The 49,148-nt window shown below is 41.8% G+C and carries 44 protein-coding genes; 38 read left to right on the top strand and 6 right to left on the bottom strand.

The features are described from left to right. Positions 1-14 precede the first annotated feature (14 nt). From DW650_RS20025 to pyk, 12 genes are all read left to right on the top strand, one after another. Entirely contained in the window at positions 15-839 is an 825-nt protein-coding gene (locus DW650_RS20025) for a hypothetical protein (RefSeq protein WP_243102908.1), read from the top strand. Then, positions 776-2,422, top strand: a complete 1,647-nt coding sequence (locus DW650_RS08860; protein ID WP_118209682.1) for a hypothetical protein — start codon at positions 776-778, stop codon at positions 2,420-2,422. The genes DW650_RS20025 and DW650_RS08860 overlap by 64 nt, the downstream gene beginning before the upstream one ends. A gap of 593 nt (positions 2,423-3,015) precedes the next feature. Continuing rightward, the gene (locus DW650_RS08850; protein ID WP_118209681.1) at positions 3,016-4,746 is read left to right on the top strand and encodes an ABC transporter ATP-binding protein; all 1,731 of its coding nucleotides are present in this window, start codon (positions 3,016-3,018) and stop codon (positions 4,744-4,746) included. After that, positions 4,746-6,539 carry an ABC transporter ATP-binding protein gene (locus DW650_RS08845; RefSeq protein WP_118209680.1) on the top strand — a complete coding sequence of 598 codons (1,794 nt, stop codon included), beginning with the start codon at positions 4,746-4,748 and terminating at the stop codon, positions 6,537-6,539. Before DW650_RS08850 ends, DW650_RS08845 begins: the two co-directional genes overlap by 1 nt. 74 nt (positions 6,540-6,613) lie before the next feature. Continuing rightward, positions 6,614-7,087 carry an NUDIX hydrolase gene (locus DW650_RS08840; RefSeq protein ID WP_118209679.1) on the top strand — a complete coding sequence of 158 codons (474 nt, stop codon included), beginning with the start codon at positions 6,614-6,616 and terminating at the stop codon, positions 7,085-7,087. A 186-nt stretch (positions 7,088-7,273) separates the two neighbouring features. After that, entirely contained in the window at positions 7,274-8,617 is a 1,344-nt protein-coding gene (gene tig / locus DW650_RS08835; RefSeq protein WP_118209678.1) for a trigger factor, read from the top strand. Positions 8,618-8,719: 102 nt separating this feature from the next. After that, entirely contained in the window at positions 8,720-9,316 is a 597-nt protein-coding gene (gene clpP, locus DW650_RS08830; protein ID WP_260048015.1) for an ATP-dependent Clp endopeptidase proteolytic subunit ClpP, read from the top strand. Positions 9,317-9,336: 20 nt separating this feature from the next. Continuing rightward, complete coding sequence (gene clpX, locus DW650_RS08825) at positions 9,337-10,608, top strand: ATP-dependent Clp protease ATP-binding subunit ClpX (protein ID WP_117922459.1); 1,272 nt, start codon at positions 9,337-9,339, stop codon at positions 10,606-10,608. Further along, positions 10,601-12,925, top strand: a complete 2,325-nt coding sequence (lon, locus tag DW650_RS08820; protein WP_330414626.1) for an endopeptidase La — start codon at positions 10,601-10,603, stop codon at positions 12,923-12,925. Before clpX ends, lon begins: the two co-directional genes overlap by 8 nt. A 76-nt stretch (positions 12,926-13,001) precedes the next feature. Next, positions 13,002-13,634 carry a ribosome biogenesis GTP-binding protein YihA/YsxC gene (gene yihA, locus DW650_RS08815; protein ID WP_118209677.1) on the top strand — a complete coding sequence of 211 codons (633 nt, stop codon included), beginning with the start codon at positions 13,002-13,004 and terminating at the stop codon, positions 13,632-13,634. Positions 13,635-13,891: 257 nt separating this feature from the next. Next, a complete protein-coding gene (gene arcC, locus DW650_RS08810; RefSeq protein ID WP_118209676.1) occupies positions 13,892-14,824 on the top strand; it encodes a carbamate kinase in 933 nt (310 codons plus the stop codon). 48 nt (positions 14,825-14,872) lie between these two features. Then, complete coding sequence (gene pyk / locus DW650_RS08805) at positions 14,873-16,651, top strand: pyruvate kinase (protein WP_117922456.1); 1,779 nt, start codon at positions 14,873-14,875, stop codon at positions 16,649-16,651. A gap of 66 nt (positions 16,652-16,717) precedes the next feature. Here the strand turns inward: pyk and DW650_RS08800 are convergent, their stop codons facing one another. Then, the gene (locus tag DW650_RS08800; RefSeq protein WP_118209675.1) at positions 16,718-18,088 is read right to left on the bottom strand and encodes an MATE family efflux transporter; all 1,371 of its coding nucleotides are present in this window, start codon (positions 18,086-18,088) and stop codon (positions 16,718-16,720) included. Between the two features lie 150 nt (positions 18,089-18,238). On the opposite strand from DW650_RS08800, the gene DW650_RS08795 reads away from it, so the two are divergent. Then, positions 18,239-19,072: a helix-turn-helix transcriptional regulator gene (locus DW650_RS08795; RefSeq protein WP_241070761.1), complete on the top strand. Its 834-nt coding sequence runs from the start codon at positions 18,239-18,241 to the stop codon at positions 19,070-19,072. A 72-nt stretch (positions 19,073-19,144) separates the two neighbouring features. Here the strand turns inward: DW650_RS08795 and DW650_RS08790 are convergent, their stop codons facing one another. Next, the gene (locus DW650_RS08790; protein WP_118209673.1) at positions 19,145-21,589 is read right to left on the bottom strand and encodes a GH36-type glycosyl hydrolase domain-containing protein; all 2,445 of its coding nucleotides are present in this window, start codon (positions 21,587-21,589) and stop codon (positions 19,145-19,147) included. A 437-nt stretch (positions 21,590-22,026) separates the two neighbouring features. Here DW650_RS08790 and DW650_RS08785 point away from each other — a divergent pair, with 437 nt between their 5' ends. From DW650_RS08785 to DW650_RS08725, 14 genes are all read left to right on the top strand, one after another. Then, positions 22,027-23,037, top strand: coding sequence for a LacI family DNA-binding transcriptional regulator (locus tag DW650_RS08785; RefSeq protein WP_118209672.1), 1,011 nt, complete (start codon positions 22,027-22,029; stop codon positions 23,035-23,037). Between the two features lie 137 nt (positions 23,038-23,174). After that, the gene (locus tag DW650_RS08780; RefSeq protein WP_118209671.1) at positions 23,175-24,620 is read left to right on the top strand and encodes a carbohydrate ABC transporter substrate-binding protein; all 1,446 of its coding nucleotides are present in this window, start codon (positions 23,175-23,177) and stop codon (positions 24,618-24,620) included. A gap of 200 nt (positions 24,621-24,820) precedes the next feature. Then, a complete protein-coding gene (locus DW650_RS08775; protein ID WP_118209670.1) occupies positions 24,821-25,735 on the top strand; it encodes a carbohydrate ABC transporter permease in 915 nt (304 codons plus the stop codon). A gap of 5 nt (positions 25,736-25,740) precedes the next feature. Next, positions 25,741-26,601, top strand: coding sequence for a carbohydrate ABC transporter permease (locus DW650_RS08770; RefSeq protein WP_118209732.1), 861 nt, complete (start codon positions 25,741-25,743; stop codon positions 26,599-26,601). A 238-nt stretch (positions 26,602-26,839) separates the two neighbouring features. Further along, positions 26,840-26,977, top strand: a complete 138-nt coding sequence (locus tag DW650_RS19735) for a hypothetical protein (RefSeq protein WP_186900032.1) — start codon at positions 26,840-26,842, stop codon at positions 26,975-26,977. A 523-nt stretch (positions 26,978-27,500) separates the two neighbouring features. Next, positions 27,501-30,164, top strand: a complete 2,664-nt coding sequence (locus DW650_RS08760; protein ID WP_118209668.1) for a valine--tRNA ligase — start codon at positions 27,501-27,503, stop codon at positions 30,162-30,164. Positions 30,165-30,441: 277 nt separating this feature from the next. Further along, positions 30,442-31,818 carry a DUF342 domain-containing protein gene (locus DW650_RS08755; protein ID WP_118209667.1) on the top strand — a complete coding sequence of 459 codons (1,377 nt, stop codon included), beginning with the start codon at positions 30,442-30,444 and terminating at the stop codon, positions 31,816-31,818. 177 nt (positions 31,819-31,995) lie between these two features. Continuing rightward, the gene (locus tag DW650_RS19730; RefSeq protein ID WP_015560889.1) at positions 31,996-32,139 is read left to right on the top strand and encodes a hypothetical protein; all 144 of its coding nucleotides are present in this window, start codon (positions 31,996-31,998) and stop codon (positions 32,137-32,139) included. Positions 32,140-32,186: 47 nt separating this feature from the next. Further along, complete coding sequence (locus DW650_RS08750; RefSeq protein ID WP_118209666.1) at positions 32,187-33,551, top strand: tetratricopeptide repeat protein; 1,365 nt, start codon at positions 32,187-32,189, stop codon at positions 33,549-33,551. Between the two features lie 142 nt (positions 33,552-33,693). Continuing rightward, entirely contained in the window at positions 33,694-34,029 is a 336-nt protein-coding gene (locus DW650_RS08745; RefSeq protein ID WP_117922516.1) for an STAS domain-containing protein, read from the top strand. A 36-nt stretch (positions 34,030-34,065) separates the two neighbouring features. Then, on the top strand, positions 34,066-34,515 hold the full coding sequence (gene spoIIAB, locus DW650_RS08740) for an anti-sigma F factor (protein WP_243006942.1): 450 nt from the start codon (positions 34,066-34,068) through the stop codon (positions 34,513-34,515). A 1-nt stretch (position 34,516) separates the two neighbouring features. Continuing rightward, positions 34,517-35,251: a SigB/SigF/SigG family RNA polymerase sigma factor gene (locus DW650_RS08735; protein WP_117922518.1), complete on the top strand. Its 735-nt coding sequence runs from the start codon at positions 34,517-34,519 to the stop codon at positions 35,249-35,251. 209 nt (positions 35,252-35,460) lie between these two features. Beyond that, entirely contained in the window at positions 35,461-36,225 is a 765-nt protein-coding gene (locus DW650_RS08730; protein WP_118209665.1) for an HAD family hydrolase, read from the top strand. Between the two features lie 50 nt (positions 36,226-36,275). After that, the gene (locus DW650_RS08725) at positions 36,276-37,364 is read left to right on the top strand and encodes an HD-GYP domain-containing protein (RefSeq protein WP_118209664.1); all 1,089 of its coding nucleotides are present in this window, start codon (positions 36,276-36,278) and stop codon (positions 37,362-37,364) included. Between the two features lie 44 nt (positions 37,365-37,408). Here the strand turns inward: DW650_RS08725 and DW650_RS08720 are convergent, their stop codons facing one another. Further along, positions 37,409-38,089 (bottom strand): Crp/Fnr family transcriptional regulator, encoded by a 681-nt coding sequence (locus DW650_RS08720; RefSeq protein WP_117922521.1) that lies wholly within the window; start codon positions 38,087-38,089, stop codon positions 37,409-37,411. A gap of 120 nt (positions 38,090-38,209) precedes the next feature. On the opposite strand from DW650_RS08720, the gene DW650_RS08715 reads away from it, so the two are divergent. The 9 genes from DW650_RS08715 (at position 38,210) to DW650_RS20475 (ending at position 45,643) form a co-directional block, all read left to right on the top strand. Then, the gene (locus DW650_RS08715) at positions 38,210-38,920 is read left to right on the top strand and encodes a 4Fe-4S binding protein (RefSeq protein WP_118209663.1); all 711 of its coding nucleotides are present in this window, start codon (positions 38,210-38,212) and stop codon (positions 38,918-38,920) included. A 57-nt stretch (positions 38,921-38,977) separates the two neighbouring features. Beyond that, positions 38,978-40,558: a hydroxylamine reductase gene (hcp, locus tag DW650_RS08710; RefSeq protein WP_118209662.1), complete on the top strand. Its 1,581-nt coding sequence runs from the start codon at positions 38,978-38,980 to the stop codon at positions 40,556-40,558. A 222-nt stretch (positions 40,559-40,780) separates the two neighbouring features. Then, positions 40,781-42,115: a sensor domain-containing diguanylate cyclase gene (locus DW650_RS08705; protein ID WP_243102907.1), complete on the top strand. Its 1,335-nt coding sequence runs from the start codon at positions 40,781-40,783 to the stop codon at positions 42,113-42,115. 275 nt (positions 42,116-42,390) lie between these two features. Continuing rightward, positions 42,391-43,887, top strand: coding sequence for a glycoside hydrolase family 43 protein (locus tag DW650_RS08700; protein ID WP_006858191.1), 1,497 nt, complete (start codon positions 42,391-42,393; stop codon positions 43,885-43,887). A 130-nt stretch (positions 43,888-44,017) separates the two neighbouring features. Beyond that, entirely contained in the window at positions 44,018-44,260 is a 243-nt protein-coding gene (locus DW650_RS08695; RefSeq protein WP_118209660.1) for a hypothetical protein, read from the top strand. Continuing rightward, a complete protein-coding gene (locus tag DW650_RS08690) occupies positions 44,257-44,535 on the top strand; it encodes an alkaline phosphatase (protein ID WP_330414625.1) in 279 nt (92 codons plus the stop codon). Before DW650_RS08695 ends, DW650_RS08690 begins: the two co-directional genes overlap by 4 nt. A 91-nt stretch (positions 44,536-44,626) precedes the next feature. Further along, positions 44,627-44,851 (top strand): hypothetical protein, encoded by a 225-nt coding sequence (locus tag DW650_RS20485; RefSeq protein WP_330414624.1) that lies wholly within the window; start codon positions 44,627-44,629, stop codon positions 44,849-44,851. Positions 44,852-44,978: 127 nt separating this feature from the next. Then, entirely contained in the window at positions 44,979-45,254 is a 276-nt protein-coding gene (locus tag DW650_RS20480) for a hypothetical protein (protein WP_330414623.1), read from the top strand. Beyond that, positions 45,251-45,643, top strand: a complete 393-nt coding sequence (locus DW650_RS20475; protein WP_330414622.1) for a hypothetical protein — start codon at positions 45,251-45,253, stop codon at positions 45,641-45,643. The genes DW650_RS20480 and DW650_RS20475 overlap by 4 nt, the downstream gene beginning before the upstream one ends. A gap of 16 nt (positions 45,644-45,659) precedes the next feature. Here DW650_RS20475 and DW650_RS08680 read toward each other — a convergent pair whose 3' ends face one another. From DW650_RS08680 to DW650_RS08670, 3 genes are all read right to left on the bottom strand, one after another. Then, a complete protein-coding gene (locus tag DW650_RS08680; protein WP_118209659.1) occupies positions 45,660-46,187 on the bottom strand; it encodes a response regulator transcription factor in 528 nt (175 codons plus the stop codon). A 73-nt stretch (positions 46,188-46,260) separates the two neighbouring features. Then, positions 46,261-47,187, bottom strand: coding sequence for an MATE family efflux transporter (locus DW650_RS08675; RefSeq protein ID WP_118209658.1), 927 nt, complete (start codon positions 47,185-47,187; stop codon positions 46,261-46,263). After that, complete coding sequence (locus DW650_RS08670; RefSeq protein WP_243102906.1) at positions 47,187-47,606, bottom strand: substrate-binding domain-containing protein; 420 nt, start codon at positions 47,604-47,606, stop codon at positions 47,187-47,189. The genes DW650_RS08675 and DW650_RS08670 overlap by 1 nt, the downstream gene beginning before the upstream one ends. A gap of 142 nt (positions 47,607-47,748) precedes the next feature. Here DW650_RS08670 and DW650_RS08665 point away from each other — a divergent pair, with 142 nt between their 5' ends. Both DW650_RS08665 and DW650_RS08660 read left to right on the top strand, forming a co-directional pair. Continuing rightward, entirely contained in the window at positions 47,749-48,285 is a 537-nt protein-coding gene (locus DW650_RS08665) for a hypothetical protein (RefSeq protein WP_118209657.1), read from the top strand. A gap of 316 nt (positions 48,286-48,601) precedes the next feature. Next, a complete protein-coding gene (locus tag DW650_RS08660) occupies positions 48,602-49,048 on the top strand; it encodes an Hsp20/alpha crystallin family protein (RefSeq protein WP_118209656.1) in 447 nt (148 codons plus the stop codon). The last annotated feature ends 100 nt before the right edge of the window (positions 49,049-49,148 follow it).

Below are 49,148 nucleotides of genomic sequence, written 5' to 3'. Positions count from 1 at the left end.
CAGGAGGACTCCTTATGCTTAATTCTACAACAAATACTTATACTTTGAAACGGGAAATTTTAACTTTTTCAAATAAAATTTCAAAACACCTGTCCAAGCCGGACAAAAAGTTTTCTGCCGAGATGACTTATGGTATGCTTGCCTCCAGAAGCTGTCTTTTAACCGATGTTGTGGATCAGCTTCACGAAGATTCCAAAAAGGTCAATTCTGTTGAACGGCTGACCAGACATTTAAACAATGGCATTTCCTCCACCGCGCTTAAATCTTATCTTACTGCCATCCGTAAATGGGCTCCGCAAGAACCTGTCATACACATTGATGACAGCGATGTCGTAAAGCCTGATGGTTACAAATTTGAAGCTCTCGGACTTGTCAGAGATGGCTCTAAAAGTACTGCTTCCAAAACAGTTTATGAAAAAGGATATCATGTAACAGAAGCCTGTGTTCTCACTAAAAATAATCATCCTGTCAGTATTTTTTCAGAAATTCATTCTTCAAAAGAAAAACATTTTACCTCTATAAATGATGTTACTTTTTCTGCAATGGAACGTGGTGCAGCTCTCTTTGGCAAAGCAATCTTTGCCATGGACAGAGGCTACGATGACAACAAGATGTTTCTGAAACTTGATGAACTGGAACAGGACTATGTCATCCGTCTTACTGCCAAAAGGAAACTCTTCTTCCATGGAAAATGGGTTCCTGCCACACAGCTTCGTAATCAGAGAAGCAAGAAGATGATGAAGGATCAAAAAGATGGAGTTTTGATTGTTCTATTTTGCATGAACAATATATTTGTGATGATGCAAGGAATAGACTGTCAGAAATCAGTAGCCAATTAGTATCTATAAAAGAAAAATTTTATATTGCAGATTCGGCAGTTCATAAATTATTAACTGAACATATTGAACAGGAGGCGGTAATACGGAATCTGCAGGAGCAGGCAGTCGAGTATTTAGAAAATAATAAAGATCATTGTCGATGTCCAGTATGTCATTCGAAATTTGAATCATGGGAAAAATTAATTCTTAGCATTCAAAGTATTGAGGATAATGAACAGGAGGCATATCAGGTTCGACTGTCAAAAGCAACGGAAGAAAAGGAAAACATTTGGCAGGAATATGAAAATGCATTTAACGAAGCTTGTAAAATATTAGCACATGTGAAAGAACGTCTTTTAGAAAAGAAAAAATATTTAGAGGATGAAATTGAGACTATAAATGAATGGCTTTCTACGAATGGAATTATATATAGTGGACTAAGTAATATAGTTGAATGCGTAACAAATTACTATATTTCTAAACACACAAGGCTGGCGTATAATCATGAGAGCAAGAAACAGTTAGTAGACAAAAATGTAGTTTTAAAAAATGAAAAAGAAAAATTAACGGAGGAAAAAGATAGTAATCAAAGTAAGTTGTCAAGTTGGAATTCAGAACATTTAGCATTGCTGAAAAATGCGGAAAATATTGAAACGGATTATCGAAGTGGTAAATGGAATTCATTAATAAATTATGCCGAAGATTGTAAAAAAAAGGTGGATGAATTAACTAACTTGTTAAAAAGTTTTGATGAGGAACATAACGATATTGTTTTTCTTTCAGAAGAAATGTTGAAGGAGAACAGTTTGTCGACAGAGAAATGGATAAAAGAAAATATTTCTTTTGCAGAAGCGTATGAACCGTATTTTCAAAATCCAGATTTATTAAAAATTAAACGACAAACAGGAGAAAAACAATGCAAAATGTATTCTGAACGTGTAAGTAAGTTGAGGCGCATTGTTAATGAAGAAGGCGTTAAAGATTACTTGAGTTTGTGGAAAAATGCGGAGGTTGATTATGAATTAAAGAAAAGGGAAGAATTTGATACCAAAAAAAATTATCAGCAGTGTCAGGAAATGAACGATGAACTTACACAACAGCTAAAACAACAGTTGGAAGAATATTTTTCCCAGGAGAATGCGAACATTATCTATCAAAAAATTGACCCTAATAATGATCTTACAGATATGAATTTTTCATTAACTTTTACAGAGGATAACCGTCCTCAGTTAAATTATGAGATGACTCGCAAAAATCAGAAAGGAAAGGGGTATACAGCAGAACTATATCTTAGCACGGCTCAACTTAATGCAGTTGCATTTAGCTCTTTTTTTGCAAGAGCGTTAACGGAGACACAATTAGATATTCATTCAATTATTATTGATGATCCAATCGGAAGTTTTGATGATATGAATATTCTTGGATTTTCAGACCTCATCCGTAGTATTATTATGCATACTGATGTGCAGATTATAATGACAACTCACGATTCTAAAATATTTGATATTATGCAACGAAAACTTAATTGTAAATACCATAGCTCTCGTTTTTATAGATTGCCGGAAGATTTGGTGACTTTAGATGTGAATGATCCAGAAATTTGAAAAAGAAAAGAAATGTTTAAATTGCAAAAGCGAGATGATAAGCAAAGGAGGGAGAGGCGCGTGGAGAAGCACGTGGAATTATAGATACTTGTTATGATCTTGGCTTGCCGAAAGAGGATATTTTACAAAGACTTCAGGTGAAATTAGATATTTCATTACAGGCAGTGCAGGAATGTCTTAGGATATTTGCGAAGAAAACTGTGTAAATGTATAGAAAAAAGCGCAATTTACCAGAAGCACTCTTGACAACCCACCCGCCTCAAGCGTATACTTAGCAAAGTAATCTAAAATCCAAAAGAAAGAGAGGTAAAAGTAATGATTAGATTAACGAATGTTACAATGAACGAACTGCATAATCATCATACAATTACCTCGGTTAATTCTGTTACGCTGGCATAAATTCATGCAAAAGTAAATAGAATGTTTTTTGACATACTTCCCGTGGTGAGATATGACACTGCGGGATTTTTTTGTGCTAAGGGGGCTGCTTGTGAAGCGTGCAGGCGGCTGTCAGAGTGGTGCGTCACGGTACAAAAATATGTCAGAGACCGGGGAATGTAAGAGGGGAAAGTAAGGAGGAATCACAAGAATTTATGAAAAAGTTACATACATATATCGGACATTACTGGTATGGGTATTTGTTCGCAATATGTTCCATGATTATAGCGACCGGACTGGATATGGTTTACCCTCAGATCACACAGAGGATCGTGGATGAAGTTATTACCGGCGGAAAAATGGAACTGCTCACTGGTCTTTTGGTGGGAATCGTTGCAGTCGGAGTCGGACGATGCATCTTTGGATACTGCAAAGAATTTTCATTTGATGTCTTAAGTTCAAAGATCGGTGCACAGATCCGTAAGGATCTGTTCCGGCACATTCAGACGTTGTCGATGAATTATTTTGATAATACGAATACCGGAGAGCTGATGGCGAGAGTCAAGGATGATGTCGACAAGATCTGGAATGCGATGGGATATGTCGGCATGTTGACGATCGAGGTCGTCATCCATGTGAGCATGGTGCTCTACTGTATGTTCCATCTGAACTGGAAACTGGCGCTGATACCGCTTGTGACGATGATCTCCTGCGGCGCGATCGCGATCATCATGGAGCGGAAACTGGATAAAATTTACGAGGATATCAGTGAGGAAAATGCGGTGCTGACCACGGTTGCGGAGGAAAATCTTGCAGGTGTGCGTACCGTAAAGGCATTTGCCAGGGAAAAATTTGAGATTGAAAAATTTTTGTCACATAACAAACGTTACTATGACTTGAATATAAGCCAGTCAAAGGTGCTGGTAAAATATTATCCGTATTTCCAGTTCGTGGGAAAAGCGTTGCCGGTTGCAATGACGATCCTGGGCGGTATTTCCGTGATGCATGGAAATATGACACTTGGGGCACTTGTTGCATTTGTAGAGTACAGCAGGAACTGCACCTGGCCGATGGAAATGTTAGGCTGGCTGACCAATGATCTGTCCTCTGCCGTTGCTTCTTACAAGAAGATCAAAAAGATTTACGGGGAGACAGCCATGATCAAAGACGGAGAGCAGCCTGTCGTATTAAAACCGGTCAAAGGGGATATTTCTTTCGAACATGTTTCATTTTCCATCGAAGGAAGAGATATTCTTTCCGATATCAATTTTATAGTTCCAGCAGGAGAAACGATCGGGATCATGGGTGCTACCGGTTCCGGAAAATCATCGATCGTCAACCTGTTGCAGCGTTTTTATGATGTGACAGACGGCGCAGTTAAAGTGGATGGTACGGATGTGCGGAAACTTTCGTTAAAACAGCTTCGCAGCAGTATTTCGGTTGTACTGCAGGATGTATTTTTATTTTCGGATACAATCGAGGAAAATATTAAGATGGGGCAGCGCAAGGTGATGCAGGTTGATGAGATACGTAAGGCGGCAGACTGTGCACAGGCAAAAGATTTCATTGAAAAAATGGATGAACAGTATGCAACGGTCATCGGTGAGCGTGGTGTCGGGCTTTCCGGCGGACAAAAGCAGCGTATCAGTATTGCGCGTGCGATCGCAAAACATGCGCCAATCCTGATTTTAGACGATTCTACGTCTGCGCTGGATATGGAGACGGAGCATGAGATCCAGAAAACATTAAATGAATTAAAAGATACAACGAAAATGATCATTGCGCACCGTATTTCTGCGGTCTGTCATGCAGATGAGATCATCTATCTGAAAGACGGAGAGATCGCGGAGCGCGGAACACATCAGGAACTGCTAAAAAAGCGTGGCCTTTATTATGAGACTTACATGGCACAGTATGGCACGTTCTTAGGAGGGGAGGCGATGTAATGGCAGTCAATTCATATCGCGAAGATGAATTTATGGAAAATACCGACAAGAAAAAGATCATGCGGCGGCTGTTTTCCTATCTGCTTGCATATAAAGGCACGATTATTGCCGTGTTATTCTGTATGGGGGTTACGGTGACGATTTCACTGGTAAACCCGCTTTTGATCGAGGAAGCGATCGATCACTATATTGCGCAGTCCGATCTGCATGGACTGATCAGACTAGGAATCTTTGCACTGGTGTTAAACCTGATTTTTATTGTGATGGTAAAACTCCGAATGTATGCGATGGCGGTGATTTCCAATAAGATTTTACTAAAGATCCGTCAGGATCTGTATGAGCACATTCAGACGCTGTCATTCTCATTTTTTGACAGCAGACCGACCGGAAAAATCCTTGCGCGTATCATCGGGGATGTCAATTCTTTAAAAGATGTGCTGGTCAATGTGGTCACGACGATGGTGCCGGAATTTGTGACGGTAGTCGGGGTTGTCGTGATCATGCTGGTAAAAGACTGGCGGCTTGCGCTTGCATCACTCTCTACGATCCCGCTTATGATCGCGGGGATCTGGTTTGTACAGACGGCATCCCACAAACGCTGGCAGATATTCCGGAAAAAGGCATCAAACTTAAATGCTTATGTGCATGAGGATATTGCCGGAATGAATGTGGTTCAGAGTTTTGCGGCAGAAGATGAGACACAGGAGATTTTTGAAGGACTGACGGACGAACATCAGAGATCATTTGTGGATGCGGTAACTTACGCTGACATGTTTGGCCCGGTCATTGATTTCTGCTGGGGATTTGGTGCGATGATGCTTTATCTGGTCGGCATCCGTTTTCTGGGATTTGAAAAAGTATCGGTCGGACTTCTGGTTGCATTCGGAACTTATATCAATATGTTCTGGAACCCGATCATGAACTTGAGCAATTTTTATAATAATCTTGTCACAAATCTTACGGCGGCAGAGCGTATTTTTGATATCTTAGATACCGACGCTGACATTGTGGACGCAAAGGATGTGACGGAACTGCCGGATATAGAGGGAAGTGTTGAATTTTCACATGTAAGTTTTACTTATGATAAGGGAACACCGGCGGAAACAAAGGTACTTTCCGATGTCAGTTTTTCTGTAAAACCGGGTGAGACGATCGCACTGGTAGGACCGACCGGAGCAGGAAAAACAACGATCGTTAATCTGATCAGCCGTTTTTATGACATTGAAGACGGCAAAATTTTAGTGGATGGTTACGATCTGACAAAGGTTTCCATTGAGAGCTTAAGGCGTCAGATGGGTGTTATGACGCAGGATAATTTTATCTTTCATGGAACAGTCCGTGACAACATTTTATATGGAAAATTAGATGCGACAGATGAAGAAATGATTGCGGCTGCAAAGGCAGTCAATGCGCATGATTTCATTATGAAAATGGAAAAAGGTTATGAAACGGAATTAAAAGAACATGGGGCAGGACTTTCTATCGGACAAAGGCAGCTTATTGCGTTTGCGAGAACCATGATCTCCATGCCGAAAATCCTGATCTTAGATGAGGCAACGTCCAGCATTGATACACATACGGAGCTTTTAGTGCAGCAGGGAATCGGGGCGCTGCTTTCCGGCAGAACCAGTTTTGTGATCGCACACAGACTTTCCACGATCCAGAACGCAGACCGCATTTTTGTGATCGACCAGGGAGGTATTTTAGAACAGGGAAGTCCGGCAGAGCTGATGGAGAAAAAGGGCGCTTATTATAAACTTTATATGGCGCAGTTTGCAGGTCTGCAGGAGTAAAAAAAATTTGCTGCTCACACAGTACGTGTGAACGGCAGCAAAAACGAAACAGAAAATTTCTACAGGAGGATGCGATGTTTTTAACCACACTTTGTTATATCGAAAAAGATGACTGTTATCTGATGCTGCACCGGGTAAAAAAGGAAAACGACCTTAACCATGACAAGTGGATCGGTGTCGGCGGCAAGTTTGAAGCGGGGGAAATGCCGGAGGAATGTATGCTGCGGGAGGTAAAGGAAGAGACAGGTCTTACCCTGACATCTTACCGCCCGCGTGGCGTCATTACCTTTATTTCCAATGAGTGGGGCACTGAATATATGCACTTATTTACGTCCGGCCAGTTTACCGGGGAGATAACCGACTGCGACGAGGGAGAGCTTGTCTGGGTACCGAAAAAGGAGATCAAAGACCTGAAACTGTGGGAAGGTGACAAAATATTCCTGCGGCTTTTGGATGAGTGTGAGGAATATTTTTCGCTGAAACTGGTATACGAAGGCGATACCCTGGTCGATAAAAAACTTATCATTGCCGGAAAAATTCAAAAATAACTGGAATTTTCCCACACAGTGTGTTATAATCCTAAAATGACTGTGATAGTCGTAGTACGCCCTTTTTTCCGAAAGACAGGCGAAACCCTTGAAAAACGGGGGTGCTCGACAGGAACATAGATTGAAATGAACGGAAAAAAGTACATCAAGTATTCATATAAAGTTTGAAGGAGGAAATGAGTAATAATGAGTGTACAGGTGGAAAATTTAGAAAAGAACATGGCAAAACTCACAATTGAAGTTGCAGCAGAGAAGGTAGAGGATGCGATCCAGGCTGCATATATGAAAGAGAAAGGAAAGATCAGCATTCCTGGTTTCCGTAAAGGTAAAGTGCCGAGAAAGATGATCGAGAAAATGTACGGAGCAGGCGTATTCTATGAGGAGGCTGCTAATACTCTGATTCAGGAGAATTACGCACAGGCAGTAGAAGAGAGCGGCGCAGATGTTGTTTCAAGACCTTCTATCGAAGTGGTACAGATCGAAGCTGGCAAACCTTTCATCTTCACAGCAGAGGTTGCTGTAAGACCGGAAGTAAAACTTGGTAAATACAAAGGCGTACAGGTAACAAAGATCGATACAACAGTATCTGATGAAGAGCTTGCGGCTGAGCTTGAGAAAGAAAGACAGAAGAATTCCAGAACTGTTACTGTAACAGACAGACCGATCGCTGAAGGTGATACCGCTGTGATCGATTTCGAAGGATTCGTTGATGGCGTTGCATTTGAGGGCGGCAAAGGCGAGAATCATCCGCTTGAGATCGGTTCCCACTCTTTCATCGATACATTCGAAGATCAGTTAGTAGGAAAGAATGCCGGAGATGAAGTAGACGTAAACGTTACATTCCCGGAGAAATACCAGGCAGCAGACTTGGCAGGCAAACCTGCATTATTCAAAGTTAAGATCCACGAAGTAAAAACAAAAGAACTTCCGGAGTTAAACGATGAGTTTGCACAGGATGTTTCTGAGTTCAATACATTAGAAGAGTACAAAGAAGACTTAAAGAAACACTTAGAGGTTCAGAAAGAGGACGAAGCAAAACGCACAAAAGAGGATGAAGCAATCCAGAAGATCATTGACAAATCTACAATGGAGATTCCGGAAGCAATGATTAAAACACAGTGCGAGAACATGGTAAATGAATTTGCACAGAGACTGGCTCAGAGCGGACTTTCCATGGAGCAGTACATGCAGTTCTCCGGTCTCACATTAGACAAATTAGAAGAGCAGGTTCGTCCGGAAGCTGAGACACGTATTAAGAGCAGCCTTGTATTAGAGCAGATCGCAAAAGACGAGAACATCGAAGTAAGCGAAGAAGAGATCGACGCTGAGATCGAGAAGATGGCAAAGGCTTACGGCATGGAAGCAGACAAGCTCAAAGAGTACATGGGCGACGCTGAGAAAGAATCCATGAAGAGAGATATTTCCGTAACAAAAGCAGTTGACCTTGTTATGGAAAACGTAAAAGAGAGAGCAAAGGCTAAGACAAAGAAAGATAAAGAAGCGGACGCTGAAGAGAACGCAGAAGAATAAGAGAAGCTTCGTCGAAAGCGGACAACATACAACAGACTGGCTCATTCGGGCCGGTCTGTTTAAGCATATAAGCAATAATTAAATTTTTATAAACAAAGAGGATTGGAGGAAAACAAAATGAGTTTAGTACCTTACGTCATTGAGCAGACCAGCAGAGGAGAGCGTAATTATGACATTTACTCCCGTTTATTAAAAGACAGAATCATTTTCCTCGGAGAAGAAGTGAATGAGACAACAGCAAGTTTAACTGTGGCACAGTTGCTTTTCTTAGAGTCAGAAGATCCTGGAAAAGATATCCAGTTATATATCAATTCCCCAGGTGGAATGGTAACAGCAGGACTTGCAATTTATGATACAATGCAGTATATCAAATGTGATGTATCCACGATCTGTATCGGACTTGCTGCAAGTATGGGAGCATTCTTACTTTCCGGAGGTACCAAAGGAAAGAGACTTGCACTTCCGAATGCGGAGATCATGATCCATCAGCCATCCGGCGGAGCAAAAGGTCAGGCTACAGAGATCCAGATCGCAGCAGAGAATATCTTAAAGACGAAAAAACGTTTGAATGAGATTCTTGCTGCAAATACCGGAAAACCATATGATGTGATCGCAGCAGATACAGAGCGTGATTACTATATGTCAGCGGAAGAAGCAAAGGCATATGGTCTGATTGATGATGTCATCACAAATCGATAGAATACGGAGAAACAGCAATTATGGCAGGAAGAAATGACGATAAGTTCCGTTGTTCCTTTTGCGGGAAAACGCAGGATCAGGTTCGCAAGCTGATTGCAGGACCAAACGGTGCATATATCTGTGACGAGTGTGTGGATATCTGTGCTGAAATTATCGATGAAGAATTAGAAAATGATGAAGCAGCAGGAGAAGTGGCTGAGCCGGAAGATGAGATCAATCTGTTAAAACCGGAAGAGCTTAAGGCATTTTTGGATGATTATGTCATTGGACAGGATCAGGCAAAAAAAGTGCTGTCTGTGGCTGTCTATAACCATTATAAAAGAATCATGGCAGGGGATGACCTCGGTGTCGAACTTCAGAAGAGCAACATTCTGATGTTAGGACCGACCGGTTCCGGAAAAACATTACTTGCCCAGACATTAGCAAGAGTTTTAAATGTTCCGTTTGCGATCGCAGATGCGACCACACTGACGGAAGCCGGATATGTCGGAGAGGATGTTGAAAATATCCTTTTAAAGATCATTCAGGCAGCAGACTATAACATCGAGCGTGCACAACGCGGAATTATCTATATCGATGAGATCGATAAGATCTCCAAAAAATCAGAAAATGTTTCCATCACCAGAGATGTATCCGGTGAGGGTGTACAGCAGGCACTGTTAAAGATCTTAGAGGGAACAGTTGCATCTGTTCCGCCGCAGGGTGGAAGAAAGCATCCACAGCAGGAACTGATCCAGATCGATACAACAAATATCTTATTTATCTGTGGTGGTGCATTTGATGGACTTGAAAAGATCATTGAGACCAGAATGGATCAGAAGACGATCGGATTTAATGCGGATATCCGTGACAGGAGAGAATATAACATTGGTGATGTGTTAAAACATGCATTGCCACAGGATTTTGTAAAATTCGGACTGATCCCTGAGTTTATCGGACGTGTGCCGGTAACCGTATCTTTAGATATGCTTGACAGAGATGCACTCATCCGTATTTTACAGGAGCCGAAAAATGCACTTACCAAGCAGTATCAGAAGCTGTTTGAGTTAGATGGTGTGGCTCTTAACTTTGATAAAGAAGCGCTTGAGGCGATTGCAGACAAAGCGTTAGAACGTAAAACAGGAGCACGAGGACTTCGTGCGATCATGGAGGCTGTTACGTTAGATCTGATGTATCATATCCCATCGGATGAATCCATTACACAGTGCCAGATCACGAAAGATATGGTAGAAGAGCAGCTTGCGATCGAAGAACGTGAACTTGAAAAGATAGAGGAAAAACAGGTTGGATAATAAAACGATGAAAATGCCTGCGGTGGCGCTTCGAGGAATGGTCATCCTTCCGGGGATGATCGCCCATTTTGATGTGAGCCGTGATAAGTCGATCCATGCGGTAGAGCAAAGCATGATGGATGAGCAGAAGATTTTTCTGGTTGCACAGCGTGATGTGGAGCAGGAAGAGCCTGGCATCGAAGATCTGTATCAGATCGGTATCATAGCAGAGGTCAGGCAGGTTATAAAATTACAAAATAACATCGTAAGAGTTTTAGTCGAAGGAACAGAGCGGGCACAATTGTCCGCTTTTGTTTCTCAAACGGACTTTTTAGAGGTTGAACTCGTGCGGTGTGAGGAAGTCGATGAAGGGTTGTCAGATGAGGCAAAAACGGCTATGGTGCGCAGTGTGCAGGACACATTTGAAAAATATGTGTCTGTCAACCAGCGTGTCAGCGGTGAATTGCGCAGACAGGTCAGAGAAGAAGAGGATTTGCCAAAGATTATGGATCTGATCGCCAATAATCTTCCTTTTTATTATGAACAGAAGCAGGAAATATTAGAAGCAGTTTCTCTGACAGAGCGCTATGAAGTTTTAATGGCGCTTCTTTTAAAAGAAATTGAGATCATTGCCATTAAAAATGAATTTCAGGCAAAAGTAAAAAAGCGTGTTGACAAGAATCAGAAGGAATACATTCTGCGTGAGCAGATGAAACTGATAAGGGAAGAACTTGGTGAGGATAACACGGAGTCTGACGCAGATGCCTATTTAGAGCAGTTAAAAAAATTAAAGGCAGATAAAGAGGTCAAGGAGAAGATCAAAAAAGAGATCCTCCGTTTTAAAAATATCAGTGGAAGTTCTTCGGAGAGTGCGGTCAGCCGCGGCTATATCGAGACCATGTTAGAACTCCCATGGAATAAGGCATCACATGATAACAAGGATCTGAAAAATGCAGAGCGCATTTTAAATGAAGATCATTATGGTCTTGAAAAAGTAAAAGAGCGTATGTTAGAGTTCCTTGCCGTCCGTAATCTGACAAAAAAAGGAGAGAGTCCAATCGTATGTTTAGTCGGGCCGCCTGGTACCGGTAAGACAAGTATTGCAAGGTCAGTGGCACGCGCACTTGATAAAAAATATGTGCGCATCAGTTTGGGCGGTGTGCGTGATGAGGCTGAGATCCGCGGACACAGAAAAACTTATGTCGGTGCGATGCCGGGACGTATCGTAAACGGACTGCGCAGTGCGGGCGTGAAAAATCCTCTGATGCTGCTTGATGAGATCGATAAGATGAGCAGTGATTATAAGGGGGATACCGCATCCGCTATGCTTGAGGTGCTTGATGCAGAGCAGAACTGTAAGTTCCGCGATCATTATATCGAAGTTCCGATCGATCTGTCTGAGGTGCTTTTTATCGCAACAGCGAACTCTGTACAGGATATCCCGCGACCGCTGCTTGACCGTATGGAACTGATTGAGGTAAGCAGTTATACGGAAAATGAAAAGCTGCATATTGCAAAAGATCATTTATTGCCGAAGGTAAGAGAGAAAAATGGTTTGAAGCCGGAACAACTGACGGTCAATGACCGTGCACTGCAAAAGATCATTTCCGGTTATACAAGAGAAGCAGGAGTGCGTAATTTAGAGCGCAGACTGTCTGAAATTGCAAGAAAAGCTGCAAGGGAAGTATATGAATCTGAAGCAAAATGCGTAAAAGTTACAGGTCAGAATGTGGAAAAATATCTCGGAAAAGAAAAATATACATTTGATATGAAAAACGAGACGGACGAGGTTGGAATCGTGCGCGGACTGGCTTGGACGAGCGTTGGCGGTGATACACTTGAAATCGAGGTCAATGTAATGCCGGGCAAAGGTGAGGTACAGCTTACCGGACAGCTTGGAGATGTCATGAAAGAGTCAGCGCAGGCGGGGTTAAGCTATATCCGTTCAGTAGGGGAAGAATATCACATCCAGAAAAAGTTTTTCCAGGAAAATGATATCCATATCCACATTCCGGAAGGCGCGGTGCCAAAAGATGGGCCGTCTGCAGGTATCACGATGGCAACGGCAATGCTTTCCGCAATCACACAGACTCCGGTACGTGCGGATGTTGCGATGACAGGTGAGATCACACTGCGTGGAAGAGTGCTCCCGATCGGTGGATTAAAAGAAAAAATCCTTGCTGCAAAAAATGCCGGGATCAAAACGATCTGCATTCCGAAGAAAAATGAGAAGGACGTAGAGGAAATTTCTGCAGAGATCAAAAAAGGACTTGAACTTGTATTTGTGGAAAAAATGCAGGATGTACTGGAAGTGGCGTTTGTGAAAAAACAAAAATAAGATTTTCTGCCGGCAAATGAAAAGAATGTTTTAGAAATCATAGCAAGTGTATGAAGATAACAATGAGGAGAATAACATGGTAATAAAAAATGTAAATCTGGAAATTGTCTGCGGTGTGACCAGCAAAGTGCCGGATACCGCGTATGCGGAAGTGGCTTTTGCAGGAAAGTCAAACGTTGGAAAATCATCCCTGATCAATGCGCTGATGAACCGTAAAGCGTTAGCACGTACTTCTGCCCAGCCGGGAAAAACACAGACCATTAACTTTTACAATATCAACGATGCCATGTATCTTGTGGATCTACCGGGATATGGTTACGCAAAAGCATCCGAGGAAGTAAAGGCTAAATGGGGAAAAATGATTGAGAATTACCTGCACACGTCCAAACAGTTAAAAGCAGTATTTCTCCTGATCGATATCCGCCACGATCCCTCCGCAAACGACAGGATGATGTATGAGTGGATGGTATATCAGGGATTTGCACCGATCATCATTGCGACCAAACTCGATAAGATCAAACGAAGCCAGATCCAGAAAAATGTCAAAGCAATCCGCGAAGGCTTAAATGTGCAGCCGGGCACCACGATCATTCCGTTTTCCGCTGAGACGAAGCAGGGACGCGATGAGATCTGGGAGCTGATCGATTCATTCGTGCTGCCGCAGGAAGATGCATTACAGGATGAAAATGCAGCGCAGGAAGAAAAATAAAATGTTCGCGGAGTTATACATTTATTCATGCCAATAGAATGTTTGCAGAGCGTGCATTCTATTGTTCAGGATAAAAGAATGTACGCAAAGAGCATATTCTTTTATTTAAAAATATGTAAGAATATGGTATGCTGAAACTATAAATTTTACAAAAAGCAGAAAATCTTAACAGGAAGCAAACTCCTTTTACATTGCGCCTGAAAAAGGTTCATGCTAAAATAATCACTATGACGAAGAGTCAGTATCGGAGGATAGCCATGAAAAAGAAAAAAATCGTAATAGCACTTGGTCATGAAGCACTTGGTACCACATTACCGGAGCAGAAAGAGGCAACAAAACGCACTGCAAAAGCGGTTGCTGATTTTATCCGCGATGATTATCAGGTAGTCATTACACACAGTAACGGACCACAGGTTGGTATGATCCATACAGCAATGAATGAGTTCTGCAGATTATATCCGGAGTATACCGCTACGCCAATGTCTGTATGTTCTGCAATGAGTCAGGGATACATCGGTTACGATTTACAGAATGCTATCCGTGCTGAACTGCTCAATAAAGGAATTTATAAAACGGTTTCCACAGTTTTAACGCAGGTTGTCGTAGATCCGTATGATGAGGCTTTTTATAAGCCAAGCAAGGTGATCGGACGTGTGATGACAGAGGAAGAGGCTGAGGCAGAGGAGAAAAAAGGAAATCATGTCACTGCAGTAGAAGGCGGTTTCCGCCGTATTGTTGCGGCTCCGAAGCCAATGGACATCGTTGAGATCGATGCGATCCGTGCATTATCCGATGCAGATCAGGTTGTTGTTGCATGTGGCGGCGGCGGTATTCCGGTGCTTTCACAGGATAATAATTTAAAAGGTGCCAGCGCAGTGATCGAGAAAGACCTTGCAGCAGGAAAATTAGCAGAACTTTTAGATGCTGACATGTTAGTCATTTTAACAAGTGTGGATAACGTATGTCTGAATTATGGCACAGAGAATGAAAAAGCACTTTCCACCATGACGGTTGTAGAAGCAAAACGGTACATGGAAGAAGGCCAGTTCGGAGAAGATGATATGCTGCCTAAGATTCAGGCTGCCATCGATTTTATTGGAGATTCCGCAATCCGTTCCGTACTTATTACAAAGCTGAACAAAGACGGCACCTATGTGAGTGGTGGACCGGGTACGATGATCACAAAATAATAAGAAAGAATCGATTGCCGAAAATATATTTTTTTACGAGGAAAAAAGATGTTTAGAAAAACAAAAATTGTTTGTACTTTAGGACCTGCAACAGATAAAGAAGGTGTATTAAAACGCCTGATCGAAGAGGGAATGAATGTTGCCCGTTTTAATTTTTCTCATGGTGACCATGAGGAGCAGTTAGGACGTCTTCAGATGTTACAGAAGCTTCGTAAGGAATTAAAACGTCCAGTCGCAGCATTGCTTGACACCAAAGGACCGGAGATCCGTCTGAAAGATTTTACAGATGGAAAAGTTGAACTTAAGGATGGACAGACGTTTACTCTGACAACCGATGAGATTATGGGAGATGCGACACGCGTTTCCATTACCTATAAAAATCTGCCGGAGGATGTAAAGCCGGGAGACTGTATTCTGATCGATGATGGTCTGATCGGAATGGAAGTCAAAGAAATCAAAGTGACACCTGGTGCAAAAGCAGATAAAGATGGCAAAAAGCCAAAGGATATCATCTGCCAGGTATTAAATGGCGGTATGATCTCAAACAGAAAAGGTGTGAACGTTCCGAATGTAGAGCTGTCCATGCCATATATCAGTGAGAAAGATTACGGTGATATCGTATTTGCAGTAGAGCATGATTATGATTTTATTGCAGCATCTTTTGTCCGTACAGCAGATGATGTGCTTGCAATCCGTAAGATCCTTGCAGAAAAAGGCGGTGAAGATATCAATATCATTGCCAAGATTGAGAATATGCAGGGTGTACAGAATATTGATGATATTATCCGCGTTTCCGATGGTATCATGGTAGCCCGCGGTGATATGGGTGTTGAGATACCATTAGAGGATGTACCGGTCATTCAGAAAATGATCATCAAAAAAGTATACGATGCAGGTAAGAAAGTTATCACAGCAACGCAGATGCTTGATTCTATGATGAAACATCCGCGTCCGACCAGAGCAGAGGCAACTGACGTTGCAAATGCGATCTATGATGGAACCAGTGCGATCATGCTTTCCGGTGAGACGGCTGCAGGTATGTACCCGATCGAGGCTTTAAAGACCATGGTGCGTATTGCAGTCCGTACCGAGCAGGATATCAATTACTTACAGCGTTTCAAAATGCGTAAGACTATGAGCAACCCGGATGTGACCAATGCTATCTCCCATGCAACCTGTACGATGGCAGGTGATTTAAATGCAGCAGCGATCATCACGGTAACAAAATCCGGACGCACTGCCCGTATGGTTTCCAAATACCGCCCGAACTGTCCGATCATCGGAGGATGTCTGACAGAGAAGATTTACCGCCAGCTTGCATTATCCTGGGGTGTGATCCCGCTTATGATCGAGGAAAAGACACAAGCAGAAGAACTGTTTGACTATGCAGTCGATGCAGCAGAAGCAGCAGGAATCATTTCCAAAGGAGATGTTGTTGTCTTAACCGCAGGAGTTCCTCTTGGTGTATCCGGTACGACCAACCTGATCAAGGTGCAGGTGGCAGGACATATCTTAGTGGAGGGACAAGGAATCGGAACACAGAAGATTTCTGCAAATCTCTGCGTTTGTCACAATGAAGAAGATCTTAAAAACTTTAAAGTCGGGGACATCATTGTTGCAAAAGATACCAGCAATGCAATGATGACACAGATGCGTGAGGCATCCGGACTGATCGTGGAAGCATCCGGCGAAAACTGCCATGCGGCGATTGCGGGATTAAGCCTTGATATTCCTGTCCTGATCGGTGCAAAACATGCGCTTGATGTCTTAAAATCCAGTGCATATGTAGAATTGGATTGTGAGAACGGACTTGTGACAGCAAATTAATTTGCAACAAATTTTGATAACTGAAAATAGAAGATTAAAATGAATGAGAAAAGGATATGAAAGGCTTTAGCGAAGGTCTGCATATCCTTTTTCCCATATACCGGTCCAGTATAGTATATACAGGATCAGGGCAGAGGTTCCGTTACTGATCACAACGGAGTACCAGATGGATGCTACTCCCAGATGGAATATATTTGCGCATATAAAGAGAGTCAGCAGACGGAATATCCATATCCTTGAAGCGTCTACAAGCATTGTTATGAATGTATGTCCACATCCCTGAAATAATCCCTGTGATACATTATAAAAAGCATTTGTCCAGCACCAGAAAGCAATAATGGACAGATAGTCGGCTGCAAGAGGAATGACTTTGGCATCGGATGAAAAAAATGATACCATAGCCTGGGAAACAGGGCGTCTTGATAATATGAATCCCAAAATAAGAAGGAATACGGCACATATTCTAAGAGAATAATGAAATGCTTTATCCGCCCGTTTCCTGTTACCGGCGCCAATATTCTGTCCTACGATAGTGGATACGGCAGAGCCAATACCGCTTGCGGGCATTGTAATAAGGCTATTGATCTTATTGCCAATACCGTAGGCACTTGTTGCAATATAGCCATAAACATTTACATTTCTTGTCATGAGCAAAGTTCCTAATTGCATGGTACTTCCGCCAATAGCAGTTGGCAGACCGATTTTTATAATGGAACTTATCATTTTTTTGTCAAATGCAAAATTCTTAAAAGAAATTCTTATCAACTGCCCTGGTTTTGTAAGTATGATAAAACCAATCAGGGCACATGGAATTTTTGCGGTAAGTGTTGCAAATGCCGCGCCTCCGATCCCCCAGTGAAATACGATGAGGAAAAGTGGATCTAATATGAGATTGATCACGATACCAAGCAGGTTTAGAAGCATAGGTTTTACAGTGTCGCCCTGTGCCTGTTTCACTGCCGTAAATAAATTAATCATAAATAAAAATGGAAGATCGAGAACAACAATTCTTAAATAGGTAAGACCATACACATACACATTTCCAACAGCACCAAGCCAGGTAACCAGTGATGGAGATATCAGAAAACACAGTAGTGCACAGATAATCGAGAAACCAAGAGAAATGAGGCATATATGATTTGCCATTTTGGCTGCCTGCTCATCTTTTCTGGCACCAAGATATTGTGATATCAGAATAGCACCCGCGGTTGTGATACCATTTCCAAAGCTGGTAAGGATATTTTGGAATGGTGATACAAGCGTTATGGCAGATTGATTTTCAGTTCCGATCCTGCCTAACCAGAAGGTATCGGTAAGATTGTACATTGACTGTATAAAACTGTTGATCATAACCGGAACGGCAAGCATAAGAATTGCCTGTGACAGACTGCCGTTTAAAATCATATTTCTTTTATTTTCAGATATTGGTTTTGACATAGAACCTCCCTGGAGCTTTATAAAATAATAAAGCATGTTGACAAAATGTATTTATGTAGTTCATAATATGACAATAAAACAGTATATTCCATGAAAAAATAGAAAAAATAAAGAAAAATACAGAAAAAAAGCACGAAAATGGAGAAGTTTATGTTTCAGGATATGCCAAGAGATTTTGATATTAAAAAAATCAAAAAAAGTAATACGATAAGTAAAAGTAACTGTGAACCACATGTACATCCGTTTCATGAGATCTTTTATCTGTCAAACGGAGAATGTACCAGTTTTATCGATCATAATATATACAAGTTTGGAAAAGGGGATCTTGTAATCGTTCCGGGTGGATGCCTGCATAAGACCATATATACCGGAAAAGGACTTCATGAAAGGATTGTGATCAGTTTTCGAAATGAGGCTGTAGACTCAATCAGAGAACAGATCGGAGACGAACACCTTAAGAACTGCATGGTTCCGGGAGTAATAAATGTACCGGAAAAACGCAGGGATTATGTGATTTCCCTTCTGGATAAGCTGATATTTGAAAATGAAACGCTGGATGAATTGTCACCAGCGTTTATCAGGGCAGGACTTGTGGAACTCTTACTGTTTATCATAAGATGCAGGGAGTATGAGGAAACAGTGATAAAAGAGCTGGATGTAGACAACCGGAAGATTCAGGAGGTTGCAACCTATATATTTGAGCATTATACGGAAAATATCTTACTGGAAGATGTGGCGGAGAAATTTCATATGAGCAAGTCATTTTTGTCCAAAAGATTTAAAACAGCGACAGGTTTTGGTTTTAAGGAATATATCATTAACCTGCGTATACAAAATGCCAGCAGACTGTTATTGGAAACAGATAAATCAATCACGGATATAGCATTCGAATGTGGATTTAATGACAGTAATTATTTTGGGGATTCTTTCCGTAGGATAAAAGGTGTTTCGCCGCGTAAATACAGACAAAATGAAATATTTTAACGGTATAGGATAAAAAAGAAGCCTTCATTTATCAAAGGCTCCTTTTTTATAGGTAAAGACAGGTATGGGAGGTTAACCCATCGTTACTTCAACATTTACATCTTTTTTATCAGCGGAGAATGGAATGGTATTTCCTTCTACCGGCTGTCCATCCACGATCATGGAAACAACACCTTTTTCAACATGATCCGGATTCTTTACTGTGATATGGTAGCTGACACCTCTGAAATCACGTTTTGCAGTAAATCCATCTAACTTAGATGGGATACAAGGATCTACAGTCAGACCGTCATAATCCGGACGGATACCGAGGATAAACTGGGAAACATCAAGGAATGTCCATGCGGCGGTTCCTGTCAGCCAGCTGTTCTTTGCCTCACCGAAGTTCGGTGCATCTTTTCCGGCGATCATCTGTGAGTATACATACGGTTCTGTGCGGTGGATCTCACTGATGTCTTCAATATATGCAGGACAGGTTCTGGTATATACCTGCCATGCGCGGTTGCCTCTGCCGACTACGGTCTCTGCGATGGAGATCCATGGATTATTGTGGCAGAAGATACCGGCGTTCTCTTTATATCCTGGTGGATAAGAGGAAATCTCACCAAGTTCTACATGATATCTGTGATAAGGCGGCTGTAACAGCACAATACCATATTTGGTGTCTAAGTATTTTTCAACGGATTCCATTGCTTTTAAGCAGAAGCCTTCTTCTAAGCCGATCTCTGCCATAACGCAGAATCCCTGCGGCTCGATAAAGATCTTGCCGTCCTCACATTCTTTTGAACCGATCTTATTTTTGTAATGGTCATAAGCACGCAGATACCATTCGCCATCCCAGCCGGCATCCATAACCGTTTTCTCCATCTCTGCGATTGCTTTCCCTGCGATTTCGGCCTCTTCTGTCATACCCTGATGGCGGCAGATTGCAGCATAATCTTTTCCATAGCGGACAAACATACCTGCGATAAATACGGATTCTGCATTCGGACCTTCAGAAGGACCAAATGTCTGGAATGATTCGCCAGGTTCTGTCGAGAAGCAGTTTAAGTTGAGACAGTCATTCCAGTCAGCACGTCCGATCAGAGGCAGATTGTGCGGCCCTAAGTGCTCCATTGTATAATGGAAGGAACGGCGTAAATGCTCCATGAAGGTGGTTGCTTTGGAAGCATCGCTGTCATATGGCGTCATTTCGTCAAGAATTGTATAATCCCCGGTCTCTTTGATATAAGCGGCAGTTCCGGCGATTAGCCATAACGGATCATCGTTAAATCCGCTTCCGATGTCAGAGTTACCTTTTTTTGTGAGCGGCTGATACTGATGATAAGCACTTCCGTCTTCAAACTGGGTAGCAGCGATATCTAAGATACGCTCTCTTGCGCGGTCAGGGATCAGATGTACGAAACCAAGAAGATCCTGGCAGGAATCACGGAATCCCATGCCACGGCCGATGCCGGACTCAAAATAGGAAGCGGAACGGCTCATATTGAAGGTAACCATACACTGATACTGATGCCAGATGTTAACCATACGGTCTAATTTTTCTTCACTGGAAGAAACAGTAAAATGAGAAAGCAGTTCATTCCAGTAATCTTTTAATTTAGCAAGTGCTGCATCTGCTTTTTCTGCGGTATCGAAGCGTGAGAGAAGCTCGTCAGCTCGTTTGCGGTTGATGATGCCGTCTTCAGCACGGCCTACCCATTTTTCTTCTACCGGATTTTCGACATAGCCAAGTACAAAAACATAGGTTTTTGTCTCACCTGGAGCAAGAGAAACTTTAAGGTGATGGGAACCGATCGGAGCCCAGCCGCTTGCAACAGAATTTTTTGAAGTTCCATTTACGACAACTTCCGGAGCAGAATTTTCTCCATATGCACCCAAGAAAGAATCGCGGTCTGTATCAAATCCTGCGATCGGGGCATTGACAGCGTAAACAGCATAGTGATTTCTACGCTCTCTGTATTCTGTCTTATGGTAAAGAGCGGAACCATGGATCTCAACCTCACCGGTGGAGAAGTTACGCTGGAAGTTGGTCATATCATCCATTGCATTCCACAGACAGAACTCTACGTAAGAGAATACGGAAAAATTACGGGTTTCATTACACTCGTTCGTAAGGGAAAGTTTGCCGACCTCACAGGTCTCACCAACCGGGACAAAGGAGGTAAGTTCTGCAGTCAGTTTATTTTTACTTCCTTTAAATACGGAATAACCCATGCCGTGACGGCAGCTATAGGCATCCAGTTCCGTCTTTGACGGCATCCATCCTGGATTCCAGATCGTATCGCCATCTTTAATATAGTAGTAATGTCCGTTAGAATCGAGCGGTACATTATTATAACGATATCTGGTCAGGCGAAGCAGCTTTGCATCTTTGTAGAAACTGTAGCCGCCGCAGGTGTTTGAGATCAGGGAAAAGAAGTTCTCGGAACCAAGGTAGTTGATCCATGGCAGTGGTGTTTTTGGGGATGTGATGACATATTCTTTGTTGGCGTCATCGAAATAACCGAATTTCATAATAAAATCCTCCATATACATAAATATTGATAAGTAACGGTTTCGAAAACGATTAAGTTTTCATTTCTTAATAAAAAGTATATATTCAGAAAGAATAAAAATCAATATAAAACATTGAAAAACAGGCAAATATAGCAGATTAGACAAAAAAAACATACTTTTATGGATGAAAGCGACAATGGCTATTTTTTGATGAATAATTAAAGTATTTTACGAAAACGTATAAGAAGTAGATACAAAGTACTAAGATTACAGATAATTGGTCTAATATTTAATGTAAAAATACACAAAAACTAATGTAAAAAAGTGTAAAAAGCGACGAATCGCCAAAAACCAGTTGCAATTTGCTTATGAATGGCATATAGTAAAAGTACGAAAACGATTAAGCAATATTTCGGAAACAACATTTCGTTTTCGAAGAGAAGCTGGAGGTTTCCATGGTATCATTAAAAACGATTGCAGAGAAATGTGGAGTATCCACTGCCACTGTAAGCAAGGCTTTAAATGACCAGAGAGATATCAGCGAAGAGACAAAGAACCGTGTCAGAAAGACAGCAGAAGCACTTGGATATTTTCCTAATGCAGCGGCGAGAGCTCTAAAGACAAACCGTTCCTATAATATAGGAGTTCTTTTTGAAGAAGATGCGGGAAGCGGTTTGACACATGAGTATTTTTCGGGAGTACTGAATGGATTAAAAGTCCAGTCAGAGAAACAGGGATATGACATTACATTTATCAATACCTGTTTTGAAAATCGCAAGATGTCTTATTATGAACATTGCAGATACCGGAATTTTGAAGGAGTTGCAATTGTCTGTGCCGATTTCAATGACCCGGATGTCTTAGAACTGATGAACAGTGACCTGCCGGTTGTTACAATCGATTATGTACATCATAATTGTACGGCAGTCAGTTCCAATAATATTCAGGGTATGGAAGATCTTGTAAAATACATATACGGGCAGGGACATCGAAAAATTGCATATATTCATGGGCAGCAGGCTTCTTACGTTACGAAAGACCGGCTGGCAAGTTTTTACCGGACAGTGGATGAACTTGGTTTAAAGATTCCGGATGAATATATCCGGACAGCAGATTATCTGGAAACCAGGGAAGCAGCAAAGCAGACAAAGGAACTGCTCAATTTAGAAGATCCGCCAACCTGTATCATATATCCGGATGACACCTCTTTAATAGGAGGAAGGAATGTTATCATAGAGATGGGACTTCGGATTCCGAAGGATATTTCAATTGCAGGATATGACGGGACGAGGATGTCACAGTTATTACATCCACAGCTTACAACAATCAGACAGGACACAGAGCTGATCGGGAGCGAGGCAGCCAAGCGGCTGATAGGCACTATTGAGAAACCGAGAACAACTCTCGTAGAGAGAGTCGTTATAGAAGGAATCTTAGTTGCCGGTAAATCCGTTGGACGTATTTAAAAGTAGTTGCAGCTACATACGGACAGCATTTTTGCAGAAATGTATACGGAAGATAGGCATTTGATTCTGAACTATCTACTGAAAAGTAGCAAACAAACAATGGTCAAAAGACCACATATTAAGGAGGAGGGTTTTCCATGAAAAAGAAAATCGTTAGCACATTATTATGCACAGCAATGCTCGTAACCATGATGGCAGGATGCGGCGGCAGCAATGCAGCAAACACCAGCACAAACAGTGGCAGCAACGCAGCAGATACGAAGAGTGATGCAGCAGCAGCCACAGATGAAGCCGCTCCGGCAACAGAAGCAGCAAGCGCAGATACAAGTTCAGATGCAAGTGCTTCTGATGAAGGAAAAGTACTTAACATCTACTGCTGGAATGAAGAGTTCAAGAGCCGTCTGACAGATCATTATCCAGGATATACAGAGGTGGATGCAACCACAGGTACGATCGGTGATGTAACTGTAAAATGGAACATTACACCAAATGATGACAATGCATATCAGAACAATCTGGATGCAACCTTATTAAAACAGGCAGATGCAGCAGCAGACGATAAGATCGATATCTTCTTGGTAGAAGCCGATTATGCATTGAAATATGTTGATACAGATTACACAATGGCAGTTACAGATCTTGGAATTACCGATGCTGATCTTTCCAAACAGTACCAGTACACCAAAGATGTTGTTACAGATTCCAACGGTGTATTAAAAGGTGTTTCATGGCAGGGCTGCCCTGGTGTATTATTCTATAACAGAGATGCAGCAAAAGAAGTATTAGGTTCTGATGATCCTGCTGAGGTTCAGAATTACGTAAAAGACTGGGATACATTTAATGATACAGCAAAGAAAATGAAAGATGCAGGTTACACAATCACATCTTCCGCAAACGATACTTACCGTGTATACTCCAACAACGTTACTTCAAAATGGGTTGTTGACGGCAAGATCAATATTGATGACAACATTATGAAATGGGTTGATGATTCCAAAGAGCTTGTAGATGCAGGTGAGACAGGAACATACGAACTGTGGAGTGATGACTGGAAGAAAGGTTTCTATCCGGAAGGAAATGTATTCTGCTACTTTGGACCTGCATGGTTAGTAAACTTCTCAATGGCAGCAGATACAGAAGGCAGTATCGGTTACAACGGTGGCTGGGGTGCAACGGAAGGACCTCAGGGCTTCTTCTGGGGCGGTACATGGATCTGTGCAGCAGCAGGAACTGATAACCAGAGCCTTGTAAAAGATATCATGCTTCAGATGACAACCAATGATGACGTTATGAAAGAGATCATCGAGAAAGATGATGACTTCGTAAACAATCAGGATGTAATCACTGAGATGGCAGACAGCTCCTACTCAAGCAAGATCTTAGGCGGACAGAATCCACTTGGCATTTACAGCTCAGGTGTTTCCAAACTTGATTTAAGCAATCTTTCTTCTTATGATCAGGGATGTAACGAAGAGTTCCAGAATGCAATGAAGAACTACTTCGAGGGAACAGCTACTAAGGAAGAAGCATTAGATCTGTTCTACAAAGCAGTTGTAGAGAAATATCCGGAGTTAACATACTAAGCAGACGAACGGTATAAAAAATGATCAGATGCCGCGCCTGCCGGACCGTAAGGGAGGCGGGCGCGGCTCATTTTATATCCAAATTTGTGTAAAAACTGTAAGCGCAGAGCTGACAGCAGACTTACACAGGATAAGAGTGAGGGATGCTGTGAGCTCTGTGAACGAAAATCATGCACTCTGGAAAAGGAGGTCAGGTTGTTATGAAAAAAAGCAGTGGAAAGGTAGTAAAGTACAATAAATGGGGATATATCTTTTTGATTCCTTTTATTGTAGTATATGTTGTTTTTCAGCTGATTCCATTGATCAGCACTATTTATAACAGTTTCTTCGAAAACTATATGTCAGGACTGACACAGGTCGGACCGAATTTTGTCGGACTTGCAAACTATAAAAAGCTTTTCTTGGATGGAGATATCTGGATTTATACCAAAAATACTCTGTTATTGTGGATCATGTGCTTCGTACCGCAGATTATTTTATCGCTTGTACTTGGGGCATGGTTTTCAGATGTGCGTCTCAGATTAAAAGGAACACGTTTCTTTAAAACGGTCGTATATCTTCCAAACCTGATCATGGCATCCGCATTTTCCATGTTGTTTTTTACCTTGTTCTCCGATGGAGGACCGATCAACTCAATGCTGATGCAGATCGGATTTATTGATACACCATATAAATTTTTATCAAATGCGGGAAGTGCAAGAGGACTGATCGCACTGATGAACTGCCTGATGTGGTTTGGTAATACAACGATCCTTCTGATGGCTGGTATGATGGGTATCGATACTTCTTTATTTGAGGCAGCAGAAGTCGATGGAGCAACTTCTTCCCAGGTATTCTGGCAGATCACGTTACCGCTGTTACGTCCGATCCTTGTATATGTGGTCATCACATCTCTGATCGGTGGTTTACAGTTATTCGATGTTCCACAGATTTTAACCAATGGAACCGGTGATCCGATGCGCTCTACTATGACACTGATCATGTTCTTAAATAAACATCTCTACAGTAAGAACTATGGTATGGCTGGTGCATTGTCAGTTATTCTGTTTATCATTACAGGTATTTTAAGTCTGATCGTATTTAAGATTACCGGCAATGATAAGAGGAAGGGGTGAAGATCATGAATGAAAATCGTAATTTGAAAAAAGGCGTAGGTATTCATGCAAGAAGAACAATCGCATACGTTGTACTCATCATTGTTTCTATATTATGTCTGTTCTGGTTTTATGTATTATTTATCAATGCGACCAGATCAAATGGTGAGATGCAGTCCGGTTTTACACTGGTTCCAAGCAGTCATTTGTGGGAAAACTGGAAGAACTTAAGAAATGGAACGCTTCCAGTTTGGAACGGTATGTTCAACAGTCTGATCGTTTCCTCACTCAGTGCAATACTCAGTGTATATTTTTCAACGATGACAGCTTATGCGATCCATGCATATGATTTCAAACTGAAAAAATATATTTATCCGTTTATTTTGATGATCATGATGATCCCGACACAGGTAACTGCACTTGGATTTATCAAACTTGTATCTGGTATGCATTTAGAGGATTCCTTTATTCCTCTGATCGTGCCGACAATCGCAGCTCCGGTTACATTTTTCTATATGAAACAGTACATGGAAAGTACACTGCCGTTGTCACTGGTTGAGGCAGCGCGCATTGATGGATCTGGGGAGTTCCGTACATTTAACTCTATCGTAATGCCATTAATGAAGCCAGCGATCGCCGTACAGATGATCTTTACTTTTGTAAGCAGCTGGAATAATTACTTCACACCGGCATTGATCCTGCACGACGATAAGAAAAAGACACTGCCTATCTTAATCGCACAGCTGCGTGCGGCTGACTGGCTCAAGTTTGATATGGGGCAGGTATATGTGATGATCGCATTTTCCATCTTCCCGGTTATTATTGTATATCTGTTTTTATCAAAACATATCGTACAGGGTGTCGCACTTGGTAGTGTAAAGGGTTAACAAGTCTGTTCAAAAATTTGTAAAAAATTGCTGTACTATAAAAAATGAGACTGCCAGACAGGTGGTCTCATTTTTGATTAAAAATCTTTGACGATGTCACTGGTAAACAGGGCGGTTGTGTGCTATACTATTATTTATAATTGGTAGAAAAAAGATCGGATGTGTTGGGGTACAACAGGTGCAGCTGAAATCGGACAGGCTGACCATTTGCAAAGTACACATAGAAATGGAGAGGAATATGACGGAGACAGGATTATGGATTTTTCTGATTTGTTTACTTTTAGTAGTGCTCATAGCAACTGTGGTTGCAGTAGTGTCAGCAGTATCAGGCGCTGCGGCAGCGATCGTGGATGACGAGGAATCAGAGGAAGAATAGGAATACAGCTGGTATGGATGAAGATCGTCGCCATTTATTATTATGTTCACGATCCCGCTTGCATTTACGGGAGGATTCTTTGCTGCAAGGAAGAGATATAAAAAAACAGTTGACAAACCATGCGTCCCCTCGTATGATAAAAACAGCAAAAAAACAAAGGTTGTGAGAAAGAAGAGTACACATAAACTCTTTGCAGAGAGGGAAGTTCACCGGCTGAAAGACATCCCAGAGAAAGATATGTGGAAGGTAGCTTTTGAACCGGAATACTGAGAAAGTATAGCTGTATGACAGGACATAAGAACAGGTATTGCAGGTATGCACAGGTATTCACGACTCATCCACGTTACAGGATGACCGGTCAGGCATGGACTGGCTGGACACAAGCACCAACAAAGGTGGTACCGCGATCATATTCGCCCTTTGTATTCCGTATGGGATACAAAGGGCTTTTTTGATTCATAGGAAATTATGTCCTGTGAATCAAAACCGCCTATCTATCAGAACTAAAAAAGGAGAACAGATTATGTGTCAGAATTGTAGTAAAGAATTAGCAAAGACCTACGATCCAAAAAGCATTGAAGACCGTTTATACAAAAAATGGGAAGATAACGGCTATTTCCACGCCGAGGTAGACCGTAGCAAAAAGCCGTTTACCATTGTAATGCCGCCGCCAAATATCACAGGACAGCTTCACATGGGACATGCACTTGACAACACCATGCAGGATATTTTAACACGTTATAAGAGAATGCAGGGTTATAATGCACTGTGGCAGCCTGGTACAGACCATGCTTCCATTGCAACTGAGGTTAAGGTAATCGAGAACCTCAAAAAACAGGGCATTGACAAACGTGATCTCGGAAGAGAAGGTTTCCTTGAAAAATGCTGGGAGTGGCGTGATGAGTACGGCAGCCGCATTATCAACCAGTTAAAGAAAATGGGATCTTCCGCTGACTGGGAGAGAGAGCGTTTTACCATGGACAAAGGCTGCTCTGAGGCAGTGCTTGAGGTATTCGTAAAATTATATGAAAAAGGACTGATTTATAAGGGTTCCCGTATCGTTAACTGGTGTCCGGTATGTAAGACATCTATCTCGGATGCCGAGGTAGAACATGAGGAGCAGGACGGATTTTTCTGGCACATCAACTATCCGGTTGTCGGTGAAGAAGGCAGATTTGTCGAGATCGCAACAACAAGACCGGAGACATTGTTTGGTGATACCGCAGTTGCAGTCAACCCGGATGATGACCGATACAAAGATATTGTTGGAAAAATGTTAAAACTTCCGATGACAGACCGCGAGATCCCGGTGATCGCTGATGCGTATGTTGATAAAGAGTTCGGAACCGGATGCGTAAAGATCACACCGGCACATGACCCGAATGACTTTGAGGTCGGAAAACGCCACAACTTAGAAGAAATCACGGTTATCAATGATGATGCAACGATGAATCATTATGCCGGAAAATATGAGGGCATGGATCGCTATGAGTGCAGAAAAGCATTAGTGGAAGATCTTGAGAAACAGGGACTTCTTGTAAAAGTAGAGCCACATGCCCATAATGTAGGAACCCATGACCGCTGTGGCACAACCGTAGAGCCGATGGTAAAACAGCAGTGGTTTGTAAAGATGGATGAGCTGATCAAACCTGCTGTTGAGGCAGTAAAAAATGGAGATATCCAGTTACTTCCAAAACGCATGGAGAAAACATATTTTAACTGGACAGACAATATCCGTGACTGGTGTATTTCCAGACAGCTCTGGTGGGGACATCGTATTCCGGCTTATTACTGCCCGGACTGTGGTGAGATGGTCGTAGCAAAGACTGCGCCGGAAAAATGTCCGAAATGCGGCTGTGACCATATGGAGCAGGACCCGGATACCTTAGATACCTGGTTTTCATCCGCACTCTGGCCGTTCTCCACATTAGGCTGGCCGGAAAAGACAGAAGACTTAGATTACTTCTATCCGACAGACGTACTTGTAACCGGATACGATATCATTTTCTTCTGGGTTATCCGTATGATCTTCTCAGGTTATGAGCAGATGGGAAAAGCACCGTTCCATACCGTATTATTCCACGGACTGGTTCGTGATTCCCAGGGACGTAAGATGAGTAAATCTTTAGGAAACGGTATCGATCCGCTGGAAGTTATCGACAAATACGGTGCAGACGCACTCCGCCTGACACTGATCACCGGAAATGCACCTGGAAATGACATGCGTTTCTACTGGGAGCGTGTTGAGGCATCAAGAAACTTTGCAAATAAAGTGTGGAATGCATCCCGTTTCATTATGATGAACCTTGAGGGAAGTGAGATCAAAACCCCATCACTTGACGAGTTAAAACCGGCAGATAAATGGATCTTATCCAAAGTAAACACACTTGCAAAAGATGTGACAGAAAATATGGATAAGTACGAGATGGGAATCGCGGTACAGAAAGTTTACGATTTTATCTGGGATGAGTTCTGTGACTGGTACATCGAGATCACGAAGACACGTACTTATAATAAAGAAAATGATCCTGCATCTGCAAATGCAGCATTCTGGACGTTAAAGACCGTATTGACAGAGGCATTAAAACTGCTTCATCCGTTCATGCCGTTTATCACAGAAGAGATTTTCTGTACACTGCATCCGGAAGAAGATACGATCATGCTTGCAAAATGGCCGGAGTACCGTGCTGACTGGAATTTCCCGGCAGAGGAAGAAATGTTAGAGCACTGTAAGGATCTGGTAAAAGGTGTCCGTAATGTGCGTACAGAGATGGATGTTCCGCCATCAAGAAAAGCAAAAATCTTTATTGTTGCAGAGGAGGCTGCTTTGCGTGATTCCTTTGAACTGACGAAAGAGGCATATGCAAATCTTGCCGGCGCAAGTGAGGTCATGGTGCAGCAGGATAAGACAGGCATTGGGGAGGACGCTGTATCTGTTGTGATCCCCGGTGCTACACTGTATCTGCCACTGGAAGATCTGGTTGATTTTGAAAAGGAAAAAGAACGTCTGTTAAAAGAACAGGCACGTTTAGAGAAAGAGCTTGCACGTTCTAAGGGAATGCTTTCCAATGAAAAATTCTTAAGCAAAGCACCGGAAGCAAAAGTGCAGGAAGAGAAGGACAAACTTGCCGGATACGAACAGATGATGGCGCAGGTCAAAGAACGTTTGGCACAGATGTCAAAATAATTGCAAGATAATGAGCGCAAGAATGGCGAATTGGATCATGTGCTGATTTTGTACATGATATAAGTAAAAAGGAGCTATGCATGAAGGTTTCATCCTTACCGGCGAGCCGGAAAGGAGCCTGCCCGGCATAGCTCTTTTTAGTAAAATAGCACCAAAAAACAAACATTTTGTTAAAGAATTTACTTGAAAAAGCATAAAAGTACTAGTATTATATAAGATAAGGAATATTCTACGTTACTATATATACATACATGAGAAAGAATTGGGGAGCACGCCTATGGTAACAGAAGAAAAGCCAATCGTACAGATAACGGCGGATGGCATGGAAGCTTATATTATGCTTGTAACGCCGGACGATGGGGGAGAATATACAGTTGAATCATTGCAGAAAGCACTGGATGAGAGAGGTGTCAAGTACGGAATAGATGAATCAGCGTTGAAAAAGCTGGCTGATGAAAAAAAATATGGACTGGAGACATTAATAGCACGGGGCACAGAGGCGGTAGATGGAAAAGACGGTTATTATGTTTATAATTTTAACTGCAACTTTGATAAAAAACCGTTGATAAAACCGGATGGAACCGTGGATTACTGGTCTGTAAAGTCGATAGAGTCTGTGGTGCAGGATCAGGTGATCGCGGAGTACCATCCTTGTGTGGAGGGAACAGACGGCAAGACAGTCACTGGAAAGCCGATACCTGCAAAGCGGGGAAGAGAACAGCTTCCACTGAAAGGAAAAGGATTTGAACGCCGGGATGATAATACCTACGTTGCGCTGATGAGTGGTAAGATCGAGACACAGAATGACAGGGTTGTGATCCTTCCGGTACATGAATTGTCCGGCAATGCAGATCTTTCCAGTGGCAACATTGATTTTCATGGTGATGTTGTGATCCACGGAAGCGTGGAAAGCGGCGTTATAGTAAAAGCAAGTGGTACGATCACAGTGGATGGAATCGTCGAGGCATGCACGTTAGAGGCAGGAAAAGATATCATTTTAAGGAGTGGAATGCTCGGTGGAAATAAGGCATCGGTAAAGACAAAAGGCAGTATTACCGCAAAGTTTTTTGAATTTACCCGTATTGAATGTGCAGGCGATATTCGTGCAGATGTGTTGATGGATTGTCAGGTACAGTGCTTTGGAAAGATCATCATGAATGGAAAACGCGGAAGCATCATCGGTGGACTTACACATGGAGTGCGTGGAATCGAGGTTACGACATTAGGGAACGATGCCGAGAAGAAGACCGTTATTATGACTGGTGCAAGTCCGGAGGAATATGCAAAGCTCAAACAGTTAGAAAAGACGATTCAGGAGCTGAGTCAGGGATTAGTGCAGATCGATGAGGGACTGCGAAAGTTTGAAGAACTCGAAAAAGCTCGTGGAGTCAGCTATAAAGATGATCCGAGAAGAGTAACACTGCTCCGTGTCAAGATCCGTGATACTGCAACGTTAGCAAACAGCAAAGAAGAGGCAAAACGGATTCGTAATCTGATCGAGAGTGCGAGCGGTGCATGTGTTACCGTTTTGCGGGAGACTTATCCGGGAGTGGTGATCCAGATCGAGGATACCAAGCTGCTTGTACAGAACAATGTAAAATCAGCGGAGTTTTACAAGCTGCAGGATAAGATCAAGACGAGAGAATGCTCATAAAACTGCTGTCGAATATGGCAGAAGTTTTACGAAAAACTTAATATAAATTTACTTGATTATTGTCACCACTATATTATAATATAGTGGTGATTCTTTTTGCCCCGAAATTGTGCAAAGGAGCGAAGAATATTAAAATAGATGTTGCCATAAAATTTGGCAGAAAAGGACTGGTCGATTATGATTAATTTTGAAGAAGAGTTAAAGAATTTTAAACCGAGCTTAGAGGTAGAAGAGGCAGAGCAGGCGATATATAATCATGAATTAACAGATATGACAGATGTTTTAAAAGAGATGATGCAGGAATTAAAGCATAATATGTAAGATATCTTTTGAAAAGTCAAATGTAAGTTCGTGAAGTGAGGGAAAGAATGAAGTGCTATAATTGTGGAGCAAAGCTTGGAAGGGAAAATATCTGCCCTGAATGTGGCGTAAATGTAAAAATATATAAAAAAATTGTCATGGCATCCAATGAATATTATAATGATGCACTGGCAAAGGCGGGGGTCCGTGATCTTTCAGGAGCAATTGAAAGTCTCAAAACAAGTCTGAAATTCAATAAATTAAATATAGATGCAAGAAATCTGCTTGGACTGGTCTATTTTGAGATGGGCGAAGTCGTGGAGGCGTTGACAGAGTGGGTGATCAGTAAGAACTATCAGCCGTCTGATAATGCTGCAAGCCGTTATCTGGATGAGATACAGAATAACAGGTCAAGGCTTGAGACGATCAATCAGACCATCAAAAAATACAATCAGGCATTATTATACTGCAGACAGGACAGCCGCGATCTGGCGATTATCCAGTTAAAAAAAGTATTGTCATTGAATCCGAAATTAGTCAGTGGGCATCAGCTTTTAGCACTGCTTTACATTCAGGAGGGCAAGTATGATCTCGCAAAGAAGTCTTTGCGCAATGCAGGAAAGATCGATGCAAATAATACGATCACACTCCGTTATCTGAAAGAAGTGAATGCAGGATTAAAGGATAATACCTCCGGGAAAAAACCAAAAGAAGAACAGATTTCCTATCAGAGTGGCAATGAGACGATCATCCAGCCAAAGTATTTAAAAGATAATTCTGCGATGGGAACAATCCTTAATATGGTCATAGGAATCGCAATCGGTGCGGCAATTACTGGATTTCTGGTTGTGCCGGGTGTGCGCCGTCAGGTTCAGAATGATGCAAAAGCGCAGGTGCTTGATGCGAATAACACAGTTTCATCAAAGAATCAGGAAATCAGCACTCTGCAGAAACAGATCGACGATCTGACAAGTCAGATGACTGAGGTCAAGGACAGTGCAGAAGGATCGGAGAACAAGATCAGCACATATGATCAGCTGCTCTCTGCCTATGCATCTTATTCGGATGGTAATATTGAGGCGGCAGGGAATGCACTTGGCAATGTCAATGAGGAATATTTAAGTGACAGTGCTAAGAGTGTTTATGAGACGATCAATGCACAGGTCAATGCAGACTATTTAGAGTCCTTATATAATCAGGGATACAGCGATTATAACAGCCAGAAGTTTGAGGAGGCTGCCACAAGTTTACAGAAAGTTGTAGACATGGAAGAGACCTACAAAGACGGATATGCACTGTATTATCTGGCACAGGCATACCGCAAGAACAATGATCTTGAGACAGCAAAGATTTATTACCAGAAGATCGTAGAACTCTATCCTGGTACAGAGCGTGCAGCAAATGCACAGAATTATCTTAATATTGAGGAATAAGATATTTGGAATAAACAAAATTAAATATCAGCAATGCCATTATACAAAAGACGTCTGGATAATATCAGGCGTCTTTTTATTTCACAAAAAGGCATTTTATCAATGATATCGCGAATCAGGGAACGCTGGGAAAGGAGTATTTATGGAAGAAAAATATCAATTAAAGGAAGGGTGTTTAACGATTCAGATGCCAAAAGAGCTTGATCATCATGAGGCGGGCAGACTTAAGCTGGAAGCAGATTATCTGATCGGGGCATACCATGTCAGACGGCTTGTATTTGATTTTCGGGAGACGGAGTTCATGGACAGTTCAGGGATCGGTGTGATCATTGGAAGGTGCAAGAGTATGGGATTTTCCGGTGGGGAAGTGATGGCGATGAATATGAACGAGCGTGTAAAAAAAATATTTATGGTGTCAGGACTGCAGAAGCTGATCCGGACGGATCTGGTCAGAAAAGAATGGGACATGCAGGATTAAAAAAGTGAAAATCAGAAAATGAAATGGAGAATCAATATGCAGACAGATCATAGTAATGAGAACGAAATGAAACTCGAATTTGATGCAAGGTCAGTAAATGAAGGGTTTGCAAGAATGGCAGTAGCTGCGTTTGTAGCGGAATTAGACCCGACACTGGATGAAATTTCAGATATTAAGACTGCTGTTTCGGAGGCGGTGACCAATGCGATTATCCACGGGTACGACAGTCCAAAGGAAAAGGTGGAAGTATCCTGTAAACTGTGTGGAAACTGCGCTGAGATCACGGTAAAGGATCATGGTCATGGAATTGAAAATGTACCAAAAGCCATGGAACCTTTTTTTACAACAAAACCGGAACTGGAGCGCTCCGGTATGGGATTTGCCTTTATGGAAGCCTTTATGGATGAAGTGGAGGTACATTCGGCACCCGGAAAAGGGACTACAGTGATAATGAAAAAAAAGATCGGCGCAGGGATGGGCGTCTGATATGGAGCATTTTAAGGAACTGATGCAGCAGGCACATGAGGGGGATAAAAGTGCGAGGGATGCACTGATCGCAGGAAACCTTGGACTTGTACATACGATCGTGTACCGGTTTGAAAACCGTGGGCATGACAGGGAGGAGTTATTCCAGATCGGATGCATTGGACTTATGAAGGCGGTAGATAAATTTGATCTTTCATTAAATCTTGCATTTTCTACATATGCTGTTCCGGTGATCATGGGGGAAATCCGCAGGTTTTTAAGGGATGACGGTATGGTGAAGGTAAGCCGGACGTTAAAGGAAAATGCTTATAAGGCAGGACGTGCACGAGAGGAATTGTGGAGAGAACTTGGAAGAGAGCCGGGAATGGTTGAGATTGCAGAGCGGACAGGGTTAAGCTGTGGCGAGATCATTATGGCAATGGAATCAGCAAGGGATGTGGAATCTATTTATCAGCCGGTCTATGAGAAAGACGGGGACGAGCTTTTAATGGTCGATCAGTTGTGTGAAAGAGAAGAAAACGGCATAGATGAACCGGAAAAGGAAGCGGTCTTAAACCGGATGGTGATCGAGCAGTTGTTAGCACTACTGGATGAGCGGGAAAAAAATCTAATCCGGTGCCGTTATTTTGAAAACCGGACGCAGAGCGAGACTGCAAAAGAACTTGGAATGACGCAGGTGCAGGTCAGCAGGCTTGAAAAAAAGATTCTGATTGGTCTTAGAAAAAATTTAGGATAGAAAAGTGCAGGGCGAATATATTAAAAAAACGGGCAAATTGTAATGATTATGCCACATCCGGTTGATTTTCCCATATAAACATGTTATTTTTTTATAAAATGCAGAGAAATTAACATGATAAGGCTGTGCAAAGTGGAAAACAGTGTGAAAAAATAAGAATTTTGTGCAAAAGTGAAAAAGGATTTTGGTGCAGAAGAGGGAGAATTAACATGAAATACGAAAATTATATATTTGACTTATATGGAACTTTAGTGGATATTCGCACGGATGAGGAAAAACCGGAGTTATGGGAAAAACTTGCGCAGTTTTACGGATATTACGGTGCAGCTTATACAGCGCAGAAACTGAAAAATGCATATACACGCCTCACAGGACAGAAAGAGGATGCCCTGCGGCAGGAGATGGGATCAGAGGCAGATATGAAAAAAGATGATACCCATGAAGCACATCCGGAGATAGAGATTGAGGAAGTTTTTCTTGCGCTGTTTCAGGAAAAAGGAGTGCAGGCAGACTTAGAACTTGCCATTCATGCGGGGCAGTTTTTCCGGATTCTTTCCACAGAATATATCAGACTTTATGATGGGGCAGAGGAACTTCTTACAGCATTGCGTGAAAAAAGGAAAAAGGTATATCTGCTCTCAAATGCACAGCGTATTTTTACGGCGTACGAAATGAGACTTTTGGGTTTAGAGCCTTATTTTGATGATATTTTTCTGTCATCTTCGTGCAAAGTAAAAAAACCGGATGCGCGTTTCTTTCATTTATTACTCGACAAACATCACTTGGTACCGGAAGAGAGCATTATGATTGGAAATGATGCAGTCAGTGATATCAAGGGAGCAAAAGAGGTCGGACTGCATACATTTTACATCCATTCAAATATTTCACCGGACATAAAAAAGAAACCGGACGCAGATTATGTACTGATGCAGATGGATCTGGCAAAAGTGCGGCAGATCCTGATTTCCGATTAATGTGATAGAAAAAAATGCCGATACATTCATATATGAATGGAGGACCGGTTATGGCAAAATACGAAAAAACAGAACGTCTCGAAAAAGTACCGATGGAGTACTTGTGGGAGGGGCTTGTTTTATCAGATAATCTTTACAATTATAATGGAAGTGTACTTTTAGTGCCGAGCGGAGAAGTTATCACAAAAAGCAAACTTGATAAACTGATCAATTTCAGCGATGGCAATAATTATATTACAACATTCCGCGGATCTTACGAGTATATCATGAAGGGAAAAGACCGTCCGGCTGAAATACAGCAGAAAATGTTGGAAAACAGAACCGGTTATACAGAACTGCGCAAAGGCGTCGACCATGTGCTTCAGATGAGCAAAAATGTGATGTTTGTCAATCATGCTGAAGTGGAAGGTATGATGGAGAAAGTATACAGCAGAATGGTATCCGTGGATGCCGGAGAGATTTTCCAGTGTATTACCGTGCCAAGACCGGTTGACGAGGCATTGCAGAGACATTCCTTAAATGTTGCACTTTTAAACGGAATCATGGGACAATGGTTAGGACTCGATGAAAAAGACATCCGGAGTCTGATTTTAACAGGTGTGCTTCATGATATTGGAAAGACGAAGATTCCGGAAGAAATTTTAAATGCACCGAGAAAACTGACGCAGGAAGAGTTTGAAATTATGAAAAGACATCCGCTTTATTCTTTTGAACTGCTGGGGGAGGATATCAGCGAGGATGTACGCTATGCAGTGCGCTGGCATCATGAAAAATTAGATGGAAGCGGTTATCCGGATGGTTTAAAAGGAAGCTCCATTTCTTATTTTGCAAGAATTACATCAATTTCGGATATTTATGATGCAATGCTTTCTGCGCGCAGTTATAAAAAAGAGAAGATTCCGTTTGATGTGCTGCAGTGGTTTGTAACTGAGGGGTACAAAGGACTTGACCAGAATCTTCTCAATATATTTATAAAAAATATGGTAAAAGTATACAGACATCAGCAGGTTATTATGTCGGATGGCAGGGAAGGATGCGTTGAATATATTCCGTTAAATGATATGGATCATCCGATCGTCTCCGTCGGAGAAGAAGCAAGACAGGTAGACGAAGACTGGTACTGTGTGCATATGGCATAAGAATCGTGATGTCCTATCATGCAGTGGATTCACTTGCAGCATGATCAGAGATCAGAGTCGAGGGAATCTTCATGCAGAATAAAATGATTGCGCTCCGTTTTAAGGAGTCCCTCCCGCTGCATTTTTGATAGTTCTGCAGACAGGGCACTGCGGTCTACGTTTAAGTAGTCGGCAAGCTGCTGTCTGTTAAATGGTATCGTAAAATCAAGGCTTTTCGCAGCGGCAGATTGTGCAGAAAGGTAAGAGAGAAGCCGTCCGCGGATCGATTTTGGTGTGGTATGGAAGATCCTGCGGGAGAGAAGCAGATTTTTCCGTGCCGAAATAAAAAACATATTATGGATCAGGCGGTTGTGATGTGAACAACTGTTATTGCAGGTTGTGAGCAGCCGTCCTATATTTAAAAACAATACTTCTGTCTTTGCGGATGCAGAGACAACATTGACCATCAGAGGTTCTTTTGACAGGCTTGCGTAAGTTTCAGCGAAGAAAAAGCCGGGGGCTATGTCATCTAATACACTGTGATTTCCCCATACATCATCATTTTCAATCTGAACATTTCCGGACAGTACAAGTCCCATGGAATGAACACATTCCCCGGCGTGATAGATGATCTCGCCTTTTCCGTAACTTCTTGTGACTGCTCCAAGACAGGAGAGCATTTCTTTAATTTCTTCCGGCGATTCGCCCGAAAACAGCATTGTCTGACTTAAAAACTGATAATCCATAAAAGAGAAACCTTCTTTTTTAAAATTTTTTTTAATGTTGTTATGACAACATACTTTTGAGAAAAATTCTAGTATAGTGTACGAGTAATGTCAAGAGCGCAGAAAACAGGAGGAATTTATATGGTACGCAGAGTAATACAGATAGACGAAGAAAAATGCAACGGATGTGGTCTTTGTGCAGAGGCTTGTCACGAAGGTGCAATCGGCATTGTGGACGGAAAGGCAAAACTACTCCGTGATGATTATTGTGACGGACTTGGCGATTGTCTGCCAAACTGTCCGGTTGGAGCAATCTCTTTTATAGAGCGTGAGGCGGCAGCTTATGATGAGGCAGCAGTCCAGGAAAATAAAAAGAAAAAAATGCAGGCAATGGGACAGGCACTTTCCGGTGGATGTCCGGGTGCAAGAATGCGTCAGCTTGAAAGAAAACCTGCAGAAGAAAATCAGAGTGCAGCTTCACCGGTCAGTTCAGAATTACGTCAGTGGCCGGTACAGATCAAACTTGCACCGGTCAATGCGCCTTATTTTGACGGGGCAAAACTTTTGATCGCGGCAGACTGCAGCGCATATGCGTATGGTAATTTCCATCAGGATTTTATCCGTGGAAAAGTGACACTGATCGGATGTCCGAAATTAGATGATGTGGATTACAGTGAAAAACTGACAGAGATCATTAAAAATAATGATATTAAGAGCATGACGATCGTGAGAATGGAAGTACCTTGCTGTGGAGGAATCGAGCATGCAGCAGTGACTGCATTAAAGAACAGCGGAAAATTCATTCCATGGAATGTTGTGACGATCTCAATTGACGGAAAAATTTTAGATTAAGAAAAACGAAGATAGTGTGAAAATAACATTTTTACACACATAAATGGAGGATGATATATGTTTTGTTTTCAGTGTGAGCAGACAGCGGGATGCAGCGGATGTACGGGAGCTGCCGGTGTATGTGGAAAGAAGAGTGCAACAGCGGATCTGCAGGATGAACTGACAGGAGCACTTGTGGGACTTGCACATGCCTGCATGAACAACCCAAAGACAGAGCAGACGGACCGCATTATAATAGAAGGTTTATTTACAACCATCACAAATGTGAATTTTAATGATGAGACACTGCGTGAAATGATCGCCCGTGTCAGAGAAGAAAAAGCGAAAGTTGCACCGGGATGTACGACTTGCATATCACCGTGCGGCAATACCAATGATTATGATATGAAGCGGATGTGGGAGGCAGATGAGGATATCCGTTCCTTAAAATCCTTAATTTTATTTGGCATCCGTGGTATGGCAGCCTATGCTTATCATGCAATGGTACTCGGATATACAAATGAGGAAGTAAATGACTTTTTCTACCGTGCCTTATTTGCAGTCGGTGAAGATTTCGAGATGGGGGATCTGCTACCACTCGTGTTAGAAACAGGAAAAGTAAATCTTACCTGCATGGAGATGTTAGACCGTGCCAACACAGAAACATTTGGAACACCGGTACCGACGGAAGTGCCTCTGATGGTGGAAAAGGGACCATTTATCGTTATTACCGGACATGATCTTTATGATCTGAAGCTCTTGTTAGAGCAGACAAAAGACAAGGGAATCAACGTTTATACACACGGTGAGATGCTGCCGGCACATGCTTACCCGGAATTAAAGAAATATCCGCATTTAAAAGGCAACTTTGGTACTGCATGGCAGAATCAGCAGAAGGAATTTGATCATATTCCGGCACCGGTTCTTTACACAACAAACTGCCTGATGCCGGTCAAAGAAAGTTATGCAGACCGTGTATTTACAACAGAAGTGGTTTCTTATCCGGAAATGGTGCATATCGGGGAAGATAAAGACTTTACCCCGGTTATCGAAAAAGCATTAGAGCTTGGCGGTTACAAAGAGGATACACAGTTTACCGGTATCAATGGCGGTACAAAGGTCATGACCGGATTCGGTCATGGAACTGTACTTGGCGTGGCAGATCAGGTGATCGCGGCTGTAAAAACCGGGGATATCCGTCATTTCTTCCTGGTAGGAGGCTGTGATGGTGCCCGTGCGGGAAGAAATTATTATACGGAGTTTGTGAAACAGACACCGAAAGATACCATGATCTTAACACTTGCATGTGGAAAATACCGCTTTAACGATCTTGATCTTGGAACGATCGGCGGATTGCCAAGAATCCTTGATATGGGACAGTGCAACGATGCCTACAGTGCGATCCGTGTTGCAGTGGCACTTGCGGAGGCATTTGATTGCGACGTGAATGAGCTGCCGCTTTCCATGGTGCTTTCCTGGTACGAACAGAAAGCAGTCTGCATTTTATTGACACTGCTCCACCTTGGTATCAAAAATATAAAACTCGGACCGACACTGCCGGCATTTATCTCACCGAATATTTTAAATTATCTGGTAGAAAATTACGGCATTGCACCGATTGCGACACCGGAAGCAGATTTAGCAGAGATCCTTGGATAAATCAATAAAATGAATGTTTTGGGAACCTTTCTGTCGCCCTGAATGAAAAAAGGGAGTGTGAAAAATGATGTTTTATTTTTCATACTTCCTTTTTCTGGTTAAATGAAAAAATATACTGTATATTGTCGAATTTTGAGTTATAATAGATAATAAGTTTATATTTGTATTCAGGCTTGTCAGGAATGAGAATATTGTTTTTTTAAGCACGAAATGGGGAATGGTATGGAAAGAATCTGGAATTTTTTTGAAAATATGAATGAATATGTATATGTTGCAGATGCGGATACCCATGAACTGGTTTATATGAATAAAAAGATGAGAGATACTTATGGGATACATTCAAAAGAGGAACTTGCCGGCAAAAAATGTTATGAATTGCTTCAGAATTCAAGCCTGCCCTGTACGATCTGCAATAATGATGAACTGCAGGAAGGACAGTTTAAGGAGTGGCGGTATTTTAACCCGCTTTTAAATAAATACTTTAAAATTAAGGATACTGTTGTGGAGAACAATGGCAGACGATATAGAATAGAGATTGCTCTGAATATAAGTTCTCAGGAACATCAGAAAAATGTGGTACGCCGCTACGAAAAACTGGAAAAAATCGTTAATGAGGGACTGCGTCTTGCCCTTGGAACATCTTCTGCGGATAAATCGCTGGACATCATTCTGGAATATATCGGAAAGGCATTAGATGGAGAGAGAACATATATTTTTGAGCATAATGAGAATGGGTACGATGACAACACTTACGAGTGGGTTGCAAATGGAATCCAGCCGGAGAAAGATAATTTACAGAACATTCCACCAGAAGTATGTGCCAACTGGTATCGGAATTTTCAAGAAGATAAAAACATTGTAATTGAAAATCTGGAGGACATCAGAGAGGAAGATCCGGAACAGTATAAGAATCTGAAACGTCAGGATATCCATTCACTGGTGGTTGTTCCACTTTATTGGGAGAAAAAGATCATTGGATTTTACGGAGTGGATAATCCACCGGTAAAATCATTAGATTATGCTTCCAATATGCTTCATATCATGGGATATTTTATTGTTTCCTCCATTCGGAGAAGAAATCTGTTCCATCAGTTAGAACGCATGAGTTATCGTGATCAGCTCACTCAGTTTGGCAATCGTTATGCGGTCGACTGGTTTGTGGAGCATGAGTGGAATGGGGAACAGATCGGTGTAGTGTACTGCGATATCACAGGGCTGAAAAAGGTCAATGATGAGCAGGGGCATGAAGCCGGAGATCGGTTGATCATCAGGGCATGTGAGTGCTTAGCGGGTGTATTTAAGGGGTGTGGTCTGTATCGGATCGGCGGCGATGAATTTTTAGTACTTTGTCTTGGAATTGAGGAAAAAGACCTGAGGGAACACGTTGAGAAACTGCGCATGGATATGAAAGAACATCAGGTTACAATGGCGGTTGGCATGATATGGAAAGAACACGGTCCTAAGGATATTGATCTGCTTTTAAACGAATCGGAGCGCCTGATGTATGAGGATAAAGACAGGTATTATAAGGAACACGGACTGAAACGGCGCAGATAAATCCTTGTATTGCAGAATTAAATGTTATATTTCCTTCATGCTGGTCTCCTTCTGTTTATTCCCGGTAAATCTGTGCAAACCGGAAATTTCTGATGAATAACATGGTGCAGGATCGTTTTCGATTATTATATTTTACTGTGAGATTGTGATATTAGCAATAGTGAAATGGGGCAGAGAAGAGTTGAAAAGGCAGACGGATAAGAAACAAAGATAAAATAGTAAAAATAGAATAGAACAAAGAAAGAATATGGAGATAAAACAGAAAGGAATAAACAATGAATGTAAATCCTATAACAAGATTGGATTATCCAGATCTGGACGTGATCCGCGTAGAAGACACCTATTATATGGTATCCACAACCATGCACTTTATGCCGGGCTGTGAGATTCTGCAGTCTTTTGATCTGGTGCACTGGGAGCATGTGACTTATGTCTATGAGACGTTGGATCATACGGATGCGCAGCAACTGAAAAGCGGTCAGAATATTTACGGACAGGGCATGTGGGCAGCTTCCCTGCGCTATCATGAAGGCCGATTTTATATCTGCTTTGTGGCAAATGATACCCGTAAGACTTATTTGTATACTTCGGAAAAAATAGATGGTCCATGGAAAAAGCAGCTGATAGAAGGCTTTTATCATGACGGCTCTTTATTATTTGATGAGGATGGCAGAAACTATATTGTATATGGAAATGATGAAATCTGGATTACAGAATTGAATGAAGATTTGACTGCACCAAAGAAGGACGGATTACATCGTCTTTTAGTCAGTGATCATAAGAACCCGGAGCTAGGCTATGAGGGTTCTCATATTCAAAAAATAAACGGCTATTATTATATTTTTCTGGTTCATTCCCTGAGAGACCGCTGGATGCGGACGGAAGCATGCTTTTACAGTGATTCTCTGGAAGGAGAATTCACGGGTGGAGATGTACTTTGTGATGATCGTGGATATTGTGGGCAGGGCGTGGCACAGGGAGGAATAGTGGATACGCCGGATGGAAAGTGGTATGCAATGCTGTTTCAGGATTCCGGAGCAGTTGGACGGATTCCTATTCTGCTTCCGGTTACCTGGAAGGATCATTTTCCGTTTTTTGGACAGAACGGACATGTGCCGGAAGAAATAGAGGTTCACAGTACCAGACCAGGATATATTTATCAGCCATTAGTGGGAAGTGATGATTTCTGTAATGGGCTGCTTCCGCGCTGGCAGTTTAATCATGATCCAGATCCACGGTACTATCATCTGGATGCATTGCAGGGAACCTATACAATTACAACACGGGAAGTTTGTACAGAGCTTACACAGGCAGTAAATACGCTTACGCAAAGGATGAGTTATCCGTCCTGCGCAGCTGAGGTTACTGTTGATGCTTCTGCATTGAAAGAGGGCGATGTCGCAGGTTTGTGTGCGTTGCAGAGCTGTTATGCTGCAGTTGGCATTACAAAACATCATGGAAAATATGAAGTCCTTATGCTGGATAAAAAAGAAGATGGTATATTGGATATGACGGAAGGAACTGTTGTTGAATCACATCAGATGGATTTTCGTCTTGAAGCAGATTTCTGTAACATGAAGGATGAAGCACGCTGCTATTACCGGGTAAATAAGGGAGACTGGCTACCCATCGGAAACGTGCATAAGCTGTACTTCAAACTGGATCATTTTACTGGTTGCCGGTTTGGTCTGTTCTGCTATGCGGCAGAGGAAACAGGAGGAAGTGCCTGCTTCCGGGATTTTAAGTATTATGATGTTGATGAAATCTCATAAAGATAGAACTGCATAAAATAAGTGTCGGAATTTACTCAAATTTTTCCTACTTTGGACATTGGTTTTTACAACGGTATTGTATAGTGAAGCAGAGGAAAAACAAAACATGTTTCAGAGAGGAGAAACGATTATGAGAATTAAGAGTATGATGAAGGGTATGCTTGCTGTTGTAATGGCAATGTCTATGGCAGCATGCTCCGGAGCATCTGCAGCAGACCAGACTTCTTCTGAGTCACCGTCACCGGCACAGACAGAAAGTACAGCAGCAACAGAGCAGGAAACAATCGTAACAGAAGTATCTGCAGAAACGCAGACGCAAGAAGAAACAGCAAAAGCACCGAAATATGTTTTCTGTTTATTGGTGATGGTATGAGCTATCCCCAGTTTCAGGCAGCATCTGACTATCTTGGAGCAATAGCAGATTCCGACGCTATGGATTATGATATGGATCGTGCAGATGGAGAATGGGCATTATCTGACTATGTACAAAAGGGTATTGAAGTATTGGATAATGACACCGGATTCTTTATGATGTGTGAAGGTGGAAAGATTGACTGGGCATGTCATGCAAATGATGCCGGCGCAAAGGATAAAACAGAGGATCTTCATAAAATGATAAAGGAGTGTAAGTTTGATGAACAAGAATAAGTTTGCGATTACACCACCTATGGGCTGGAACAGCTATGATTATTATGACACTACGGTGAATGAGGAACAGGTAAAAAAGAATGCATAGTATATGGCTATGCATTTGAAGGAATTCGGATACGAGTATATTGTTGCGGACATTGAATGGTATTCCAATGATGCCGGAACAAAACGCAAAGAATTTCAGTACATTCCGTTTGGAGATGACGTAATGGATGAGTTTGGGCGTTTTCAGCCCAGTCCCGGCAGATTTCCGTCATCAGCAGACGGAAGCGGATTTACACACCTGCTTCTTATGTACATGAACTTGGATTAAAATTCGGTATTCATATTATGAGAGGTATCCACGTGCGGCAGCAGAAAAGCATCTTCCTGTTAAAGGAACATTTTTTACCGCAGACATGGTGGCAGATCCGTCCTCGATCTGCGGATGGAATCCGGATATGTATGGAGTGAGAAATACAGAAGCAGGTCAGAGCTATTATGATTCCCTGATAGAGATGTATGCTTCCTGGGGTGTTGATTTTATTAAGTGTGATGATTTCTGGGATAACTGGGAGCTTCTTAAGAATATGTTCTGGAGATGTGAGCTATGGCAGGATCATGTAAAAGAGGGCTGTTTCCCGGATTGCGATATGCTGCCACTCGGCAAGGTCGGTAAAGGCTTTGAGACAGGAGAAAGAGACTGTCTGTTTACCAGGGAAGAGCGAAGACCATGATGACACTATGGTGTATGTTCCGTTCTCTGCTGATGATTGGTGCCGAGCTTACCAAAATGGATGATTTTACATTGAGTCTTCTCACTAATAAAGAGCTGTTGGTGTTACTTTCCGAGGACTTCAGGGGAGAACAGCTGCGAAGATCAGATGGGGAGGCTGATTGGAAAAATACAAGCACAAAAACCGGCATGATTACGGCAGCACTGTTTAATCTCAGTGATACTGATCTGGAGATCTGTTTGAATATGGAAGAGCTGTCGGGACGGGAACCGGATAAGGATTCCTATGAATTTACCGAGCTGTGGAGTGGTGAGGTTTTACATAGCGGAAAGGAAGCATTAACCGTCGTAGTACCTGCACACGGTACGAAAGTGTTTTCTGTTCGATAGATAATAAAAATTTTATTCAGACCGGTATTGCTGCGGAGTAATACCGGTTATTTTTTTTGAATTGTTTATGAAAGTAGGAGCTGCTGGAAAATCCAGTTTTTTCTGCAATAATATCCATTCCCCAGTTGGTTCTTTCAAGAAGCTCCTTTGCCTTATCAATGCGCATGGATGTAATGTAAGCACTAAGAGTCTGGTTAAATTTCTGATGAAATACATAAGATAAATAATCCGGACTCATATGCAGATATTCTGCAATAGAAGAACGGTTCAGATCAGGATCGGATAAATTGGAATAGATATAGGTTCGTACACGGAAAATAAAGTCTTCATCCTCTGCCAGCTGATCCTGAGCTGCTTTAGCAGGAGCAATGGATGATATGGAAGCTGCAGACTCTTGATGAGACTGATTTTGCTTAAGTTCTAGTGCGTGCCGGATTTCATCACATAATTGTGTCTTATCTATAGGTTTTAAAACATAGCTGGCACAATGAAGCTTTAACGCCTTCTGGGCATAATCAAAGCGTTGATGGCCGGACAAAATCATACATATTATGGGATATGCAAAATAACCAAGGCAAAACAGGAAAGTCAGGATGAAAATCCCGCAGGAAAGTAAATCAGCATAAACTAATTATCCATTTACGCTTTCTAAAGATAATTAACGATACAGCAAGCCGGAATAATTCCTCCGTGGTAAGCAATGTATACACACCAACAATTCCCCACTTGCATATATATGCTGCAAGGTTTGATGTGCCAAGATGTCCATAAACAGCCGATTCAACATTTTGCCCGAGACTCCATAAAAATTCGCTGATCGGAATCGGCATAATCATTACCAGATAATCACGGATTGTGATTTTTTTAAAATGCAGAGATAACACCGGTTTATCTCCATCTTTTCTGGTACATAAGACAAATCCGATAACAATAAATACCAGGTTAAACAACTGCGAAATAAGTGTGGCAATCGCAGCTCCCTTTATTCCCATACATGAAAATCCCAATTTTCCAAATATCAGCAGATAGTTCAGTCCTGTGTTTACACCAACTGCTCCAAAACTTGCCAGAAATGGTATCGTGGCATGTTCTTTACAGCGCAGCCAGGAGGATAAAATATTGCTGACAGCCATTGGAATATAAGAAAATGCTACGATTTTAAAATAAACCGCACCAGTATTTATAATACTCATATCTTTCGTATACAGTCCAAGAATCTGCGACGGAAAACCTCCGGCTGCAAGCAGGAACAATGCTGATATCACAATTCCGCAGATGAGGCTCACATCAAAACTGCACCATGCTTCTTTTGTTTCTTGTGCACCAATAAACTGAGCGATTAATATCCCCGCAACCGTGCTTACCGCACTGATCACCACTGAAAAAATCAATGAAAAATTACCGCATAATCCAACTGCTGATATATTTGTTTCGCCTAACTGTCCGATCATGATCTGGTCAACAATTGAAAATGATGCCTGCAGCATACTTTGCAATGTGACAGGAATTGCTATTTTACATAATGATTTCATAAACTTTGACATTATAATTTCCTCGTACGTTCCCTTTTTATTAAATCAACCGGTAACACGATTTCTGTCTTATATTCTGCTCCATCGCGCATTGCCTCCAGACATTCAATTGCCGCTTTCGCCCTTAAGCCAGCTTCCTGATGAATCGTTGTGAGGGAAGGATTGCTTTCCCTGCTTGCCATGTTATCATCAAAGCCGATAATCTGGATATCCTCTGGAATCCGAATGTTCTTTCCTTGTAAAAATCTCATAAACTCAAGTGCATAAAAATCGGACACTGCAAAAACAGCGGTAACATTGTTTTTTAACAGTTGCATATAGTTATCCTCATAAAAGTGCATTCTTTCCTTTTCTGTCTTTGGTATCTCCCATCTATATGTTTCTCCTTGTTCAAAGGCTTTGCGAAACCCCTCGATGCGCTCTTTATCCATGCAGATGAAATTATCTGCTATGCATAATGCTTTTGTGACGGGTTACGCGTTTAACCTTTGTAAAAACGATATTTCTATTGTAATATTGAACCAGAACATTAAAAATCAGTAAACAATGTGGTGTAGAGCAAAGGTGAAACACATGAATAAAGAAATGACCGTAAATGGGAAAAGCTATACAATAATTAAATTGCTGGGAAAGGGTAAAGGTGGATATTCTTATCTGGCAGAGTCTGGAAATAACAGGTATGTTTTGAAGCAGATACATCATGAACCTTGTGATTATTATCAGTTCGGAAACAAGCTTGAGGCAGAAATCAGGGATTACAGGAAATTGAAAGAAATCGGAATAAAGATGCCGTCCATGCTTGAAACAGATGTGAAAAATGAACGTATTTTGAAGGAGTTTATTGACGGTGACACGATTTATCAGTTAGTTTTAGAAGACAAGATGAAAACTGACTATATCGAGCAATTACATAGAATGTGTGAGCTATTATATGCTGCCAATACAAATATTGATTATTTTCCAACGAATTTTGTTGTACATAACGAAGAAATATATTATGTTGATTTCGAGTGCAACGATTACATGGAAGAATGGAATTTTGAAAACTGGGGTGTAAAATACTGGTCAAAGACACCGGAATTTTTGCAGTATGTGAAAGAACATTCATGATATAATCAGACAAATATATTTTTCCTAAGAGTTTGTCGTAAAAATGTGGTCAAGCCAAGAAAATTGAGTGCGAAAGTAAGTGAAAAATCCCTGTGAATCCCGTAAAATCAAGATTTCACAAAAAGTTCACAGAAAATTAGCACTCACCTATTGACAGTGCTAATAAGTGGTGGTATAACATAGTCAGAACAAAGGAAGAGGGAACAAAAAGAGAAGATGATTCCCCAGAGTTCCTTCGTCTGAGGTTCCAGAGTAACAGGTAAAAAACATGAGATGTCCACAGAAAGTGGACGGATAGAAAAAGGAGAGATGACTTATGTTACTGCCTAGCATTTTTGGAGAAAACTTATTTGATAACTGGATGGATTTCTCATTCCCGGAGATTCCGGATGTTGATAAAACATTGTATGGTAAACATGCAAAGAACATGATGAAGACCGATGTAAAGGAGACCGAGAAAGGTTACGAAGTAGCCGTTGATCTTCCGGGATTTAAGAAAGACGAGATCCAGCTTGAACTAAATGATGGTTACCTGACCATCAGTGCTGAGAAGGGTCTCGACAAGGAAGAGAAGGATAAAAAAGACAAATACATCAGACGTGAACGTTATGCCGGAAGTATGAGCCGTACCTTCTATGTAGGCGAGAGTGTTACCGAGAACGATATCCACGCAAAATACGAAAATGGTATTTTAACACTGGATGTCCCGAAGGAAGAAGCAAAGAAAGTACCGGAAAAACGATACATATCCATTGAGGGATAACAGATGAGAGGATGCCCCCGGAGAGCGAAAGCTCTTCGGGGGCATTTTTGGTTTGCGCGCCATGGGCGCGCTCTAATGGGTGAAAGTCCCGAACACGCCT

The sequence above is a fragment of the Roseburia sp. AM23-20 genome (genome assembly GCF_003470905.1).
In the GTDB taxonomy this organism is placed as follows: Bacteria; Bacillota; Clostridia; order Lachnospirales; family Lachnospiraceae; genus Roseburia; species Roseburia rectibacter.
This window is presented reverse-complemented; position numbering and strand designations above follow the sequence as displayed.

Bases quoted from the DNA above. Each gene is read 5' to 3' on its own strand.
- DW650_RS20025 (WP_243102908.1), top strand. From the start codon at position 15: ATGCTTAATTCTACAACAAATACTTATACTTTGAAACGGGAAATTTTA.
- DW650_RS08850 (WP_118209681.1), top strand. From the start codon at position 3,016: ATGAAAAAGTTACATACATATATCGGACATTACTGGTATGGGTATTTG.
- DW650_RS08845 (WP_118209680.1), top strand. From the start codon at position 4,746: ATGGCAGTCAATTCATATCGCGAAGATGAATTTATGGAAAATACCGAC.
- DW650_RS08840 (WP_118209679.1), top strand. From the start codon at position 6,614: ATGTTTTTAACCACACTTTGTTATATCGAAAAAGATGACTGTTATCTG.
- tig (WP_118209678.1), top strand. From the start codon at position 7,274: ATGAGTGTACAGGTGGAAAATTTAGAAAAGAACATGGCAAAACTCACA.
- clpX (WP_117922459.1), top strand. From the start codon at position 9,337: ATGGCAGGAAGAAATGACGATAAGTTCCGTTGTTCCTTTTGCGGGAAA.
- yihA (WP_118209677.1), top strand. From the start codon at position 13,002: ATGGTAATAAAAAATGTAAATCTGGAAATTGTCTGCGGTGTGACCAGC.
- arcC (WP_118209676.1), top strand. From the start codon at position 13,892: ATGAAAAAGAAAAAAATCGTAATAGCACTTGGTCATGAAGCACTTGGT.
- pyk (WP_117922456.1), top strand. From the start codon at position 14,873: ATGTTTAGAAAAACAAAAATTGTTTGTACTTTAGGACCTGCAACAGAT.
- DW650_RS08800 (WP_118209675.1), bottom strand. From the start codon at position 18,088: ATGTCAAAACCAATATCTGAAAATAAAAGAAATATGATTTTAAACGGC.
- DW650_RS08795 (WP_241070761.1), top strand. From the start codon at position 18,239: ATGTTTCAGGATATGCCAAGAGATTTTGATATTAAAAAAATCAAAAAA.
- DW650_RS08790 (WP_118209673.1), bottom strand. From the start codon at position 21,589: ATGAAATTCGGTTATTTCGATGACGCCAACAAAGAATATGTCATCACA.
- DW650_RS08785 (WP_118209672.1), top strand. From the start codon at position 22,027: ATGGTATCATTAAAAACGATTGCAGAGAAATGTGGAGTATCCACTGCC.
- DW650_RS08780 (WP_118209671.1), top strand. From the start codon at position 23,175: ATGAAAAAGAAAATCGTTAGCACATTATTATGCACAGCAATGCTCGTA.
- DW650_RS08775 (WP_118209670.1), top strand. From the start codon at position 24,821: ATGAAAAAAAGCAGTGGAAAGGTAGTAAAGTACAATAAATGGGGATAT.
- DW650_RS08770 (WP_118209732.1), top strand. From the start codon at position 25,741: ATGAATGAAAATCGTAATTTGAAAAAAGGCGTAGGTATTCATGCAAGA.
- DW650_RS19735 (WP_186900032.1), top strand. From the start codon at position 26,840: ATGACGGAGACAGGATTATGGATTTTTCTGATTTGTTTACTTTTAGTA.
- DW650_RS08760 (WP_118209668.1), top strand. From the start codon at position 27,501: ATGTGTCAGAATTGTAGTAAAGAATTAGCAAAGACCTACGATCCAAAA.
- DW650_RS08755 (WP_118209667.1), top strand. From the start codon at position 30,442: ATGGTAACAGAAGAAAAGCCAATCGTACAGATAACGGCGGATGGCATG.
- DW650_RS19730 (WP_015560889.1), top strand. From the start codon at position 31,996: ATGATTAATTTTGAAGAAGAGTTAAAGAATTTTAAACCGAGCTTAGAG.
- DW650_RS08750 (WP_118209666.1), top strand. From the start codon at position 32,187: ATGAAGTGCTATAATTGTGGAGCAAAGCTTGGAAGGGAAAATATCTGC.
- DW650_RS08745 (WP_117922516.1), top strand. From the start codon at position 33,694: ATGGAAGAAAAATATCAATTAAAGGAAGGGTGTTTAACGATTCAGATG.
- spoIIAB (WP_243006942.1), top strand. From the start codon at position 34,066: ATGCAGACAGATCATAGTAATGAGAACGAAATGAAACTCGAATTTGAT.
- DW650_RS08735 (WP_117922518.1), top strand. From the start codon at position 34,517: ATGGAGCATTTTAAGGAACTGATGCAGCAGGCACATGAGGGGGATAAA.
- DW650_RS08730 (WP_118209665.1), top strand. From the start codon at position 35,461: ATGAAATACGAAAATTATATATTTGACTTATATGGAACTTTAGTGGAT.
- DW650_RS08725 (WP_118209664.1), top strand. From the start codon at position 36,276: ATGGCAAAATACGAAAAAACAGAACGTCTCGAAAAAGTACCGATGGAG.
- DW650_RS08720 (WP_117922521.1), bottom strand. From the start codon at position 38,089: ATGGATTATCAGTTTTTAAGTCAGACAATGCTGTTTTCGGGCGAATCG.
- DW650_RS08715 (WP_118209663.1), top strand. From the start codon at position 38,210: ATGGTACGCAGAGTAATACAGATAGACGAAGAAAAATGCAACGGATGT.
- hcp (WP_118209662.1), top strand. From the start codon at position 38,978: ATGTTTTGTTTTCAGTGTGAGCAGACAGCGGGATGCAGCGGATGTACG.
- DW650_RS08705 (WP_243102907.1), top strand. From the start codon at position 40,781: ATGGAAAGAATCTGGAATTTTTTTGAAAATATGAATGAATATGTATAT.
- DW650_RS08700 (WP_006858191.1), top strand. From the start codon at position 42,391: ATGAATGTAAATCCTATAACAAGATTGGATTATCCAGATCTGGACGTG.
- DW650_RS08695 (WP_118209660.1), top strand. From the start codon at position 44,018: ATGAGAATTAAGAGTATGATGAAGGGTATGCTTGCTGTTGTAATGGCA.
- DW650_RS08690 (WP_330414625.1), top strand. From the start codon at position 44,257: ATGAGCTATCCCCAGTTTCAGGCAGCATCTGACTATCTTGGAGCAATA.
- DW650_RS20485 (WP_330414624.1), top strand. From the start codon at position 44,627: ATGGCTATGCATTTGAAGGAATTCGGATACGAGTATATTGTTGCGGAC.
- DW650_RS20480 (WP_330414623.1), top strand. From the start codon at position 44,979: ATGTATGGAGTGAGAAATACAGAAGCAGGTCAGAGCTATTATGATTCC.
- DW650_RS20475 (WP_330414622.1), top strand. From the start codon at position 45,251: ATGATGACACTATGGTGTATGTTCCGTTCTCTGCTGATGATTGGTGCC.
- DW650_RS08680 (WP_118209659.1), bottom strand. From the start codon at position 46,187: ATGATTTTGTCCGGCCATCAACGCTTTGATTATGCCCAGAAGGCGTTA.
- DW650_RS08675 (WP_118209658.1), bottom strand. From the start codon at position 47,187: ATGTCAAAGTTTATGAAATCATTATGTAAAATAGCAATTCCTGTCACA.
- DW650_RS08670 (WP_243102906.1), bottom strand. From the start codon at position 47,606: ATGGATAAAGAGCGCATCGAGGGGTTTCGCAAAGCCTTTGAACAAGGA.
- DW650_RS08665 (WP_118209657.1), top strand. From the start codon at position 47,749: ATGAATAAAGAAATGACCGTAAATGGGAAAAGCTATACAATAATTAAA.
- DW650_RS08660 (WP_118209656.1), top strand. From the start codon at position 48,602: ATGTTACTGCCTAGCATTTTTGGAGAAAACTTATTTGATAACTGGATG.